The following is a 56,215-nucleotide window of genomic DNA, read 5'->3' on the forward strand; positions in this document are numbered from 1 at the left end:
CCACGGGTGAGGTGCCTTCCCCCAGATCGACCCGGACGACGCCATGGACGACGCCCACTTCGGCGCCCCGGTCGCTGTGGGTGACGTTGAAGGCGGTGCCCAGGACGGTCACACGAACGGCGCCCGCCGACACCCGGAACGGCAGGTCCGCATTGGGCCGAACGTCGAGGAATATCTCTCCTTCGAGCAACCGGATGCTGCGTTCCGTGTCCGTGTAATCGACGGCGATGGCGCTGCCGGGGGCCACGGTGACCGTGCTGTCGTCCGGTAGGCGGATCGTGCGTGTCTTGGCGACGTCGGTTGTGTAGTCGGCATTCAGGGTGCGCATGACCTCGGGCCCCGCGACCGTGGCCGCGACCGTGGCGGCGGCGGCCACCCCGGCGAGGGTCAAAACCTTCCGGCGGTTGACGCGGCGGGCGGGAGGCGGGGACCATGTCGCGTCGCCGGTCGTCGCGTGCCTCGCGGGATGGGCGGCACGCGTATGCATGTCACCCGGAGCCGCGCGGACCCGTTGAAGGAATGGCTCCCAGCTCTCCGCGTGGGTCGGTACCGCGCCGCCGACGGCTTGTGCCATCCGTTGCGTTTCCGCCCACGCGGCGGCGTTGACGGGCTCCGCGAGCCAGCTCTCGAACTCACGTCGAAGCTTGCCGTCATTCGGGGCTTCTTGAAGGGAAATCATCCAGAGGCTGGCTGCTCTCGATGCTTCCTGCTCAATCGAATGGTTCTGTCGGGACATACCCTTCTCTCAGCCCTGCATTGAGTGAGCTTTATGGTTCCTGCCTCGGGGAGCGCATCGCACGGCTTCCTCTACACAAAACGCATGACGCAGGGCAGGCTTCCAAAAATAATCGGGTGCGAGGGTCATGATCGGGCAAGGCGCTGTTTGCAATGCTCCGCCCCGTCGATGACGAGGGTCTGTGCAAGCGACACGGAAATATTCAGGTAGGCGGCGATTTCCTTAAGGGTCGCGCCGCCGAAACGATGCATCTCGAAAGCGATGCGGGTGCGTTCCGGGAGTTCCGCCATGGCTTCCATGACGCACCGAATTTCGTCGCGATAAAGCGCGATGGTTTCCGGCGACGGCATCCCGTCGGGAGAGGTCTCGGCGGCCTCTTCGAATCCATCCCTGGCGATCAGCCGGTGCTCACGCGTAAGGCGCCGCTGTCCATCGACGGCAAGGTTCCGGACGATACGGTAGAGATATCCCTTGGCATCCTCGAGGAACTTGCCTTTGTGGGCCTCGTCGAACCGCAGCCACGCTTCCTGGACAATATCCTCCGCCTGCGCCCGGTTCCCGGTGATGCTGCTGGCATAATCGACCAAGGCGCGCTGATAGGCCGCGAATAGGGCGAGTGCATTAGAATTCTTGGCCAACGCTTCCGAGCCCCTCCTCCTCAGGCAAGCGTAATCCCAGCATGGACGATCATCGCATCATGCCGCAAACAGGATATCGTTGAGAATGATTCGCAATACTATAGAAGGCCCATCCAGCCACCGCAAGAATTGTTCAATCCGGCCCAATAGGCAGAAGCCAGTCCGGCGGTCGGTCGTCAGCTCGCGCGGAACGGGTTGCCGATGACGATGCGGTAGAAGCCCTGGCTGTCGTCGATGCCGGCCAGTTTCAGGTGGACGAAGACGGGGCGGGCCCGGTCGTGGTCCGGCCAATAGCCGAAATAGGCGCCCTGGTTGATCTCCGGGCGCAGGGCGTGGAAGAAGCTGGAATCCTCCGGCGCGCGGCGGTTGGTGAAGCCGCCGTGGTCGCTGGGCAGGCGGTCCTCGATGGCGCTGGCGACCTCCTCGAAGCGCCGGCGCGCGGCCGTAGGGTCGCCGATCGGGCGGCTGTCGATCTGCAGGGCGACGAGGCGCCCACCGGCGCGCCGGTCGAACTGCCCGACCACGACCGAGGCATCGTCGAGCCATGCGTCGGTCCGGAGCTTGCAGGCGGTGAAGCCGTCGCCGATGTCCTTGCAGCGCTCGATCCGCGCGGCCAGCGTGTCCATCGTGTCGGTCCAGCTCATGCCGAACATCAGCGCGCGATAGCGCTGTTCCTGGGCGGCGAGCAGCAGGGTTTCCTGCAATTCCGGGCGGCCCGCGCGATGGGCGAAGTCCGCCGCCGTGCGCCCGTCTTCCGTCGCCTTGCCGGGGTCGGCGCCGGCGGCGAGCAGCGTCTCCGCGATGTCCGCGCGCCCGCGCAGCGCCGCGCGCATCAGCGGCGTCAGCCCGTCGATCCGCGCGTCGATATCGACGCCCTTGCCGTCCAGCAGCCAATCGACCGTGCCCGCCAGTTCCGGGCGGTCGGCGTTCGCGATGGCCGCATGCAGCGCCGCCGGCGTGGGGGCGAGCCCGCGCGCCATCAACATATCGGCGATGCGGCGCCGCCCGCGCAGGACGGCATGATCGACCAGCCCCCGCTCGCCCGCGCCATAGCGGTCGTCGGCGACGATGGTGAAATGGGAGAGCGTCGCGACCGGGACATCGGCGGTCAGCCGCTCGACCTCCTCGATCCGGCCCTGATCGATGGCGGTGGCGATGGTGGCGGCCTTGCTGTCGGCATCCTGGGGCTTGCGCGGCACGGAGGCGGTTTGAACCCGGGCGGCGGCCTCGGCCGTTTCGGTCGTATCTGCGGTCACGACCGTCGGCGGCGGTGGCGTCGGCTTGACCCGGGGGACCGGTGGCGGGTTCCCGGCGCTCGGGTCCCCGGCCGTGGGAAGCGGCGCCGCCTTGGCGGTCAGGCCGGCCACTTCGATCGCCTCTTGCGGCGCGGCGGTTCGGGGGGTGGGGGCGGGCGCCTCGACATTGGAGTCGCCGCGTGGGGCGGTGCCGGTGGATGCGGACTCGACCGGCGCCAGCGGCGCGCCCGCCGCCGTCTTGAGCGCGGCCGCGCCGTTCGCGGCCCTCCCCGGCTCCCTTCCAGGGCGGTTCGCATCGTTATTATCGGCCACGGCCTCGGGGCCTGCATCGGGTCCGTCTTCAGGATGTAGAAGGTCGTTCTCGGCGATGGCGCGGGGTCCGGTGACGGTAGGGGCGACGGTAGGGGCGACGGTGGGGGCGTCGGGAAGGGCGGAGGGCGGCGCCATCATCGGCACGGCGGAGGCGACGGCGACCGGCGCGCCGCTTCTGTCCCCCGCCGCCGGCGCGGTGGCGGCCTGTCCGTCCATGTCGGGTGTTTCCGTGCCCTGCGTTGCCGGACCTTGTGCTTGCGTATCCGTGTGGCGCGGTTCCTCCTGCGGCGGGCGGGGGCCGGTCGCCAATCTGATCCATCCCTCGCGCTCCGCCCGGATGGCCTCCAGCCGGCCGAGCAGCAGCGGATGCGCGGCGGCGATCTCCATCGGCCCGGCGGCGCAGTCCGGCTGTGGGTCGAGCGAGGCCCCACGCTCCGCCAGGATCGAGGCGGCGCGCGCCATCCCGGCCGATGCCGCCGCCGAAAGCGGCGTGACGCAGCCATAGGTCCCGCCCGCGAGATCGACCGGCGCGCCCGCGTCGAGCATCCGGGCGAGCGCCAGCGACAAGCCCTCCGCCGCCGCGCGGTGCAGGACCGACCGGCCGTCGGGGCCCGGCAGCGTCGGGTCGGCACCCGCCTGGAGCAACAGCGAGACGGCCTGGAGATTGCCCCCCCGCGCCGCGCGCAGCAGCAGCGGCGTGCCTTCCGAATCGCGCGCGTTCGGGTTGGCCCCGGCGGCGAGCCGCCCGTGCAGCGCGGCGATATCCCCGGCCGCGACCGCCTCGTCCAGCGAAAGGTCGGGCGCCAGCACGCGCAGATCGCGCAGCGCGGCGGCGTAGAGGTCGGCGGCGCGGTCCGGCGCCGCCGCCGAAATGGCGAGGCCGATCGCGATGGCGCCGGCGAAAACGCCGCTCATCAAGGCCACGCGGCCGTCCGGCCGGCGCGCGCGCTCCTCCGCGCGGCCCCGGCGGCGCCCGACGCGGGCGAGCAATCCCCGGTCGCGCCCGGCCTTGCGCGTATCGTCCGACGGCTCGTCGCGTTGGCGGCGGGCGAAGACGCGCGCGTCCTCCCGCTCCACCGCGAGGCCGGCTTTCGCCGGCTTCCCGGCTTTTTCCCCGATGCCCCGGGGGGCTTCCTCGTGATCCGCCTCGTCGATCGCGGCATGCGCGGCCTCCGAGATGCGCCAGCCGCCGACATCCCAGCTTCCGTCGTCGAGACGGCGCGCGGGCACGCGGCGATCCGGGACCGGCGGGCCCGAGGTGCGCCGGGTCCGCTCCTCCAGCACCTCCTTCAGGGGCAGGGGATGCTGGCGGTCGGCCTCGTCCTCCTCCGCTTCGGGCCAGAGCAGAAGTTGCGGCATCTGGTCGGGCGCGGGCTCGCCCTCGTCGGGTTGCGCGCGCGCGGCGGCGGGGAAGGGCGTGCCGTCCGGCGTCAGCACCTGACCGTCGCGCACCGTCACGATATGCTGATAGTCGGTCGCGCCGGTGATGGGCGAAATCTCGGCCTGGATCAGGCGCAGTTCATCATAGCGGCCCCGGCCGACCAGCACGCCGAGACGCGCGATCGCCGCCTGCCCATCCTCGATATCCTCAAGATTCTGCCAATAGACGCCGCTGCGGCCCTGAATCCAGAAGGTCCGCCCGACCGCGCCGCCCATGTTCTCCCGCTCGGTCATCGGCTCCGCTATGCGTTCCGACCCGCGCCGGCCCGGGGACCGGGCGCGCGGCTCCATCAAGATAGATCAATGGAGCATGCTATATACGGTGTTTCCATGGGGGCAACCGACAAGATTTAGAAGTATCCGCAAGTCCGGGGCGGTGAGTCCGAAAGTGAATCACGTGCCTTTGAAATCAGGAACTTCCCCTTGGCGCGGGAACGAAAACGGGGTGAATGGTGATTCATGGCGGTGGCGGAGATGGGGCGGAATGCACCGCCCGGCCGCCCGCTTTCCACCAAATGATTCGCGCGGTCGCGGATCGGGGTGTCCTGTTCCCCGGCTCTATTCCCCGGCCGGGCGGACGCAGACGACCTCCACCCCGACGGAGCCGGCGTTCTTCAACGCCTCCGGTTTCTCGATCCGGACGACCGCGCGCAGGATACGCTCGTCCTCCAGGCAGAGTTGGGCGATCCGATGGGCGAGGGTTTCGACGAGACGGACATGACCCTCCGCCGCCAGGGCGCGGATACGCTCGGCGATGCTGGCATAGCAGGGGACGGCGGCATAATCGTCGGCCTCCCAATCCTCCAGCCCCCGGGCGTCGAGTTCCAGATTGATGCGGATTGGCTGCACCGCGTCATGCTCATGATCGAATACACCGATCGACCAGGCGATATCGAGGTCGCGCACCAGGATGCGATAGGTCGGCGCGGGCGCGATCTTGTCCGGAGCCGGGGTCGGGCGCGGGCTCGACGCGGGGCTGCCCTCGCCGAGCCGGTCGGAGCGCTGGCTGCGGTTCTCCTGCTCCAAGGCGGTGGCGGCGCTCGCGATCGCGGTGCTGTTGGCAACGATGCGCATGCTAACATCCCTTCTGTCGGTCGATGGACCCTTGAGGTGGACCGTGCCCGGTTGCCGTGCCCGGTTGCCGTGGGCGCGCGGCCTGTCGGTGGCGGCCTTTCGGTGAATGATCGGCGCGTTCGCGCGAGGGCGGTCGTTTTCTTCTCCTGGCCCCATCTCTTTGCAAACCGGCGCCGATCGTGTAAGCGCCCGATCGTGAGCCCGGCCGAAACACTAGCCAAACCGGGCCATGCGGACAATCCCGCCCGCGCCGGCCCGGCCCATGGCCCGGCCGTCCCGGGCCGAAGACAGCGGAGGCCGGTCATGACCGACAGCGTCCTCGACACCCGCCCGGCGCCTTCGGATGGCGCCGCGCGCGGCCGGTTCATCTGGGGCCGGCGTCCGCACATCATGGGTATCGTGAATGTGACGCCGGACTCCTTCTCCGGCGACGGCCTTCTGCGCGAACGCGACATGCGCGCCGCCGCCCTGGATCAGGCGGAGCGATTCCTGGCGGACGGCGCCGATATCCTCGATATCGGCGGAGAGAGCACGCGTCCGGGCGCCGAGCCCGTCCAGGAGGCGGAGGAAATCGCCCGCGTCGTGCCCGTGATCGAGGCGATCCGCGCGCGCTTCCCCCAGGCCGTGATCTCGATCGACAGCTTCAAGGCCGGTACGGCGGCGGCCGCGCTCGACGCCGGGGCGGATTGGATCAACGACGTCTGGGGGCTGGCCGCCGATCCGGGGATGGCGCCGCTGGCGGTGGCGCGCGGCTGCCCCATCGTGTTGATGCACAACCGCTCCAAGCCCGGCCATGCGGAGATCGACGCCCGCCTCGGCGGCAGTTATCGCGCCCCGGACTACGGCGATTTCCTGCCGGAGGTGCTGGCGGAGATGCGGACGATGCTGGACCGGGCGCTCGGCGCCGGGATCGCCTCGGAGAACATCATCCTCGATCCCGGCGTCGGCTTCGGCAAGACGGTGGCGCAGAACATGATGCTGATCGACAAGCTCGACCGCGTGCGCGCCCTCGGCCATCCGGTTCTGCTGGGGGCCAGCCGGAAGAGCTTCATCGGCCGCGTCCTGGATGTCGAGCCGGAGGAGCGCGTGGACGGCACGGCCGCGACCACGGCCGTGGGCGTCATGCGCGGGGCGGATATCCTGCGCGTCCACGATGTGCGGCAAATGGCCCATGTCGCGCGCATGACCCATGCGATCGTGACCGCGGAAGGGTAAGGCCGGATGGGCGAGGTCCTGATCGCGCTGGGCGCCAATCTGGGCGACCGCCGCGCGCATTTGGCGCGGGCGGTCGAGGCGTTGCGCGCCGACATGGCCCTGGATGCCCTGTCCCGGCTTTACGAGACGGCGCCGATGTATGTCGCCGACCAGCCGGCCTTCCTCAACATGGCGGTGCGCGGGCGGACGGCGCTGGCGCCGCGCGCCCTGCTCGACCGGTTGAAGGAAATCGAGGACGCGTTGGGGCGCGAGACGACCTATCGCAACGGGCCGCGCGCGATCGACCTCGACATCCTCTATCACGGCGACCGGATCGTGTCGGATGACCGGTTGACGGTTCCGCATCCCCGGATCGCCGAGCGGGCCTTCGTGCTGGTCCCGCTGATGGATATCGCGCCCGACTGGATCGACCCGGCGCGGGGCGAGAGCGTGCGGGCGATGCATGACGCGGTGCCGGGTCGGGATACGGTGCGGCTGGCGGAACCGCCGGAACTCGACGCCGGCTCATAAGGTCCCCGGCGCGCCCTTGCCCGCCGGTCCCCCATGCCGTTCATGCATGAACGGGTTGCATATCCTGATCATCCAGCTTTGTGGAAGACGCATGCCTGTGCTTCCACCTTTGCAGAACAACGCATGCTGCATTGCAATAATGTGACGCACAGATATGCCCCGCACGGACGGGGCAGCGCCCGGCCGGGGCGTATTCGCGTCTGGCCGCGCGGCGCTTTCCCACGAATTGGATGACAAGGATCGAATATGATGACGATGATGCATGAGACGAAAAGCCCCTGGCACCTCGGCGGCGAATGGATCGCCGGCCTGCGTGCCGCGCAGCAGATCACCCAGGCCGAACTGGCCGAGCAGGTTGGCGCGCCCTCCACGCTGTGGATCGAGGAGTTGGAAGCCGGCCGTCATCCGGTTCCCTCGGTCTATTTCCAGGCTTTCGCGAAACAGTTCGGCTGGGCCGAGCATGATTTCGCCGCCCGCTGCCTTAGCTATTTCGACCCGACCGCCTATCGCGCGCTGTTCGGCGAAATCGCCCCCTCCGCGCCGGTCCTGGCCGCGGTGCGCCGCGCCGCCTGATCGCCCCCCGGCTGATGGTTCCCCGCCTCTGGGTGCCGGTCAGACCGGCGTCGTCCAGGCGGGGTCGCGATGCTTCTCCCAATAGAGGTCGCGTAACGCGCGCGTCACCGGACCCGGCCGGCCGTCGCCGATCGGCCTGTCGTCCGCGCGCGCGATCGGCATGATGCCGCCTGCGGTGGAGGTGATGAAGGCCTCGTCCGCCGCGCGGAAGGTGGCGGTGGGTAGCGGCGCCTCGACCGTCTCATGGCCGAGTTCGGCCGCGAGGCGGAGCGCCGTATCGCGCGAGATGCCGCGCAGCACGCCGCGATCCGGCGTCAGGACCCGGCCGTCCTTGACCGCGAAGACGTTGAAGCCCGGCCCCTCGCAGATATTCTCCGCCGGGTCGGTCAGCACCACGTTCTCCGCGCCCGCGTCATAGGCGGCATAGAGTCCCTGAACCAGATCGTGCCAGTGATAGTTCTTGGCCGTGGGGTCGACGCTTTCCGGTGGGATGCGGCGGATGCCGCTGATATGGACATGCAGCCCCTCGTCCCATCGGTCCCTCGGCAGGATGAAGCCGAGCGGCACCGCGAAGACGATGAAGGTCGGAACGGCGTCGCGCGGATCGCGGCTGAAGGTCGGGGAAAGGCCGCGCGTGATCAGGCATTCGACATAGCCGGCCTCGCCCACGCCGCCCCGGCGCACGCATTCGCGCATGATCTCCGCGCAGTCCGCCTTGGCGACCGGGATATCCAACCGCAATTTCTCGGCCGAGGCGTAGAACCGATCCAGATGCGCGTCGAGGCGGAAGAACCGCCCATCGATGCAATGCGCGACGTCGTAGGTCGCGTCGGAGCGCAGCAATCCCCAATCCAGCACCGACAGGGTCGCGTCCGCGATGGCGCAATACTGCCCGCGCGCATAGGCCGCGCCGGGCGGGAAGGTCTGGCTGTCGCTCATGAAGCTCTCCGGTTCGATGAAACAGGGCGGGCCGGAAGATTGGCATGGGCGGCCGCCCGTCGATAGGGGCCATTCCCCCCTCTATTCCGGGGCCACCTGCTCACGGGCGGCCTCTTCGCGAAACGGCTCCACCACCAATTGGACGCGGTCGCTGGAGAAACGGGTGACGCCATATTCGATGGCGCGGCCGTCGGCATCGACATCGACATTCTCGGTCTGGAGCAGGGGGCGGCCCACCGGTTGCTTGAGGAGCGCCGCTTCCTCCCGCGTCGGCATGCGTGCCGTGACGCGGGTCGATAGGCGGCGATAATCCGCCACGCCCATCCGCCGCAGCGATTCCGTCAGCGACCGGCACTCCCGATAATGCGCGTCGATGCCGGCGAACCGTTTGGCCGGCAGGTAATGCAGGCCGAGGGCGAGGGGGCGGTCGTCCGCCTCGCTCATCGCCTCGATCACGATGATGGGGGCGCCGACGCGCAGATTCAGGTGGCGCGCGATGACGCGGTCGGCCACCGCCTGCTCCGCCCGCAGCAGCCGATGGCCGGGCAGACGGTTCGCCCCCGCGATATTCTGGGAGAAGCGGGTGCGGTTGCCGATCGGATAGTCGATCGTCTCCTCCTGGACGAAGGTGCCGCGCCCCTGCTCGATCCGGACGGCGCCCCGCTCCGCCAAGGCCGCCATGGCGCGGCGCAGCGTGTGGCGGTTGACCGCGAAGCGCCGGGCCAGCGCCGCCTCCGCCGGCAGGCGTTCGCCGCGCGGATAGGTGCCGGCGCGGATATCCTCCATCAGCGTTTCGGCGATCCGGCTCCATGTCGTGCGGCCGGTCCCCATGCCGTCCCTATCGTCCGGCGGTGTCATGCGGCGGGTCTCCATGCGTTCGAATCATCCATCCGGCGTCACGGAATATTCACCCCGTGCCGAGCGGCATTTCCTTTACAACACATCCATTCTAAGCGATAAAAGATATAGACGTCTATACCAATTTACGAACTGGTCGAGAAATCGATGACGACACCCTCTTCCACGAATGCCGGTTCCCCCACCGGGGAGGATGCTCCGCGCAAGCAATGGATGGCCGTCCTGGCCAAGGCCCCCGCCAAGCGGGTCGAGGCCTTGGCCACCGCCTATCTGGAGGGGGTGGCGGATGCGGTCGCGCCGCGCTTCCGCGTGCTGCGGCGGCCGGAAACCGGCCTCGTCATGGTGCGCGGGCGGGCGGGCGGTACCGGCGATCCCTTCAATATGGGGGAGATGACGGTCACGCGCTGCACCGTGGTGCTGGAGCGGGACGGCGCGGCGGCGGTCGCGGGCCATGCCTATATCGCCGGGCGGGACCGGGCGCATGCGACGCTGGCCGCGAAGCTCGACGCCCTGCTGCAAACCGACGGCCATCATGGCCCGCTGATGGCCGCGCTGGTCGAGCCCCTGGCGCGCGAGGCGGAGGAACGCCGCGCCGCCCGGCGCCGCCGGGTGGGGGCGACCAAGGTTGATTTCTTCACCCTCGTCCGTGGGGAGGATTGAGCGATGGTAAGCGCCGCGATGATCGAGCCGCCGGCGGAAGGCTTCAGCGACCCCGTCCTGGATGCGGCCGAATGCTTTCGCGTCATCCTGGGCGCGTTGGCGACGCCGGGGACGCCGATGCGCCTGCCCCGCACCGTCGCCGCGCCCGACGCGTTGGGGCCCGAAGGGGCGGCGCTGGCGCTGACCCTGATGGATTTCGAGACGCGGGTCTGGCTGCATCCGGATATCGCGACCGAGGCGGTCGTCCGGTATCTCGCCTTCCATACCGGCGTCGTCCGCGCGTCGGAGGCGGGGGCGGCGGATTTCGCGGTGATGCCGATTGGCGCGGCAGTTTCGGTGCTGCCGACCCTCGTGGTCGGCACGGCGGATTATCCCGACCGTGCCGCCAGCGCGATCCTGCTGACAGATGGCATGGACGGCGGCGCGCCCGCGCGGTTGAGCGGGCCGGGCCTCGCCGCGCCGGTCGATTTCGCGCCGGCGGGGGCGACCTCCGCGCTCTGGTCGGTGTTGCGGGAGAATGCGGCGCGTTTCCCGCTGGGGGTCGATTGCTTCTTCGCCGGCGGCGGCGCCGTCGCCGGCCTGCCGCGCAGCACGCGGATCGAGAGCGGGGAGGGCTGAGCCCATGTATGTCGCGGTGAAGGGTGGCGAACGCGCGATCGAGAACGCGCACGGCCTGCTGGCCGAGGACCGGCGCGGCGATACCGAGGTGCCGGAACTGACGCCCGATCAGATCCGGGAGCAGATGAAGCTCGCCGTCGACCGGGTGATGACGGAAGGCTCGCTCTATGACCGGGAACTGGCGGCATTGGCGCTCAAGCAGGCGCGCGGCGATCAGATCGAGGCGATCTTCCTGCTGCGCGCCTATCGCACGACGCTGCCGCGTTTCGCCGCTTCGCGCCCCGTCGATACCGGGGCGATGGTGGTGGAGCGCCGTGTTTCCGCCACCTTCAAGGATCTGCCCGGCGGCCAGATCCTGGGGCCGACCTTCGACTATACCCATCGACTGATCGACCACGACCTTGCCGCGCCCCATCGACCCCGGCCGTGCGCGGAGGCGGCGCCGGTGGACGAGGCGATGCCGCGCGTCCTCGACCTGCTGGCGTGCGAGGGGCTGATCGAGCCGGCCGACCCCGCCGACCCCGCCGCGCCCGATCCCCCCGACGCATCCGGCGCGGCGGATCGGGAGGACGGGCAACCCGCCGACATCACGCGCGAGCCGCCGCGGTTCCCGGCCGGCCGCGACGCGCGGCTCCAGACCCTGGCGCGCGGGGACGAGGGGTTCCTGCTGGCACTGGCCTATTCCAGTCAGCGCGGCTATGGCCGCACCCATCCCTTCGCCGGGGAAATCCGGCTGGGCACGGTGCCGGTGTGCATCGCACCGGAGGAGTTGGGCTTCGAGATCGAGATCGGGGAGATCGAACTGACCGAATGCCAGATGGTGAACCAGTTCACCGGCGGCGCCGACCGCGCGCCCTGCTTCACGCGCGGCTATGGCCTCGCCTTCGGTCATGGCGAGCGCAAGGCGATGTCGATGGCGCTGGTCGATCGGTCGTTGCGCGCCGACGCGTTCGAGGAGACGCGCGACGCCCCCGTGCAGGACGAGGAATTCGTCCTCTCCCATTGCGACAATGTGCAGGCGACGGGTTTCGTGGAGCATCTGAAGTTGCCCCACTATGTCGATTTCCAGTCGGAGCTTGAATTGCTGCGCCGCCTGCGGCGCGAGCATGACGCGCGGAACGGCCCGGACGACAAGGCGGAGGCGGCGGAATGAACATCCCGGCGGCAATGGTCGAGCCCGCGGGCGGGCGCGACGATACCTATAACTTCGCCTATCTGGACGAACAGACGAAGCGCATGATCCGCCGCGCGCTGCTGAAGGCGGTGGCGGTACCCGGCTATCAGGTGCCCTTCGCCGGGCGGGAAATGCCGATGCCCTATGGTTGGGGCACGGGCGGGGTGCAGGTGACGGCCGCGATCCTGAAGGCCGACGATGTGCTGAAGGTGATCGACCAGGGGGCGGACGACACGACCAACGCGGTCTCCATCCGCAAGTTCTTCCGCCGCACGGCCGGCGTCGCGACGACGGAACGAACGGAGGCGGCGAATGTCATCCAGACGCGTCACCGTATCCCGGAGACGCCGCTGCGCGCCGGGCAGATCCTGGTCTATCAGGTGCCGATCCCGGAGCCGCTGCGCTTCCTGGAGCCGCGCGAGACCGAGACCCGCCGCATGCACGCCCATGCCGATTACGGGCTGATGCATGTGAAGCTTTACGAGGATATCGCGCGGCACGGCCATATCGCGACCACCTATGCCTATCCGGTGAAGGTGGCGGGGCGTTATGTCATGGACCCGTCGCCGACGCCTAAGTTCGACAATCCCAAAATGTCGGAATGCCCGGCGCTACAGCTTTTCGGCGCGGGGCGGGAGAAGCGGATCTATGCCATCCCGCCCTTCACGACGGTCGAGAGCCTGGATTTCGAGGATCATTCCTTCACCGTGCAGCGATGGGACCGGCCATGCGCGCTCTGCGGCGCGCGGGACAGCTTCCTGGACGAGGTGGTGACGGACGATCGCGGCGGGCGGATGTTCGTCTGTTCCGATACCGATTACTGCGCCCGGCGCCGCGACGCCGGCCACGGCCCGGAGGAGGAGGAGGCATGAGCGTGGAAGCGACGGTGACGCCGGAAGAGGCCCCGCCCGTGATGGCGGGCGACGACACGCCCCCGATCCTGGCGGTCGAGGGGCTGGCCAAGCAGTATGGTGGGCGGATCGGCTGCGCCGATGTCGGCTTCCGCCTCTGGCCGGGCGAGGTGCTGGGCATCGTGGGGGAGAGTGGCTCGGGCAAGACCACCGTGCTCAATTGCGCCGCCGGCCGCCTCGCGCCGACGGCGGGGCGCGTGCTCTATAGCGCGGCTGACGGCGCCACCCATGATGTCCACGCGATCGCGGAGACCGACCGCCGCCGCCTGATGCGTACCGATTGGGCCTTCGTCCATCAGCATGCGCGCGACGGCCTGCGCATGGGGGTGAGCGCCGGGGCGAATGTGGGGGAACCCCTGATGGCGCTCGGCGCGCGGCATTATGGCCGCATCCGTACCGCCGCCGGCGATTGGCTGACCCGCACGGAGATCGACGCGGATCGGATCGACGACCGGCCGACGACCTTCTCCGGCGGCATGCAGCAGCGCTTGCAGGTCGCCCGCGCGCTGGTGGCGGAACCGCGCCTCGTCTTCATGGACGAGCCGACCGGCGGCCTCGACGTGTCGGTTCAGGCGCGGCTGCTCGATCTCTTGCGGGGGTTGGTGACGGAACTCGGCCTCGCCGCCGTGATCGTGACGCATGATCTGGCGGTGGCGCGACTGCTTTCCCACCGGCTTCTGGTGATGCGGCGCGGCCGGGTGGTGGAAACCGGCCTGACCGATCAGGTGCTGGATGATCCGCAGCATCCCTATACCCAACTTCTCGTCGCCTCGGTGTTGCAGCCATGACGGACCGCCTTCGTATCGAGAATGTCGGCAAGCGTTTCACGCTCCATAATCAGGGGGGCGTGGCGATTCCGGTCCTGCGCGGTGTATCGCTCGCCGTCGCGGGGGGCGAGTGCGTGGCGCTGACCGGCCCCTCCGGCGCGGGGAAGAGCACGCTGATGCGCATGATCCACGCGAACTACCGCACCGACGAGGGGTCGATCCGCCTGCGCGCGGATGGGCAGGCCCCGTGGATCGAGCTTGCCGGGGCCGACCCGCGCGCCGTGCTGGCCGTGCGGCGTGGGACGCTCGGCTATGTCAGCCAGTTCCTGCGCGTCGTGCCGCGCGTGCCCGCGCGCGAGGTGGTGGCGGAGCCCCTGATCGCGCTCGGCCGGCCGGTCGAGGCGGCGCGCGCGGCGGCGGAGGCTATGCTGGCGCGTCTCAACCTGCCGGAGGCGCTGTGGCGGCTACCGCCCGCCACCTTCTCCGGCGGGGAGCAGCAGCGCGTCAATATCGCGCGCGGCTTCATCCACCCCTATCCGGTGTTGTTGCTGGACGAGCCGACGGCCTCCCTCGACGGGGCGAACCGCGCGGTCGTGCTCGACCTGATCGGGGAGGCGAAGGCGCGGGGTGCCGCGATCGTCGGTATCTTCCACGATGCGCAAGCGCGCGCGGCGGTCTGCGACCGGGAATTCGAGATCGCGCCCCTTGGCGCGGTGGCGTAGAACAACGGACGGATAGCGGAGAGGAGCGGCGATGCGCCGGCGCGACGGATTGACGGCACGGGAAGGAACGATGGGCGCGGAACGCGGCGAGACGGTACTGACCAATGCGCGGCTGGTCCTGACGGACGAGGTGGTGACGGGCACCATCGCCCTTTCCGGCGGGCGGATCGCGGCCATCGACCAGGGGGCGTCCGCCCTGCCGGGCGCCATCGATTGCGTGGGCGATCTGGTCATGCCGGGGTTGGTCGAGCTTCATACCGACAATCTGGAAAAACATATGCTGCCCCGGCCGCGCGCGCATTGGCCGGCCGTGCCGGCCGTGGTGGCGCATGATTCGCAGGTGATCGGCGCGGGCATCACGACGGTCTTCGATGCGCTCTCCGTCGGCGCGGTGGTGGATAACGAGGTTCGCATCAAGCGCATCGGCGAGATGCTGGACGCGATCGAGGCCGCGCGGGCGGACGATCTGACCAAGGCGGAGCATCTGCTGCATCTGCGCTGCGAGATCAGCTATCCGCACTTGCAGGATGCGCTCGCCGGGCTGATCGACAAACCGGGCGTGCGGCTGATTTCGGTCATGGATCACACGCCGGGCCAGCGCCAATTCACCGACGAGCGGACCTATCGCGATTACTACGCCGCGAAATTCGGCCTGTCCCCGGCGGAGATGGATGCCTTCATCGTCGATCGACGGCGCGATCAGGAACGCCACGCGGCGGCGAACCGCGCCCATGTCGTCCAGGCGGCGCGGGATCGTGGCCTATCGCTCGCCAGTCACGACGACGCGACGGCGGCGCATGTGGCCGAGGCCGTGGCCGACGGCATGACGCTGGCCGAATTCCCGACGACGGTGGAATCCGCCGCCGCCTCCCATGCGGAGGGGCTGGCCGTCATGATGGGCGCGCCGAACGTCGTGCGCGGCGGCTCGCACTCCGGCAATGTCTCGGCGCTCGAACTGGCCCGGCGCGGCACGTTGGACGCGATCTCCAGCGACTATGCCCCGGCGGCCCTGCTGCACGCCGCCTTCCTTTTGGCGGAGCAGGTGGAGGCGATCACCCTGCCCCGCGCGGTGGCGATGGTGACGGTGACGCCCGCGCGCGCCGCCGGCCTTGCCGACCGCGGCGATCTGGCGGTGGGCCAGCGCGCCGACATCATCCGTGTGCGCGCGGCGAGCCACCCGGTGCTGCGCGGTGTCTGGCGGGAGGGCGCGCGGGTTGCCTGAACGGGCGCCTTCGCCTTTTCCGGGCCGCCTTGTCCTCGTCGTCGGGCCGAGCGGCGCGGGCAAGGATTCCGTCATGCGGGCGGCCCGCGACGGCCTGCCGGACGGCGAACCAGACGCTGGACGGGACATTCGCTTCGTCACCCGCTGGATCACCCGCCCGGCGGAGGACGAGGCCGCAACCGTGGGCGAGGCGCATCGGCCCGTCGATCCCGAGACGTTCGAGCGGCTGGCCGGGGAAGGGGCCTTCGCCCTGCATTGGGCGGCGCACGGGCTGCGTTACGGCCTTCCGGTGACGATCGAGGGGTGGCTGGCCGAGGGCGCGGTGGTGGTGGCCAATGTCTCCCGCACGGTGATCGATCGCGCGCGGGCCCGTTATCCGGGGCTGGTCGTCCTGCATATCACCGCCGCCCCGGCGGTGCGCGCCCGGCGCCTCGCCGCGCGCGGCCGGGAGGGCGAGGCGGAGGTCGCCGCGCGCCTCGCCCGCGCGGATCTGGCCGTGCCGGAGGGGGGCGACGTGGTGATGGTCGCGAATGACGGCGATCTGGCGGCGGCGGCGGCGCGCGTGCGCGACCTGCTGCTCACCCTCGTCCGAGAAGCGGGTAGGAGGTAAGCCGCATGAACGGCCGCCCGCCGCCCGGGTCCCCGAACAACGTCAGCGCGTCGAGCGTGAAGGGCGCGGCCAGCACCGGCGCCAGCGCCGGTTTGAGCGCGGCGGCCACCGCCCGCCGTGCCTCCCCGTCGAGCGGGCCGGTCAGCGTCAGATGGAACCGGAACGCCTCCATCACATAGGGATAGCCCCAGCGGTCGAGCAATTCCTCCTGCCGGGCGGTCAGGCCGGCGGCGCGGCGGCGTTGCCTCTCCGCCTCGCTCGCCTCGGCGCGGAAATCGTCCAGTTCGACGACGCAAGAGTCCGCGACCGGCCGGATCGGTCCGTCATCCGGAACGGGCACGAGGGCGAGGAAACGGCCGATCTCCTTGAGCGCCAGCCCCTCGGTTCGGGCGGGGGCGAGACGGGTGGCCAGTGCCTCCACCGCCGCTTCGATCGCTTCCCGCCCACCGCATCCGTCGGCGAGCGCGAAGGGCGGCTTCAACGTGCCGTGGAAGCCATAGCGCGCGGGCGCCTCGGTCGCTGCCGCCACCACCGCCGGGTTGAGCCCGATCGCCGGGTCCGGGGCGCCGCCCAGCCAGCCGGCGCCGAAACGATCCAAGGGGCTGCCCGCCGGCGGGGCGTAATAGATGGCGAAACGCGCGAATCTCATGGCCCCAAGGACTATCCCGATTGCGTTACCGTCTTACGGCGGTTCCGTTTTCGCTTACCCGAAGAAGGGCGCATAGAATACCAGCACCGCGCCCCCCGCCAGCGCCAGCAGGGCGAGGAGCGGGCGATCCCGGAAATGAACCGTCGCCCAACTGGTGGAGGCGAGGCCGACCGCGATCTTGGCGAAGGCGAAGAGGGCGGGGAAGACCCCGTCCTCCGGCCGGATCAGCGCCGGGTTCGCGACCATCGCCAGCGGCACCAGATAGAGCCCGAGGCCGAGCCGCATGGCATATCCCGCGACCCGCAGCCAGGGGGCGTCCGCCATGCCCGCGGCGATGAAGACCGTGCCGCAGACCGGCGGCGTGATGGTGGAGAGCAGCGCGTACCAGAAGACGAAGAGATGCACGGTCAGCGCCGGCAGGCCCAGCTCCTGAAGCGCCGGGCCGGCGACGGAGACGCAGATGACATAGGCCGCCGTCGTCGGCACCTCCATCCCCAGGATCAGGCAGGCAAGCGCGGTCAGCAGCAGCGCGATCCAAAGCTCCCCGCCGGAAAGCGCCAGGATCGCGGAGGTGACCTTCACCCCCAGCCCGGTCATGTTGAGGACGCCGATCACCAGCCCCGCGCAGATGATGATCGCCGCGATGGTCGCGATCTGACGGGCGGCGTCGATCGTGGCGGCCGATAGGCGGGCCAGCGCCGGCCGGATCGCCAGGCTGCCCGTGCGGTCGGTGACCAGCAGGGCGGTCGCCGCGAAGGCGGCGATGGCGGCGGCGTATTGCGGGGTCTTGCCGCTGGCGAATAGGATCGCGAGCAGCACCGCGAAGGGAATCGCGAAGAAGGGAAGTGTCGCCAGGACGAGCCGCATGGAAGGCAGTTCCTCCGCCGCCATGCCGCGCAGATTGCCGCGCCGGGCAAAAAGCTCCACCCCGAACCAGGCGGCGACGAAGAACAGGATCGCCGGCAATACCGCCGCCATCATGATGGTGACGTAGGAGACGCCCAGCAGTTCCACCATGACGAAGGCGCCCGCGCCCATCAGCGGTGGCATGATCTGCCCGCCGGAGGAGGCGACCGCCTCCACCGCCGCGGCGAGGGCCGGCGGATAGCCGAGGCGCTTCATCGCCGGCAGCGTCACCGCCCCTGTCGAGGCGACATTGGCCGAGGCCGAACCGCTGATCGAGCCGAACAGCGCCGATGCCAGGATCGAGACCTTGGCCGCGCCCGCCCGCAGACGACCCGCCAGCTTCGCCGCCAGCGCCATGAAGCCGGTTCCGCCCTCGCCCGCGCCGATGACGGCGCCCAGGATCACGAAGACCGCCACCACGTTCATGGATATCCCGGTGAGCGGCCCCCACAGGCCGCCCTCCGCCACGACCAGCGTGCCGAGGAAGCTGTCGACCGGCATGCCCGCATGGCCGAAACGCCCGGGTAGATACTGACCCAGCAGGCCATAGGCGAGGGCGACCACCGCGATGGCGGGCAGGGCCAGCTTCACCATGCGGCGCGCCGCCTCCAGCACGACCAGGATCAACAGGATCGCGATGATCCGCTGATCGAGCCCCTGGAGACTGCCATATTGGTCGCCCAGCATGTCCTGGTTCAGCACGACCCAAAGACAGCCACCGGCCCCCGCCAGGAACAACAGCCAGTCCACCGCCCCACGCCAGCCCCGCCACGACGCCGGCCGGTCCCCCGCCATCACGAAGATCCAGGGCAGTACCAGCAGCAGGTGGATCGGCCGGCTGATCAGGTTCGGCATCAGCCCGGCGAAGGTCAGCCAGAGGTGAAAGCCGACGGATGCGGCGGCCAGCAGCAGGGCCACCGGATGCGCGCGCCATCCGTCATCCACGCGGGGACTGGTCCACAAGGACATGGGGGATCGCTTTCAAAGCAGGCCCCCACCCGCCGGGGCGGGATGGGGGCCAGGGTCGTTTCGCGATGCCGGCCCCTCCCCTTGCCCGGTTCCGCCGATATGTCGCGCGGCGGCCGGAGGAGGAGGGTCGGTCCGTGCGCGATTTACTTCAAGGCGTCGGGAATGGCGATCCCGGCTTCCTCGTAATAGCGCAGCGCGCCCGGATGCAGCGGACCCGCCATGGTCGCCAGCATGGCCGGATCGACACCGGCCCACCAGCGCGCGACCTCCGCCATGCTCTCCTTGCTCTCCCAATAGGATTTGGTGAGCTGATAGGCGGTCTCGTCGTCCATCTTGGTGGTGGTGTAGGCGCCGACCGGAAGGGAGGTGGTCAGCGTATCCGCCTCCACGCCCGGATAGGTGCCGCCCGGGATGACGAGGCGCGTGCGCCCGGTCTCCGCCACCTGCTCCTCGGTCATGGACAGCAGGGCGATATCGACGCTGGCGGCGGCCTCCATCACGTTCGGCGCGGGATAGGACCCGGCCGTGGCGAAACCGTCGACCTGGCCGTTCTGCAGGGCGGGGACGGCGGAGTTGAGCTCGACATCGACGAGATCGGGGCTGACGCCGAATTTCTCGAAATTCGCCTCCGCCTCGCGCGCGCCGAAGCTGCCCTTGCCGATGATGAAGCCCTTGCCGTCGAGGTCGGCGAAGGTGCCGATGCCCGCATCGGCGCGGACGACGTAATGCATGGTCAGCGACGGGATGACGAACAGCGCGCGGATATCGCCATAGTCCTTCCCGTCCTCGAACATCTTCGTGTTGCCCTTGGCCAGCTTGATCAGCGCCGGCGGGGTGGTGAAGACATAGGCCCCCTCGCGCAGGGCGGCTTCCTTGACGTTCTGGACGGAGCCCTGGCTCTCCTCGACCGTTACCTGGATGGCGCCGTCGGTCGCCTTCTGCACGGCCTCTGCCACCTGAACCGCCATCTGGTAATAGGACGAGGTGGATTTCGCCGATTTATAGGTGACGCGCGTCTGCGCCGCGGCCGGATCGCCGGCGAGACCGGTCGCCGCGATCGCGGCCGCCGCGCCGAGTGTCGCGAGGAATTTCGTGATGGTGCGTCGAGCCATGGCTCGGTTCCTCCCATTCTCGTGGCATTGCCCCTTCGGACCTTGGGGACGGATCGTGGCACTTACCCCGTGGTGCGGCAACGGGCAAGGGCGGCAAGACACGGGATGGCGCCCATGTTCGAACGGCGCGGCAACGTCCCGGCCGGCATGACGGGCTATTGGCTGTGGCCGGTGGCGCTATCGTCTTCCGGGGGGCTCTCGGGGGCGCCGCCGGCCGGTTCCGCGTCGTTCTGCCCGGATTCGTCTTGTTCCGTTTCGTCCTGTTCCGTCCGGGTCGCGTCGGCCTCGTCGGCCATCTCCTCCGGCCGGGTGAAGGTGACGAGCAGGTCCGTCGCGCCGCGCGGCGGGTTGCTGACGCTGGTCTTGTACGCGACCGTCTCGCCCGGCAACACGCGCGGCTCCTCGGTGCCGAAGCTCCAGACATGGACTTCCATGTCCTGGGCGTTGAGCAGCGCGCCGCGCAGCAGCGGCACGTCGATCGGCTCGGCGGAGGTGTTGGTGATGCCGCCGGTCACTTCCAATACCCGTTCGTCCTGCTTGATGAGGGCGCGGGTCGTCGGTTGCTCGATCTTCAGGCCGAAGCCGAGTGTATCCACCGGGAAGCCGATGGCGGCGAAGATCGCGTTGGCCGGCCGATAGGCCTTCACGATGTCGAAGCGCAGGAAGAATCCACCGATAGCGACGCCGAGCACGAGGACACCCAGCACGATCCAGGCGCCGAGCGGTGACTTCTTCTTCGGCTGCGGGCGGCGTTGGCGGGGAATGATTTCCTCGTCCGCGCCGAATGGTGGGGCTTCAAAGGCCGGTGCCTCGGATCGCACCGAGGAGGGGGGTGGCCCTATATCCACGTCGCTCGCATCCTCCTCCTCGTCGTCATCGAAGGACGCGCGGAAGGGGATGTCCTCCTCCGGTTCCGGTTCCGGTTCACGCCGGGGAGGGGGTTCTCGGCGTGGCGGGGGGCTCGGTGCCGCCTGGCCGGGGGCCGCGCTGTCCGGTTCCAGGTCGTCCTGTGTCGCGAACCAGACATGACTGCACTTCGCGCATCGCACCGACCGGCCCCGGTCACCCAACGCCTCGGGCTTGACCTTGAATCGGGTCGAGCAGTTCGGACAGGTAAGGGCCATTGCAGGATGCGACCTTTATCGAGAATTCCGCACGGTTATAGGATCATGCCCCGATTCGTGCAATAAATCGCAAGGCTCGGCTTTACGCCGGCGCGCGAACCATGCGCCGCGCCGCCCGGCTTTACGCCGGCGCGCGAACCATGCGCCGCGCCGCCCGGCTTTACGCCGGCGCGCGAACCATGCGATTGTCGCGCATGATGGCAAGAAGCGCCGCGCCCTCCGTTGCTCGGGATGACCGCACCGCTTGGAAAGTATATTCCGGGCCGGGCGATGTCGGGGGCGTCGGGCGTCAACCCGATCGCGTCGAGCCCGCTATCCACCGGTGAGCCCCGCATGATCCGTTTCGAGAATGTCGGCATGCGCTACGGCGCCGGTCCGGAGGTTCTGCACGATGTCAGTTTCGAACTGGCGCCGGGCGCCTTCCGATTCCTGACGGGGGCGAGCGGTGCGGGGAAGTCCTCCCTGTTGCGGCTGATGTATCTCTTCCACCGGCCGAGCCGGGGGCTGATCAATGTCTTCGACCAGGATATCTCGATGTTGCGGCGCGACGATCTGCCGGCGCTGCGCCGGCGCATCGGGGTCGTGTTCCAGGAGTTCCGACTACTCGACCATTTGAGCGCCTTCGAGAATGTGGCCCTGCCCCTGCGCGTCGGCGGGCATGGCGAGGGGCTGATTCGCAAGAATGTGGGCGAATTGCTCGAATGGGTCGGTCTCAAGGATCACATGAACGCACGGCCGGCCACGCTTTCCGGTGGGCAGAAGCAGCGCGTCGCCATCGCGCGCGCGGTGATCAGCCGCCCGGCCCTGCTGCTCGCCGACGAGCCCACGGGCAATGTCGACGACCGTATCGCCATGCGCCTGCTCTATCTGCTGGAAGCGCTGAACCGCCAGGGAACGACGGTGGTCGTCGCGACGCATAACCAGGCGTTGATCGAACGGTTCGACTATCCCTCCATGCATTTGGAGGACGGAATCCTGCACAGCCGCGACGTGCCGGGACGCGGGCCGGAGGTGTCGCGATGAGTGCCGAGCGTGCCCGCGCCCGTGCCGTGATTCCCTTCTCGGCCGATCCGGCCGGGCGTCTGATGCCCTGGTTGATCGGCTTCATGACGTTCGTCGCGGGACTGGCGCTCGCGGGGGCTTTGACGCTCGACACCTTCGCCGACAGTTGGAGCGAGGGGCTGGCCGACAGCATGACGGTACAAATCCCGCCGCCCGCCGACGAAATGGGCGATGCCCAGGCGGCCGAAGCCCGCATCGACGAGACGGTGGAAAGGGCGCTGCGGGTTCTGCGTCAGACCGACGGCGTGGCCAGCGCCGAATCACTGCCCGATGCGCGCATCCGCGCCTTGCTGGAGCCCTGGCTCGGCGCCACACTCGACCCCGGCAGCCTGCCGTTGCCTCGTTTGATCGCGGTCGAGATCGCCGGACCCGATGCGGTCGATCTGCCCACCCTGCGCAACCGGCTGGCGACGGTGGCGCCGGATGCGCGGCTGGATGATCACGGCCTGTGGCGCGCGCGTCTCGTCACCTTCCTAAACGCGCTGCAATTGGTCGGTCTCGCGGTGGTGGCGGTCGTGGTGCTGGCGGCGGCGACGGTTGTGGTTTTCGCGACGCGCGGCGGGCTTCTGGCCCATGGGGAGGCGATCGAATTGCTGCATCTGATCGGCGCGTCCGACGGCTATATCGCCCGGCAGTTCCAACGCCAGGCCCTGAAGGCGAGCCTGAAGGGCGGGATCGGCGGAATCCTGGTGGCGGGTGCCACGGTCGTGGCATTGGGGCAGGGCGCGGCGGCGACCGGGGCGGACTTGCCATCGCCGCTCGTCCTGCGCACGGAGGACTGGCCCTATTTGGCGATTTTGCCGGCGGCGATGGCCGTGCTGGCCTTCCTGGCCGCGCGGCGTACCGTGCTGCGCAGTCTGCGCCGGATGCCGTGACGGGTCGCCCGCGCCATGCCGCTCACCTTCTCCTCCCGCGATCGTAGGCCCTGGCGCCGCCGTCTGTTGTTCTGGGCGGTGGTCCTGGCGCTTCTCGCCTGGACCGTCGGGTTGATCGGTTTCGCCTACGGCCTGCCGGACGAAGTCGGGGCGCCGAGCGAGCGCACGGATGCGATCGTGGTTCTGACCGGGGGATCGCAACGGTTGGAGACGGGGCTGGATTTGCTGGCCCGGGGCATGGCGGGGAAGCTTTTCGTCTCCGGTGTCCATCGCGGGGTCGACGCGGCCGAGTTGCTGCATGTGGCGCAGCAGGAGCCGGGGCGCCTGGAATGCTGCATCGTGATCGACTACAACGCGGACGATACGATCGGCAACGCGCGCGAGACCGCGCGTTGGGTCAGCGCGCACGGCGTGGGCTCTATCCGGTTGGTGACCTCCGCCTATCACATGCCGCGCAGTCTTCTGGAATTCGAGGCGGCCTTGCCGAATGTCCGCATCCTGTCGCATCCGGTCTTCCCCCCCAATGTGAAGCAGGAAGGGTGGTACCGCTATCCGGGGACCGCGGCGCTGTTCGCGGTCGAATATACGAAATATCTGCTGGCGCGCCTTCGGTTGACGATCGAAAGGGTCGGCCGCGAGATCCTAGAGGAGGGAGAGCCGCAGACATGAACCCCAAGACCGTCCACCCACCCTCGACACCCCCGCCCGGCGGGCGCGCGCGGTTGCCCGTGCGTCCGCTCGACCGCGTGCGGTCGCTTCTGTTCGCGCTGCTGTTCTATTCGATATCGGCGGTCATGGCGCTTGGCCTGTTGCCGTTTCTGGTGCTGCCGGCCCGGTGGATCAAGCCGGTCTGCTATAGCTGGGTTTCCATCTTCATGGTGTTGAGCCGGGAGGTTCTCGGCATCCGCATGCGGGTCAAGATGGACCGCGCCGCCTCGGACGCGATCGCCGCCGGACCGGTCGTCTTCGCGGCCCAGCATCAATCCATGTGGGAGACGATCGTCTTCAACGGCCTGTTGAACGCGCCCTCCTTCGTCCTGAAGCGCGAACTGATCCGCCTCCCGGTCTTCGGACTTTTCCTGCGCAAGTTCGGCATGATCGCGATTGATCGCGCGGCCGGGGCATCGGCGCTCAAGGGCATGGTCCGACAGGCCCGGGCCCAGATCGCCTCCGGCCGTTCCGTCGTGATCTATCCTCAGGGCACCCGCGTCCCCCCGGGCGAGAAGAAGCCCTACCTGCCCGGCGTGGCCGCGCTCTATACCCAACTCGACGTTCCGGTGATTCCGATCGCGCTGGATTCCGGGCGGCTTTGGCCGCGAGGCGCCTTCGTCAAGCGCGCCGGAACGGTGACCGTCACCCTATTGTCCCCCATTCCCGAGGGTCTCGACCGAAAGAGCTTCATGCGGACGCTTGAGAACCGAATCGAAAGCGCCTGTGGATAACCATGTTGATGAGACTCGCTGCTTTTCGCACCGCTCCGATTTCTTCCCATTTGGCAGGGGGTTGGGAAGTTAGAGCGGGGTGAGCGTCCCTTCGGCGGCCAAAACAAAAGCCGAACAATGTCCCTGGACAGCGCCGTCCCGCGTTCTATAATGATTTCCGATTGAAAATCATGGACTTAACGCCATATCGCCAGAGCGGATGATGAACTCCGGCGTAAAAAGGGCGCGATTTCAAGAGGGTCGCCGGGCGTGCGGGACACATTCTCCAAGCGTATCTGGGACATGAAGTACCGGTTGAAGAAACCGGACGGCACGCCTGTGGACAATTCCATCGAGGGGAGCTGGGAGCGTGTCGCCGACGCGCTTGCCGCGGCGGAGGCGGAGCCGGCGGTCTGGCGGGAACGGTTCCTGGAGGCGCTGCGGGATTTCCGTTTCATGCCGGCCGGGCGCATATTGGCGGGGGCGGGCTCGCGGCGCGACGTCACCCTGTTCAATTGCTTCGTGATGGGGACGATCCCGGACAATATCGCCGGAATCTTCGACGGGCTGAAGGAAGCCGCGCGGACCCTGCAGCAGGGGGGCGGCATCGGGTACGATTTCTCCACCCTGCGGCCGCGCGGCGCGCCGGTCGGCGGGGTCGGTTCCGACGCGTCCGGTCCCGTTTCCTTCATGGAGGTGTGGGACGCGATGTGCCGAACCATCATGTCGGCCGGCTATCGCCGGGGCGCGATGATGGGAACAATGCGTTGCGACCATCCGGATATCGAGGAATTCGTGGACGCCAAGGCCGAGGCCGGGCGGCTGACGAACTTCAACATGTCGGTGCTGGCGAGCGATGCCTTCATGGAGGCGATCGACGCGGACGAGCCCTGGGACCTCGTCTTCGAGGGCAAGGTCTTCCGCACCGTGCGCGCGCGCGATCTGTGGGGCCGGATCATGCGCTCCACCTACGATCACGCGGAACCGGGGGTGATCTTCATCGACCGGATCAACGCGCGGAACAATCTGAATTATTGCGAGACGATCGCGGCCACCAACCCCTGTGGGGAGCAGCCGCTGCCGCCCTATGGCGCGTGCCTGCTGGGCTCGATCAATCTCGCGCGCTTCGTGACCGACCCGTTCGGCGACGCGGCCGCGCTCGACGAGGAGGCGATGGCCGCGACCGTCGCGACCGCCGTGCGCATGCTGGACGACGCGATCGATGTCTCGCGCTTCCCCTTGGAGGCGCAGCAGGAGGAGGCGCGGGCCAAACGGCGGATCGGCCTGGGTGTCACCGGGCTGGCGGATGCCTTCCTGATGCTGCGCGTGCGCTATGGCAGCGCGGAGTCGGTCGCCCTGACCGAACGCTGGCTCGGCCGGGTGCAGGAGGCCGCCTATGCCGCATCCAGCGATCTGGCGGCGGAGAAGGGGAGCTTCCCGCTCTATGACGCGGACGCCTTCGCCGCGTCGGAGACGGTGCGGCGCCTGCCGGAACCGGTGCGCGCGAGGATCGCGGCGCGGGGCATGCGCAACGGCCTCGTCACCTCGATCGCGCCGACGGGCACGATCTCGCTGGTGGCGGAGAATGTTTCCTCGGGGATCGAGCCGGTCTTCTCCTTCCGGGCCAAGCGCTCCGTCCTCGCCCCCGACGGCAGCCGGGAGGCGCATGACGTCGTCGATTACGCCTATCGCATATACCGCGACCTGTTCGGGGCGGAGGCCGAGGTGCCGGATTACTTCGTCGACGCCCAGACTCTGGCGCCCGACGACCATCTGGCGATTCAGGCGGCGGCCCAGCGCCATGTGGACAGTTCCATTTCCAAGACCATCAACCTGCCCGCCGACATTTCCTTCGAGGCCTTCAAGGACGTCTATGCCAAGGCTTTCGCCATGGGGTGCAAGGGCTGCACGACCTATCGACCGAACGCGGTCACCGGCGCCGTGCTGACGACCGCCGAGGAGGAGGCACCCGCGCCCGGCGAAGGTGATCCGGCGGGGTCGGTGGGACCGGCGGCCGGGGAAGGCACGGCGCCCCGCGACCCCACCCGACGTGACCATGCGCGGGCCCGCGCCGAGGGTGATATCGTCTATATGAGCGAACCGCTCGACCGGCCGTCCGCCCTGGAGGGGCGGACCTATAAGCTGCGCTGGCCGGAAAGCGACCACGCGATCTATATCACCTTGAACGATATCGAGGAGGCGGGCCGCTGGCGCCCGTTCGAGGTCTTCATCAATTCCAAGAACATGGAGCACTATGCCTGGACCGTGGCGCTGACCCGGATGATCAGCGCGGTCTTCCGGCGCGGCGGCGACGTCGCCTTCGTGGTGGAGGAGTTGAAGGCCGTGTTCGATCCGCGCGGCGGCTATTGGATGGAGGGGCGCTACGTGCCCTCGCTCCTCGCCGCCATCGGTGGGGTGATCGAACGGCATATGATCGAGATCGGCTTCCTGGGCGAGGGGGAGCGTCCCAATCTCGGCGACCCCGCCAAACGTCGCGCGGTCGCGGGGCGTCCCGGCACGGCGGGCGCCGCCGCGCAGTGCCCGCGCTGCGGCGAGGCGGGGCTGGTGCGCGAGGAGGGCTGCGACACCTGTCATAGCTGCGGCTGGTCGCGTTGTGGGTAGGCGGCGGTTTCGGCCCTCGGTTCCCGTCCTTGCGCCGGGGCGGGAGTCTTCGTAAGGCTTGTGGTCTATGATGTCGCGCCGCTCCATCCTGCTGTCGCTCGCCCTGCTGCTGATCGTCGTCGGTGGCTATTCGGCCTATTGGTGGGTCGCGGCCGACCAGGCGGGCAAGGCCATCGATCGCTGGATCGCCGATTGGCGGCGCGCCGGCTTCACGGTGGAGACCGGGGGGCGGGATCTCGGCGGGTTTCCCGGTGTCGTGGCGATCGATCTGGACAATCCGCGCGTCGTCGATCCCGAGGGGCTGTGGCACTGGCAGGGCACGCGGTTGCGGTTCGAGGTGCGCCCCTGGGCGCCGACCGAATACCGGGTCGAACTGTTCGGCACCAACCGCGTCACCGCCCCGGTCGGTGGCCAGCCCGTTCCCTTCGCGGTGGAGGCGGCGCGCGCCGTGGGCGCCGCGGGAATAACGCTCGACGGGGCGTTGCGGCGTGCCAGCCTGACCTTCGACGACATGTCGATCGAAAGTCCGGCGCTCGACCTCGAAAGTGCCGCGCGGCGAGTGGTCGCGACGCTGGAGTTACCCCCAACCCCGCCGGAGGACGCGCGGACGGCCAGCGCGGAACTGATCCTGACCGGGGAGGGGGTCCGTCTGCCGGAGCGCCATTCAGGGCCGCTCGGGCCTGAATTGGACTTGCTCTCCACCCGTCTTCTTTTGATGGGGCCGATGCCGAAGGCGGGCTTGCGCCGGGCGCTTCACGATTGGCGCGCGGCCGGCGGACGGCTTGAGACGCCATGGCTGCGGGTCGGGTGGGGGCCGCTCGGCCTCGATGCGGAAGGGGCGCTGTCACTTGATTCCGCGCTCCGCCCCGTCGGCGAGTATCGGGCGCGGATCAGCGGTTTCGAAGGGGCCATCGCCCGTTTCCGGGACGCCGGCATGATCGATCCCACCGCCGCGCGGTTGCTGGCCGGCGGCGCGCGGCTCTTCGCCAATACCGGCGCCAATGGCGGGCGCTATATCGAAATGCCGTTGACGGCGGAGGCGGGCGGCCTCTTCCTCGGTCCGATCCGGATCGCCCGGCTGGACCCGGTGCTGCCGCCACCCGCCGGGCAAGCGGCATCGGAACCCGGTCAACCGGTCCAACCGCCGGGCGCGTCCGCCCCCGACCCTGGCCCGGTGGAACGCCAGGACCTGCCCTCGATCGCCGAACCGCCCACCGTCGGCCCGAACTTCCCCGGTGGGGGCGGGCCCGATGGCGGCGGGGAATAGAGGACTATCGGTTCAGTCCTCGCCGTCCTTCTCCGTCGCGTAGAAGCGGCCGGCCTGGCCCTGTTCGACGACGCCGCGCCTAACCTCGCGGGTGCGGGTGAACCAGTCCTCCAGCTTGTCGCCCTCGCCCCAGCGGATGGCGCGTTGCAGGGCCACCAGATCCTCCTGGAAACGGCCCAGCATCTCCAGCACCGCGTCCCTGTTCATGGTGAAGACGTCGCGCCACATCACCGGGTCGGAACCGGCGATGCGGGTGAAGTCCCGGAAGCCGCCGGCGGAATACTTGATGACCTCCCGGGTCTCGACCAGGGCGTTCTCGCTCGCCCGTTCGCGCTTCAACTGGCTCTCCAGGTCGGAGGCCGTGCCGACGATGGTATAGGCGATCAAGTGCGGCAGGTGGCTGGTGATCGCCAGCACCCGGTCGTGGTGCTGGGCGTCCATCGGCTCGACCATCGCGCCGACGCCTTCCCACAGGGCGATCAGCCGCTTCAGCGCCGCCGGATCGGTGTCGGGCGCGGGGGTCACGATGCAATAGCGTTGCTCGAACAGGGTGGCGAAGCCGGCCTCCGGCCCGGAATTCTCCGTCCCCGCCACCGGGTGTCCGGGAATGCCGTGAACGCCGGCGGGAAGATGGCGCGCGAAGCTCTCCGCCACCGAGGCCTTGCAGGAGCCGACGTCGCTCACCGTCGCGCCGGGCGCGAGCACGGGCGCGATCCGCTCCAGCACCGCGTCATAGGCGCCGAGCGGGGTGCAGAGCACGATCAGGTCCGCGCCCTCGGCCGCCTCCTCGGGGCTGGCATGCACGCTGTCGAGGAAGCCGAGCTTCATGGATTGATCGCGGGTCTGCTGCGAGCGCGCATGGCCGGCGACATGGCCCGCCAGCGCCTTGCGCCGAATGGCACGGGCGAGCGAGGAGCCGATCAGTCCGAGTCCGATCAGGGCGACGCGGTCATATAGCGGCTTTTGCTGCATGGGAAACTCTTTCGAACTTGATGCGTGCTCTAGCGTTGCAGGAAGTCGGCGATGCCGTCGAGCAGCCGGGTCACCTCCTCCGACGTGCCGACGGTGACGCGTAGATAACGCGGCAGCCCATAGGCGGCCATGACGCGCACGATGACCCCACGCGACAGAAGATAGGCGTTCGCGGCGGTGGCCGTCTCCTCATCCGCGAACCCGGCGAGGACGAAGTTGCAGACCGACGGCGGCACGTCGAGGCCGAGCTGCTGCAGGGATTGCGTCAGGCGCAGGCGCTGCGCCGCGTTCTCCGCGATGGAGCGCTTGACGAAATCCTGGTCGCGCACGGCGGCGAGGCCGGCGGCCTGGGCGGCGGCGTTGATGTTGAAGGGGCTGCGCAGCCGGTTCAGCACGTCCACCACGTTGGCCGGCGCGTAGCACCAGCCGAGCCGCAGCGCCGCCAGCCCGTAGATCTTGGAGAAGGTGCGCGTCATCACCGTGTTGCGCCCGGCCTCGACCAGCCGCCGGCCGTCGTCATAGCCGTCCGCCTCGACATATTCGGCATAGGCGCTGTCGAGGACGAGCAGCACATGCTCCGGCAGGCCGGCGCGCAGACGCTCCAGGTCGCGTGCCGGGACCCAGCTTCCCGTCGGGTTGTTGGGATTGGCGACGAAGACGATCCGGGTGCGCTCCGTTACATGCGCCAGCATCTGGTCGACATCGGTGGCGAGGTTGCTTTCCGGCGCGGCCACGGGCACCGCGCCGACGGTGCGCGCGGTGATCGGATACATCAGGAAGCCGTGACGGCTGTAGAGCACCTCGTCCCCCGGCCCGGCATAGGCGCGGATCAGCAGCGTGATCAACTCGTCCGAGCCCGCGCCGCAGACGATATGGGCGGGATCCAGGCCGTGCACCGCCCCGATGGCCTGGCGCAGTTCGACCGAGCCGCCCTCCGGATAGCGGTTCAGATGCGGGGCGGCGGCGCGGAACGCCTCCACCGCCGCCGGGCTGCACCCCAGCGGGTTTTCGTTCGCCGACAGGATGGCCGGATCGTCGCCCGCCTTGTGCGTGCCGGGAACATAGAGCGGCGCGTCCATCACGCCGGGGCGCGGCATCGGCGCGCCGGTCGTCGGATCATTCTGGATGTCGGCCTGGGAACTGTTCATGATGCGTCGGGTCTCTCGGGATCAGGGGGGATGGCGGTATCTTGGTCCGGCGCTTTCGGTGCCTCCAGCGCGTCGGGGGCGGCCATGTCCTCCCGCCCCAATATTTCCGCATAGGCGCCGACGATGCTGACCCCGCGCACGACGTCGCGCACGTCGATCAATTCCAGGCGGCGGTCTCCGACCTCCACGAAATCGCCGAGCTCGATCAGATGATACCACCCGTCGTCGCGGTGCGCGGAGGCGGTGAAGCGCGGCAGGAGGTTCGCGCGTTGCAGGATGGCGTTGAGGCCCGTGCGGCTGACCGGCTCCTTCGTCTCGACCACGATCAGCGTGCGGTCGCTGCCCGTCGGCTCCAGCGCCAGATGCGCGACGGCCAGCGCGTCCTGCATCTGTCCGCGCACGCTGCCGACACCGGCGAAGGGGATGCGCATGACGATCTTCGGTGCCTCGGCGCCGGCCAGGGAGACCCACCAGGGGTCCTCCTCCCCCTCGCGCGGCATGGGCAGGACGGCGACGTCGTGCCGGCCCTCGAACAGTTGCGCCAACGCGTCGCGCTGGGTCGGATAGGCGGTCATCGGTACCTGGCTGCCGAACTGGTCGCGCGCCAGATCCCACAGCGCATGTTCCTGCGCGTTGGCGAGCACGGCGATCGAATAGCGCGCCTGCAACATGGTGAAGGCGGCGATCATCTCGTGCCACATCCGGGCAAGCGCCGCGAAGGGGAAGGGCCCCCGATGGCGCGCGGCCAACCGGCGCAGCATCGCCGCCTCGCGCGCCGGCCGGATCGGCAGGCGCATGGACGCGCCCTTCGCCTCGGCGACGTGGCGCACGGTTTCCCACCGTTTCAGCAAAAGGTCGTGAATCTGGTCGTCGATCGCGTCGATCTCGCGCCGCAGATCATCGAGATTCCGCTTGGTCATGCTCGCGTTCCCTGGTCCCGCCGGGCCCGTTGTTCCGCCCTTGGCTTCACCGCCCCGGCCGTCGTCGACCCATGAAGCGGCATTCTGAGTTAGCGCGCGCGGCGCGCGAAAGCAAAGCCTTCCTCACCTGTTCGTGACGCGCGGACGGGTGATCCCCGGCGAGTTGCATCTGGCGAAATGACGGGGCATGCATTAGGTACCCCTATGCCGACGCAGGGTGGCCCAGGTGCTTCGGGCCCCCGCCTCCCCGCGCGATTCAGGAAACAGGACAGAAGCCGCGATGCCGATCAAGATTCCCGACGACCTGCCAGCCCGCCGGAACCTCGAGGCCGAGGGCATGGTCGTCATGTCCGAGGCCGACGCGGTGCGCCAGGATATCCGTCCCTTGCGGATCGGGCTTCTGAATCTGATGCCCCAGAAGCAGAAGACCGAGACGCAGATCGCCCGTCTGATCGGCGCGACGCCGTTGCAGATCGAACTGACGCTGGTCACCACGGGGACCTATGTGCCGGGGAACGTCTCGCGTCATCATCTCTCGACCTTCTATCGGCCCTGGGAGGAGGTGCGCCATCAGAAGTTCGACGGCTTCATCGTGACCGGCGCGCCGGTCGAGACCCTGCCGTTCGAAGCGGTGAAATACTGGGACGAATTGCGCAGCATCTATGATTGGACGCAGACCAACGTCACCTCGACCCTGAATATCTGCTGGGGGGCGCAGGCGGCGCTCAAGCATTTCCACGGTGTCGAGAAGCATGAACTTCCGGAGAAGATGTTCGGCGTCTATCCACACCGGGCGGTGGACCCGACGGCAGGGCTGCTGCACGGGTTCTGCGACAAGGTGATGATCCCCGTCTCCCGCCATACCGAAACCCGGCGCGAGGAGGTGGAGGCGGCCGACGGAATCTCCATCCTGCTGGATTCGGAGGAAGCGGGCCTGTGCATGGCGGAGGACGTGGCGCGTGGCCAGATCTTCATGCTGAACCATCTGGAATATGACGCCGGGACGTTGGACGAGGAATACAAGCGCGACGTCCGGGAAGGGAAGGCGATCGCGCTGCCCAAATATTACTATCCGGACGACGACCCTGAACGAGAGCCGCCCAATGTCTGGCGCGCGCACGGCCATCTGCTGTTCGCGAACTGGATCAACAAGACCTATCAGGAAAGCCCCTTCAACTTGTCCCTGATCGGGCGGTGAGACGCCAGCCATGCGCTGGAAACTGACGGTCGAGTATGACGGCGGTCCGTTCGTCGGTTGGCAACGGCAGAATAACGGCCCCAGTGTCCAACAGGCGCTGGAAGAGGCGGTCGAGGGCTTCACGCAGGAACGTGCCCTGGTCCAGGGCGCCGGGCGGACGGATGCCGGCGTCCATGCCCTGGCCCAGGTCGCCCATGTCGATATCGCGAAGCCGGCGGACGGGCGCACGGTGCGCGACGCGCTGAACCATCATCTCGGCGCGCACCCCATCGCGGTGCTGACGGCGGAGGCGGTGGACGATGATTTCCACGCCCGGTTCTCCGCCACCGGGCGTGCCTATCTCTACCGCGTTCTGAACCGCCGCGCGCCGGCGGCGCTGACGCGCAGGCGGGTGTGGCATGTCGGCCGCGCGCTCGACGCGGACGCGATGGCGGCGGCGGCCGCGCGCTTGCTGGGCCGGCATGACTTCACCAGTTTCCGCGCCGCCGAATGCCAGGCGGACAGCCCGGTGAAGACGCTCGACCGCCTGGATGTCGCGCGCGTCGGCGAGGAGATCCACCTGATCGTCGAGGCGCGCAGCTTCCTGCACCATCAGGTGCGCAATTTCGCCGGTACGCTGAAGCGCGTCGGCGAAGGCGCCTGGACGCCGGATGACGTCGCCCGCATCCTGGCGGCCCGCGACCGCCGCGCCGCCGGGCCGACGGCCCCGGCCCACGGGCTCTATCTGACGCGGGTCGTCTACTGACGTTCTCGCGGGGCGTCTCCCCTCGCGGGGCGCCTCAGCGTGCTTCCAGCTTCGCCGTCAACGCCCGCAGGGCCGGGTTGGGTGCGCGATCCTCCGGGATGTCGCACAGACCCACCCGCCGCGACAGCCGGCCGAGCCAGGGCGAGGCGGTCAGCACCGCGAAGGGAATCGCCAGCACGAAGCTCGCCAGCAGCGGGCTGGCCCAGGGCAGGACGGCGGGCACCTTCACGGCCAGCACGGCGCCGAGCGCGAGACCGAAGAGCGTCTGCGGCCAGAGGCCGCGCGTCGCCTCCCCCCAGCCGAGCGCCTGGCCCTCGCGCCGTTGCGCGCCCCAGCCCATCTTGCGGCCGAGCAACAGGCCGATGATGAAGCGGGCCTGGGCGAAACTGACCGCCGGGGCCAGCAGGGCGGAGGTCACGATTTCCGTGACCGAGCCCAGCGCGACCCGCGCGGTCCCGCCATAGCGGCGGCGTTGGCGCCGGCTGACCATCACGTCCAGCATGCCCATTAGCTTGGGCATCAGGCTCATGACCAGGACGGTGACGAAGAGCGCGAGGCCGAGATCGAGCGGAAAGCCGCCGACCTCCGGAAAGAAGGCGTGCGCCGCGCCGATCGTCAGGAAGGCCATCCATCCCGGCGCGCCGGCATACATAAGGATCGCGAGCGCGAGTTGGAGCCGGCTCATCGCCGCGACGCCGGGCAGGCGCATGAGCCAGAGATACTGCATGTTGCCCTGGCACCAGCGCAGGTCCCGCTTGATGAAATCGGGCAGGCTGTGCGGGTTTTCCTCCCAGCTCTCGTCCTCCTCGGCGATCACGCGCACCTCGTAACCGGCGCGGCGCATCAGCACCGCCTCCACCTGATCGTGGCTCAGGATGTCGCCGGAGAGGACATGGCGGCCGGGAATCGTCGGCAGGTCGCAATGGTCGCGGAACGGGCGGATGCGGATCGCGGCGTTATGTCCCCAGAAGGGGCCGCAATCGCCCTGCCACCAGGCGCTGCCGGCGGTATAGGTGCGCATGCCGTGGCGCATGCCGAACTGAAAGGTGCGGGAGAAGAAGCTGGGGGACGGCATGCCGACCACCAGCCCCTGAAGGATGCCGATGCGCGGGTTCGCCTGCATCACCCGCACCATCCGGGCCAGCGCTCGGGCCGACATCAGGCTGTCCGCGTCGAACGGCAGGAACAGATCGTATCGATCGCCGCAGCGCTGGACGAATTCCCAGACATTGCCGGCCTTGAAGCCCTCGTTGCTCGTGCGGCGGCGGTAATGGATGCGGCCGCCCGATGCGTCCGGGTCGCCGATCGCCTGGCGCCAGGCATCGACGGCGGCTTCCTCCGCCGCGCCGATGGCGGCATCGGTCGTGTCGCTCAACACATGGAAATCGAATCGATCGCCAAGGCCCGCGGCGTCCAGATCCTCCTGCACCACGCGCAGCCGCGCGACGGCATAGCTCGGGTCCTCGTTGCGCACGGTCATGGCGATGGCGGAGCGATAGGTGATCGGATCGCTGTCCGAGGCGTTGGCCAGCGCGGGCGTGACATAGGCGGCCGGATCGCGCGCCAGCACATGGATCGCGAAGCCGATCAGCGCGTTCCAGAGCCCGATCGACAACCAGGGAAGCGTCATCGCGAAGCAGGCGAGCATCACGATTTCCCCGACACTCCACCCGCCGCTGCCGAGAATGGCGCTCATCAAGGCGATCAGCGCGCCGATCGTGACGAGGTTGAGGAAGAGCACCAGCAGACGCCGCCAACGATAGGGACGCCACGCCTCGGCCACGCGGTCTCCCCGCTCGAAGGCGGTCAGCGGGGCGTCCATCCCCCGGTCGACGGCCCGGGTCCCTTGATCGACGTCCATCACGATGGTCCTGCTCCTCTTCACGCGCGGTAAGTCCTGACGCATCCCGCTTTCCGTTCCGGCGGGTGGCGTCGGGTGTCAACGATCGTCGTTATGTGTGTACGCAGGCGGCGCCGTGTCAGACCTCCGCACGGTCTTGTGAGAAATATTTACGGATATCCGCAAGCCATGCCGACCCGCATCGCGTTAATACGCAGGCCAGTGCCTCCAGTGCATCCGGAGGCTCGGGGGCATCATGGGGCACGTCATCGGGCGCGTGGTCCCTATCAATGGCATTCCCCCATGATGGCCGATGCATGGGACCGGCATCTCGCCAACGCGGCCGTCATGCCGAGGGTGGCGAAGGTAAGGACGGCGGGGTCCGCGCCGAGCCCGTCCATCAGGATTCCGAAGAGGGGCGCGCCGATGGTTTGGCCGATGGCGATGGTGAGAAAGCCGACCATCAGTCCCGTGGCGGGGCGGTGGGGCAGCGCGGAAACGCCCCAGATCAGATAGATGCCCGTCAGCATCACATAGGCCGCGCCGAACAGCGCCCCGCCGATCAGGGCCGATGCCGGGGTCGCCGCGGCGGACCCGGCGGCCACCATGCCGGACGCCATGATCCCGAGAAACGTCAGGTGAAGCCGGTTGATCCCGAAGCGGGATACGAGTCCACCGGCCCAGGCGCCGGCGATTCCGGCCGTGCCGATGGCGGTCCAGAAGATACCGATGCCGCGCGCGTCCCAGCCGAACCTTAGGGAAAGCAACTGGCCGCCGAAGGACCAGAGGGCCGTGCTGGCCGCCCCCATGAGGAACGCGGCGGCGATCAGCCGCGCCAGGTCGTCAGTGAGCGTCGGCAGGCCACGCGCCGGGCGAGGATCGCGTCGCGCGCCATTTCTCCCAACGTCATTCTGGCGTTCCGGCTGGCGTTCCGGCTGGCGTTCCGGTTTCGGCCCGACATCCCGTCGGGATGGGGTGCGCGGGACGGACCGCGCCGTGGCCACCGCCAAGCCGAGCGCGAGGACGGCGAAGGCGGCGAAGGCCAACCGCCACTGACCCGTGATCATCAGGGCCACGGGACCGGACAGCGCGACGCCCGCGCTGGTCCCGGCATTGATCGCGCTATTGGTTGCATCCCGCCGGTCCCGGCGCACGACGGCGGATACCGCGGCCGCCATCGGCGGGGAGGCGAGCCCCGTGCTCGACCCCGCGATCATCACGGCGGCGGCGAGCCAGACGGCGTTCGGCGCCATGGCGATGCCCGCCATGCCCACGGCGGCCACGAGGGCGGCCCCGACGGCTACGGCACGCGCGCCCATCCGCTCCGTCAGGGAGGCGGAGGCGATGATGGCGAGGCAATAGCCGAGGAACGAGCCCCCCGCGATCGCCCCGGCGAGCGTCGACCCGAGGCCGAGATCGGCATCGATGCGGGGCAGGAAGAGACCGAAGGCGAAGCGGGCGAAGCCGTAACAGACCGCGATCAGGCCGAAGCCCACGGCGCCCAGGCGGAATGCCGGGCTCATGACCGCGTCCGCGCGATCAGGGACGCCGCCGCCGCCCGCGCCGCCATGACGGCGCGCGGGCCCCGATAGACGGATGCCGCGGTCGCCCCCTCGACCAGGACCAGCACCTGCTCCGTCAGCGCCGGATCGCCGTGCCCTCCGAGATCGGCCGTCACGATCTCGTCGATACGCTTGTGGAACGCCGCCTTGTGCGCCGCGACGGCCTGGGCCACCTCGGGCAGGTCTCCCCCTGTTTCGCCCCGGGCACGCAGGAAAAGGCATCCCCGCGCGCCTTCCGTCCGAACCCAATCCTCCAGCGCCACGAACAGCGCGTCCACGCTCCGAACGTCGAGGTGCCGCATGAAACGGCGGTCCCGCTCGCCCAGAACGTCGGCCATGAGGGCAGCCTTGCCCCCGGTGTGCTTGTAGAGCGTTCGGCTGGACATGCCGGCGGCCGCGGTCAGGCGGTCCATGCCGGTGGCCATGAAACCGTGCCGATCGAACAGGGCTTCCGCAGCGGTAATGATCTTGGCTTTGGCTGTCATCATGAGTCGGAATGTAAAACGATCGTTTTACATTTTCAAGCCCCCTGAGATTCTGCCGATAACGAAACCATCATATAAAGATATCTTGATATTGTTCTGAGGTTTTGGTATGCAGGAGTCCGAAGGGGCGCCCGGATAAGGGCTCGCCTAGGGCAAGGCCCGCAGGGGACGAGCAGGGGACGAAAGGATCAGGGGATGAGCATGCCTACCAATCTTGCGGAAAAGCGCACGGCCGCCCGTGGCGCGGGTCGGACGGCGCGCGGCGGCGCGGGTCCGCGTGTTTCCTTCGAGTTTTTTCCCCCGAAGACCGACAAGGCGGGTGCCTCGTTGGAGGAGGCGATCCGGGGGCTGGCTCCGCTTGCCCCGCAATTCATGACGGTGACCTACGGTGCCGGCGGCAGCACGCAATCCGTGACCCGGCAATGGGTCGACCGGGTGGCGGAGCTGGGCGGCACGCCGGTCGGTCATCACCTGACCTGTGTCGGGGCCACGCGCGCGGAGATCGACGCCTTGGCGCGGAGCCTTTGGAACGACGGCATCCGTCATATCGTGGCGTTGCGCGGCGACCCGCCCCAGGGCACCACGCGCTATGAACCGCACCCGGACGGCTATGCCTTCGCCGCCGATCTGGTGGAGGGGCTGCGCCGCGTCGCCGATTTCGAGATCAGCGTCGGCGCCTATCCCGAGGTTCATCCGGAGGCCGCCAGCGCCGCCGCCGACATGGACAATCTGAAGCGCAAGCTGGATGCGGGCGCGACCCGCGCCATCACGCAGTATTTCTTCGACGTGGAGACGTTCCTGCGCTTCCGCGACCGGGCGCACGCGGCCGGGATCACCAAGGAGATCGTGCCCGGCATCATCCCGGTGACGAATATCGAGAGCCTGATCCGCTTCAGCGAGGCCTGCGGGGCGACCGTCCCGCGCTGGCTGACCGACCTGTTCGACGGCCTTCAGGAGGACCCGGAGACCCGGCAGATGATCGCCGCCTCCGTCGCGATCGAGCAATGCACGCGGCTCCAGGCCGAGGGGGCGGACAGCTTCCACTTCTACACCCTCAACCGGGCGAACGTGACGCGCGCGGTGTGCCATGCGCTCGGCGTGCGCGCCTCGGCGGACAAGGTCGCGGCCTGAAATCGGCGCGTCGTCTTCACCGCGCGTTCCGACACGGCCAAGAACGAAGGATAAGAAATAGATGACAGATCGAAGCGAGCGCGAGGCGGCCCTTCGCCGGCGCGCGGACTCCGAAATCCTGATGCTCGACGGTGCCATGGGCACGATGATCCAGGAACTGGATCTGAGCGAGGAAGATTACCGTGGCGAGCGGTTCGCCGATCACGACCATGACCTGCGCGGCAACAACGATCTGCTGACGCTCACCCGGCCGGAGGCGATCCAACGCATCCACGAGGACTTCCTGGAGGCCGGCGCCGATATCCTAACCAGCAATACCTTCAACGCCAACCGAATCAGCCAAGCCGACTACGCGTTGGAGGAATTGAGCCGGGAATTGAATGTCGAGGCGACGCGGATCGCCCGCGCCGCCGCCGACAAGGTGACGGCCCGGGACCCGGACCGGCCGCGCTTCGTCGCCGGTGCCCTGGGGCCGACGAACAAGACCGCCTCGATCTCGCCCGACGTCAATGATCCCGGCTTCCGGGGCGTCACCTTCGACGAACTGGTCGCGGCCTATGCCGAGGCGACGGAGGGGCTGATCGAGGGCGGCGCCGATCTGATCCTGATCGAGACCATCTTCGACACGCTGAACGCCAAGGCCGCGATCTTCGCGGTGGAGAAGGTCTTCGCCGATCAGGGCGTGCGGTTGCCGATCATGATCTCCGGCACCATCACGGACCGGTCCGGCCGGACGCTGACCGGCCAGACGCCGGAGGCCTTCTGGATTTCGATCAGCCATGCGCGCCCCTTCTCCGTCGGGCTCAATTGCGCGCTCGGCGCGAAGGAACTGCGCCAGCATGTGAAGTCGATCGCCGGCGTCGCGGACACACTGGTCTGCGCCTATCCGAATGCCGGCCTGCCGAACGAGTTCGGCGGCTATGACGAGACGCCGGAGCAGATGGCCGAGGCGCTGGGCAAATGGGCCAAGGACGGGCTCGTCAACATCACCGGCGGCTGTTGCGGCACCACGCCGGATCACATCCGCGCCATCGGCGAGGCGGTGCGCCAGCACCGGCCGCGCAAGATTCCGGAAATCGCCCCGGCGCTTCGTCTCTCCGGGCTGGAGCCGTTCGAGGCGGGGTCCATCGAAGCGGGAGAAGCGGCATGAGCACGGCGATTTCCAGCTTCATCAATGTCGGCGAGCGCACGAACGTCACCGGATCGGCCCGCTTCAAGAAGCTGATCATGGGGGGCGATTATCCGACCGCCCTCGAGGTCGCGCGCCAGCAGATCGAGAACGGCGCCCAGATCATCGACGTCAACATGGACGAGGGGCTGCTGGATTCGAAGGAGGCCATGGTCACCTTCCTCAATCTCGTCGCCGCCGAGCCGGATATCAGCCGCGTGCCGGTGATGATCGACAGCTCCAAATGGGAGGTGATCGAGGCCGGGTTGAAATGCGTCCAGGGCAAGGCGGTGGTGAACTCCATCAGCCTGAAGGAGGGCGAGGAGAGCTTCCTGGAGCAGGCGGACCTGCTGCGCCGCTATGGCGCCGCCGTCGTCGTCATGGCCTTCGACGAGGAAGGCCAGGCGGACACGGCCGACCGGAAGTTCGAGATCTGCAAGCGCTCCTACGACCTGCTGGTCGAGAAGGCCGGCTTCCCGCCGACGGATATCATCTTCGACCCCAATATCTTCGCCGTCGCTACCGGCATCGAGGAGCACGACAACTACGCCGTCGACTTCATCGAGGCGACGCGCCGGATCAAGCAGGCCATGCCGCTGGTCCATATCTCGGGCGGCGTCTCCAACATCTCCTTCAGCTTCCGGGGCAACAATCCGGTGCGCGAGGCGATGCACTCCGCCTTCCTCTATCACGCCATCAAGGCGGGAATGGACATGGGCATCGTCAATGCGGGCCAGATCACGGTCTATGACGATATCCCGGAGGAGCTGCGCGAGCATGTCGAGGACGTGCTGCTGAACCGCCGGTCGGATTCGACGGAGCGGCTGCTGGCCATCGCCGACAAGTACAAGGGCGACGGCGAGGCGCAGAAGAAGGAAGACCCCAAATGGCGCGAGGCGGAGGTGAACGAACGCATCCGCCATGCGCTGGTCCACGGCATCACCGACTATATCGTCGACGACACCGAGGAGGCGCGCCAGAAGGCCGAGCGGCCGCTGCACGTCATCGAGGGGCCGTTGATGGACGGCATGAACGTCGTCGGCGACCTGTTCGGCGAGGGCAAGATGTTCCTGCCCCAGGTGGTGAAGAGCGCGCGCGTCATGAAGACCGCCGTCGCGCATCTGATCCCCTTCATGGAGGCGGAGCAGGAAGCCTCCGGCGTCAAGCAGGCCAAGGGCAAGATCCTGATGGCCACGGTGAAGGGCGATGTCCACGACATCGGCAAGAACATCGTCGGCGTCGTGCTGCAATGTAATAACTACGACGTGGTCGATCTCGGCGTCATGGTGCCGACGGAGAAGATCCTGGAGACCGCGCGCGAGGAGAAGGTGGATGTGATCGGCCTCTCCGGCCTGATCACGCCGAGTCTCGACCGCATGGTCGATGTCGCGGCGGAACTGACGCGCGAGGGTTTCGACATCCCGTTGCTGATCGGCGGGGCGACCACCAGCAAGAAGCACACCGCGATCAAGATCGAGCCCGAATACGCCCATGGCGTCATCCATGTGGACGATGCCTCGAAGGCGGTGGGCGTGGTCTCCAACCTGCTCTCCAAGGAGCGGCGGGGCGACTATCTGAAAGGCATCGCGGAGGATTACGCCCGCGTGCGCGAGGGCCGCGCGACCGAGAAGGAGGGCACCGGCGTCACCATCGCGCAGGCGCGGGAGAACGCCTTCGACGGCGGCTGGGCGGACTATGCCCCGCCGGAACCGGCGATGCTGGGGGAGAAGATCTTCGCCTCCTACGATGTCGGGGAACTGGTCGACTATATCGACTGGACCCCTTTCTTCCATGCGTGGGAGATGAAGGGCAGCTATCCCAAGATCCTCGACGATCCGGAGAAGGGGGCCGTCGCGCGCGAACTGAACGACGCCGCCCAAGCGATGCTGAACCGTATCGTCGACGAGAAATGGTTCCGTCCGCGCGCGGTACTCGGTCTCTGGCCGGCCAACGCGGTCGGCGATGATGTGGAAATCTATACCGACGAGAGCCGCGAGCAGGTGCGCGCGCGCTTCCACATGCTGCGCCAGCAGAGCAAGAAGACGGGCTCGCGCCCGAACTACGCGCTTTCCGACTTCATCGCGCCGAAGGATAGCGGGCGCGCGGACTGGATGGGCGGCTTCGTCGTTTCCGCCGGCGAGGAGGTGGATACCATCGCCAAGCGCTACGAGGAGGCGAACGACGACTACAGCGCCATCATGGTCAAGTCGCTCGCCGACCGGATCGCGGAGGCCTTCGCCGAACGCATGCATGAGCGCATGCGCCGGGAGTTCTGGGGCTATGCAGCCGACGAGGCGCTGGCGAACGACGCCCTCATCGCGGAGAAGTACCGGGGTATCCGCCCGGCGCCCGGCTATCCGGCCTGCCCGGACCACACGGAGAAGCGTATCCTCTTCGATCTGCTGGGCGCGCCCAAGGCCGCCGGCGTCACCCTGACCGAGAGTTGCGCCATGTGGCCGGCCGCCGCCGTCTCCGGCTTCTATTTCAGCCACCCTGAAAGCCGCTATTTCGGCGTCGGGCGCATCGGCCGGGATCAGGTCGAGGATTACGCCGCGCGCACGGGCATGAGCATGGCCGAGGTCGAGACATGGCTTTCCCCCAGCCTCGCCTACACGCCGGAACGCCCGAAGCAGGCCGAGCCGGAAAAGCAGCGCAAATCCGCTTGAGGCACGAAAAAGCCCGCCCCCTTGCCGGTGTGCCTGTTCGGCGACCGGGAAGGGGGCGGGCTTTCGATTCGGCCCGTATCGGGAAGAGGGTCGGCGGTTATTCCGCCGCCTTCAATTCCTCCTGGCGGCGATGGGCGCGGTTGACGGCACAGGTGACGGCCATGAGCGAGGCGGTCACGATATTCTTGTGCCGCCCGACGCCGAACAGCCGCTCGCCGTCGCCGGTGCGGGTCTCGACATAGGCGACGGCGGTCGCGTCCGCGCCGCCCCCGACCGCGTGTTCCGAATAGTCGGTGACGGTGATCTCGACCCCGGCCTCGTCCTTCAACGCGTTGACATAGGCGTCGATCGGCCCATTGCCCCGGCCGTGAATCTCGATTTCCTGACCGTCCCGCGTCACCATGGCGGTGAGGCTGCGCACCTCGGAGGCGTGCGTCTCGGCCGTGGTCCGGTGATTGATGAAGCTAAAGGGCGTGGTGTTGGCCAGGAACTCGCCCTCGAAGCTGTCCCAGATCATGGCGGAGGTGATTTCCTTCCCCGTCTCGTCCGCGATGCGCTGGACGACATTGGAGAATTCGATCTGCAGATTGCGCGGCATGCGGATGCCGTAGTCGGTCTCCATGATATAGGCGACGCCGCCCTTGCCGGACTGGCTGTTGACGCGGATCACCGCCTCGTAGGAGGAGCCGACATCCTTCGGATCGACCGGCAGGTAAGGGACGTCCCAGGCGCCGGAATTGCTCTCCCGCACCGCGCGCAGGCCCTTGTTGATGGCGTCCTGGTGGCTGCCGGAGAAGGCGGTGAAGACCAGATCGCCGGAATAGGGGTGGCGCGGATGGACCGGCAGTTGGTTGCAGTATTCCGCCACCTTGCGCATCGCCGGGATGTCGGAGAAGTCGAGATGAGGGTCCACGCCAGTCGCGACCATGTTCATGCCCAGCGTCACGATATCGACATTGCCCGTGCGTTCGCCATTGCCGAACAGCGTGCCCTCGACCCGGTCGGCGCCGGCCATCTGGGCGAATTCCGCCGCCGCGACGCCGGTGCCCCGGTCGTTATGCGGATGGACCGAGAGGATCAGCGAGTCCCGCCGGGTGAAGCGCCGGTGCATCCATTCGATCATGTCGGCGAAGATGTTGGGCATCGCCACCTCGACCGTCGCCGGCAGGTTGATGATGCATTTATTGTCCGGCGTCGGCTGCCAGACATCCATCACCGCCTCGCAGACCTCCAGCGCGTAGTCGATCTCGGTCTGGGTGAAGCTTTCGGGTGAATATTGGAAGACCCAGTCGGTGTCCGGGTACTTCCGTGATTCCGCTAGTACCTTCGTGGCGCCGTCGACGGCGATCCGCTTCACCCCGGCCTTGTCCATGTTGAAGACCACGCGGCGCTGGGCGACGGAGGTAGAGTTATAGACATGCACGACGGCGCGGCGCGCGCCTTGCAGCGCCTCGAAGGTGCGCTCGATCAACTCGTCGCGCGCCTGGGTCAGGACCTGAACCGTCACGTCCTCCGGGATCAGGTTCTGTTCGATCAATTCGCGGCAGAAGCGATAGTCGGTATCGGAGGCCGCGGGGAAGCCGATCTCGATCTGCTTGAACCCCATCGAGGTCAGCAGCTTGAACATGCGGTGCTTGCGTTCCGGCCCCATGGGCTCGATCAGCGCCTGGTTGCCGTCGCGCAGATCGACGGAGCACCAGATCGGCGCGCGGTCCACGACCTTGCTTGGCCATTGGCGGTCCGGGATGTCGATGCGTTCGTACATCCGGTATTTGTCGACAGGCATGCGTTTCATTGGACGTCGTTCCCTCGTTCCCGCGTCGCGCGCCCGGCCTTGGGGCCGGGTCTCGTTCCTTGACCCGGAGGCCCTTGACCCGGAGGCTATGCCAAGCGCTTCGGCGACGCGCAATCCTTCCATTCGATATGTGGGCTATGCGACCCGTCAAACAGCCGCCGGCGGCCGCGATCCATCCCGGCGGCTGCCCGTAAGTCGTAGCGTCGGCGCGCGCATGCGTGATCCGGGGGCGCGGTCGGGGAAGGAAATCTGGAAGTGGGTTGTCATTTTCGGATCTTCTCGGCGCTGGGGAAAAGCGATCTCGGCTGGATGCGAGACCGGCCTGCTCGGGCGGTGGATTTCGGCAAGGGCCGGCGGCCCCGCGCCCACCGTCAGAGTAGGCCGAGAAGAAGTCGCTCCGGAAGGAGCGCATATTCGCGTGCGGCGATCATGGCGTAAAAGCTACCGGCCTCCCGCCGGATGGTCAAGCGGCCATGCGCGGGGTCATCGGGGCGCGGGCCGTCGGGGTGTCCCGGACCATCGGGTGGGAGGCCGGTAGGAGAGGCCGGATAGGGCGCGTCTTCTCAGCGCCCCCGGATATTCATCACCTCTACCGAGGCGTCGGCATGCGCGCGGGTCAGGCGGTAGAGGTCGACCGGGTCGGTCACGAATTCCTCGTGCCCCGGATAGCGCACGCGATACATCAGCCGCGCCGCCCAATCGAGTGTCCGGGCCTTCAGCGCATTCGGCAGCCGGGCCGCGCCCTCGTGCCGGGCGAAGGTGACCTCGTCGCGATAGCCCCCGTGCGGGCCGACCAGGATCAGGCTGTTCGTCATATCGTACATCATGGGACCGCCCTCCTTTCATCGTCTGTCGCGCCGACCGGACGCGTCTCGCGACATGTTCCGGGCCGGGCGGGTGCGGTGTTTGGCGCACCCAGTGCGCCTTGCTGATGAAGATATACGCGCACATTGTGCGCATTTCAAGATTAAATGCGCACCCTGTGCGCGCTTGCTTCATAAAACTGTCATAGAAAGCATCTATATCGGCATTGACCGGCCGGTGGCGCTGGGCCAAATCCGAGGCGAACCGGTACATGGCCGTTACCGGGCGTCGCAACCGTGGACGAGAGTCAGGATATGGAACCCGAGGATTTCCGGCGTTGGCGCAAGAGCCTGGGTCTGTCGCAGAAGGACGCGGCCCATGCGCTCGGCCTCAAGCGGCGGGTCGTGCAATATTACGAGAAGGGCGAGCGCGACGGGAAGGATCTGGAGATTCCGCGTTATGTGCGCCTCGCCTGCGCCGCGCTGACCGCCGGGATTCGGGATTTCCACGGCCCGCCCGGATCGGTGGGGGAAAAGGACCTGCCGAAGAAGGTGCGCAAGGGCGCGAAGAAGGCCGCCAAGGACGGCAGGGAAGAACCCAAGACCGACACCACCGACACCACCGCCGCCGTCGTCATGGCGCCGGAGGCGGCCGAGGCCGCCATCTATGACAGCGACGACGAAGAGGATGTCGTGGACGTCGTCGTGAAGGCCGACGGCCCGGTCGAAGGCGCGGACACCGCGTGACGGCACGCGCGGCGGGGTGCGATTACTCCGCCGCCGGTGACTCCGTTCCGTCCCGGTCGGCGGCGGGCATCGGACAGGCGACGCCCGTCCCGCCCAGGCCGCAATAGCCCATGGGGTTCGCGGCCAGATATTGCTGATGCGCCGCCTCGGCGTAGTAGAAGGTCCGGTCGCGCGCGATCTCGGTCGTTATAGCGCCCTGGCGGTGCCGGCCCAGCGCCTTGGCATAGGCGTCGCGGGACTCCAACGCCATATGCTCCTGCGCCGCCGTCGTCGTATAGATGGCGGAGCGATATTGCGTGCCGACATCGTTGCCCTGCCGGCTGCCCTGGGTCGGATCGTGCCCTTCCCAGAAAATCTTCAGCAGCGTCGCGAAGCTTATGCGGGCCGGATCGTGGACCACCAGAACGGCCTCCGTGTGGCCCGTCCGGCCGGTGCAGGTCTCCTCATAGGTTGGGTTGGGCGTATGGCCGCCAGCATAGCCGACCGCCGTCACATGCACGCCCGGTTGCGTCCAGAACAGCCGTTCCGCCCCCCAGAAGCAGCCCATGGCGAACAGCACGCTTTCCGTCCCCTCGGGGAAGGGCGGTTTCAGCGCCTTGCCGGTGACGCGATGGCGCTCCAGCGTCGGGATCGCCTGGGCACGGCCTTCAAGCGCCTCTTCCGGCGTGGGCATCGTCAGTTTGGTGGAATCCTTCAGGAACCACATGGGGTGTCTCCTTGTCGCGGCGGCTTGCGCGCGTCTCGTCCCATAGATGTCGGTCGGTCGGCTTTCCGATCAAGGGGGAGGGCGGGCACCTTACCAGATGGATTTACCGCCGCCGGGCAGGCCCAGGTCGCCCCACATGGCATCGATCTTCTCGACCACCGCGCGGTCCATCTCGATCTTACGGCCCCATTCGCGCTTGGTCTCGGGCGGCCATTTGTCGGTGGCGTCGAAGCCGACCTTGGAGCCGAGGCCGCTCTCCGGACTGGCGAAATCGAGATAGTCGATCGGCGTGTTCTCGATCACCGTCATGTCGCGCGCCGGGTCCATGCGCGTCGACATGGCCCAGACCACATCCTCCCATTTGCGGGCATCGATGTCGGCATCCACGACGATCACGAACTTGGTGTACATGAACTGGCGCAGATAGGACCACGCGCCCATCATCACGCGCTTCGCATGGCCGGGATAGGCCTTCTTCATGGCGATCACGGCGACGCGATAGCTGCACCCCTCCGGCGGCAGCCAGAAATCCACGATCTCCGGGAACTGCTGTTGCAGCAGGGGGATGAAGACCTCGTTCAGCGCCTCGCCCAGGATCGAGGGTTCGTCCGGCGGCCGTCCGGTGAAGGTGGAGAGATAGATCGGCTTCCGGCGCATGGTGATGGCGCTGACCTTGAAGACCGGGAAGCTCTCCACGGAATTGTAATAGCCGGTATGGTCGCCGTAAGGCCCCTCGTCGCCATGCTCGTCCAGCATGACATGGCCTTCCAACACGATCTCCGCTTCGGCCGGGACCTTCAGCGGCACGGTCTTGCAATCGACCAGGTCGACCTTGCGACCGCGCAGCAGGCCCGCGAACTGATATTCGCTCAACGTGTCGGGAACGGGCGTCACGGCGGCCAGGATGGTGCCGGGATCGGCGCCCAGCACGACGGCGGCGGGCAGGGGCTCCGGCTTGCTTTCCTTCCAGCGGCGGTAATGCTGCGCGCCGCCGCGATGCTTCAGCCAGCGCATCAGGGTCGTGTCCCGCCCCGTCACCTGCATGCGATAGATGCCGAGATTGAAGACGTCCGACTTGTCGCCCTTCGGATCGGGACCTTGCGTCACCACCAGGGGCCAGGTGATCAGCGGCGCCGGTTCCCCCGGCCAACAGGTCTGGATCGGCAGGCGGGCGAGGTCGATGTCCCCGCCGGTCAGCACCACCTCGTGCACCGGTGCGCGGCCGCCGATCGTGCGCGGCTTCATCGCCATCACGGTCTTGAGCAGGGGCAGCATGTCCCAGGCCTCCCGGAAACCGCCCGGCGGCTCCGGCTGGCGCAGGAAGGCGAGGGTCTCGCCGACCTCGCGCAACTGGTGCGGCTCGCGCTCCATGCCCCAGGCCACGCGCTCGACCGACCCGAAGAGATTGACCAGCACCGGCATATCGGAGGCCGTGCCGTCCGCGCGCACCGGGTTCTCGAACAGCACGGCCGGCCCGCGCTCGGCCAGCAGGCGGGTCTGGATCTCGGTCATCTCCAGCACGGTGGAGACGGGCTTGCTGACGCGCACGAGCCGGTCGGCACGTTCGAGCCGGTCGATGAAATCGCGCAGGCTGGCGAAGGGCATGGGCCGCCTCCTCCTGATTCGTTCGCGTCGGCCGCCCCGTGCGAGGGGCACGGCGGGCCAAGCCGTCGGGGTGAGGTAGCGCGCGCCGTGCCCTCCGGCAAGCGAGCGTATCAGGGTCGGGCCCCGGTCGGCATGCGAATTCGCGGGCGCGCGCCGCTTCCAATTTCGACGGATTTCGCTAGGGTGCGGCGAATGGAACCCAACGCCCGCGCGGCCCCGGCCGGGACCGGGCGCTTGCCAGCGAGGAGGCAGCATGTCCGAGCAATATTGGGTCGTGGGCGGCCGCTATACCGATACCAGCTTCTCCGAATTGGAGCCGGGAGAGAAGGAAACCCGCCTCGGCCCCTTCGCCACCCACGATCAGGCCAACGCGGTCTGGCGCGCCAAGGCGATGGAGACGGTGGACGAAGCCTATGCCCGCTTCCATATCGAACGCGAGCGTCACGACGAGTTCTGGGTCGTCGGCGGCGAATATACCGATACCGATTTCCAGGCCATGAAGCCGGGGACCGAAGAGCGGCTCGGCCCCTATTCGCGCTATGAGGACGCGGAGAAGGTCTGGAAGCAGAAAAGCATGGCCGCGATCGACGATGCCTATGTCCGATACCGTATCGACCAGCAGTGAAACCGGCGGCGCCGAGACCGGGGACGCGCGCGCCCACCTGTTGCACCGCGCGCGCAACTATCCCTACGCCGCGCCGGAACACAGCTATATCTACACCGCCGAGGGCATCCGTGCCTTCGACCCCGACGCGCGGGCCGGGCGGACGCCGGTGCTCGCCATCGGGTCGAACCGCGCGCCGGAGCGGCTGAAGCAGAAATTCGGCCACGACCCCGCGCATAGCATCCCGGTCCAACGCGCGCGGCTGCATAATTTCGACGTCGTCTTCTCCGCCCATATCACCAGCTACGGCGCGGTGCCGGCGATGCTGCAGGTCTCCCCCGGGACGGCCGTGGAAATCTGGGTCACATGGCTCAGCGACGATCAACTGCCCGTCATGCATGAAACGGAGTTGGGCGCGGCCAATTACCATTACGCGGAACTGGCCGGCGTGAAGCTCCAGATGGAGGATGGGAAGGTCGAACGCTCGGCCTTCGCCTATATCTCCCAGCGCGGGCACATGGTGCATGAGGGCAGGGCGCTGGCGCTCGCCGACGTGCCGGCGGCGGGCCGGCGCTATGCCGCGGCGACGACGGGCGAGGCGCTGGAGCATGTGCGCGCCCGTGTCGGCGCGCACGATCATGTCTCCGACGATTGGATCGCGCGGCTGGTGGAGGACCCGGCCTACCGCCGGGGCGTCACCGATACGATCGCCGCCGATTGCATCGCGATGCAGCACCCCTTCCGGATCATCGAATAGGCCGTGCCCCCGTGATCCGGCAGGGATCGGGCGGGCCGCTTGGCGTCCTCAGTGCGCCTCGGCCCAGCTCGCGCCCTTGCCGCCCTCGACGACGAGGGGGACGGAGATGTTGACGACCGGGCTGCTCGCGCCTTCCATTACCTCGCGGATCGCCTCGATCGCCTCGTCCGCGCGATCCTCCGGTGCCTCGAAGATCAGTTCGTCATGCACCTGGAGCAGCATGGCGACACCCTTCATCGACTCGTGAGCCAGCACCGGCGGGATGCGGATCATCGCGCGTTTGATGATGTCGGCGGCGGAGCCCTGGACGGGCGCGTTGATCGCCTGCCGCTCGGCATAGCCGCGCTGCTGCGGGTTCTTGGCGTTGATTTCCCCCAGATGGATGCGGCGGCCGAAGATGGTCTCGACATAGCCGTGCTTGCGGCAATAGGCGATGGTTTCGTCCATATAGTCGCGGATGCCGGGGAAGCGCTCGAAATACTTGTCGATATAGGCCTTCGCCTCCGAGGTGGAGACGCCGATCTGCCGTCCCAGGCCGAAGGGCGAGATGCCGTAGACGATACCGAAATTGATCGCCTTGGCCTGGCGGCGCACCTCCGGCGTCATCTGGTCGAGGGGCACGCCGAAGACCTCCGAGGCGGTGGCGGCGTGAATATCCTGCCCGTCGAGGAAGGCGTCCCGCAGCGTTTCGATCCCCGCCATGTGCGCGACGAGGCGCAATTCGATCTGCGAATAGTCGAGGCTGATCAGCACCGATCCCTTCGGTGCGACGAAGGCGGTGCGAATCTTGCGCCCTTCCTCGGTGCGGATCGGGATGTTCTGCAGGTTCGGATCGGTGGAGGACAGGCGCCCCGTCTGCGCGCCGGTCATCATATAGCTGGTGTGGACGCGCCCGGTCGTGGCGTCGATATCCTGGACCAGCGCGTCGGTATAGGTGCTGCGCAGCTTCGAGAGCATGCGCCAGTCCAGCACCTTCTGGACGATTTCGTGCTCCGCCGCCAGCGGCTCCAGAACGTCGGAATTGGTGGAATAGGCGCCGGTCTTGGTCTTCTTGCCGCCCTTGAGGCCCATCTGGTCGAACAACACCTCGCCCAGTTGCTTCGGGCTGCCGACATTGAAGTCGGTGCCGGCCAGTTGGTGGATTTCCCCCTCCAGATCGCCGATACGCTTGCCGAAATCCTCCGACATGGCGCGCAGCACCTGGGGATCGACCAGGATGCCGGCGCGCTCCATCGCGGCGAGCACGGGCACGAGCGGCCGCTCGATCGTCTCGTAGAGCGTCATTAGACGCTTCTCCAGGACCATCGGCTTCAGCTTCCGCCACAGGCGCAGGGTGATGTCCGCATCCTCCGCCGCGTAGGTCAGCGCCTTGTCCAGCGGCACGTGGTCGAAGGTGACCTGGTTCTTCCCCTTGCCCGCGACCTCGGCATATTTGATCGGCGTCAGGCCCAGATGCAGTTCCGCCAGCGCATCCATGCCGTGGCCGTGCATCCCGCCCTCCGCCACGAAGGACAGCAGCATCGTGTCGTCGATCGGCGCGACCGTCACCCCGTGCTTGGCGAGGATGGAAAGATCGTACTTGATGTTCTGGCCGATCTTCAGGACCGCCGGGTCCTCCAGCATCGGCTTCAGGATCGCGATCGCCTCGTCGCGCGGGATCTGCGCCGGCGCGCCGCCTTCGGCGCTGTCGCCGAACAGATCGGTTTCCCCCGGGTCGCGGTGGGCAAGCGGAATGTAGCAGGCCCGCCCCGGCTCGGTGCTGAGCGAGACGCCGACCAGTTCCGCCCGCGCGGTGTTGAGATCCGTTGTCTCCGTGTCGACGGCGATGAAGCCGGCCTTCTTCGCCGCCTCGACCCAGTCTTGCAGCGCCTTCTTGTCCTGCACCAGGACATAATCGGCGTCCTTCGGGTCGGGGGCGGTTTCCTCCGCGGGCGCTTCCGCCTCGTCCGCCATCTCGCTCTCGAAGCGGGCGGTCAGGCGCTTGAACTCGTTTTCCTTGAGGAAGGCGATAAGCCGGTCGCGGTCGAGTTCCCGGCGCTTCAGATCCTGGAGCGGCACCTGCAAATCGACATCGTTCTTGAGACGGACGAGCTGCTGGCTGATCCGTGCCTGCTCGGCATAGTCGATCAGGCTCTGCCGGCGTTTCGGCTGCTTGATCTCCTCGGCCTTGGCGAGAAGCGTTTCCAGGTCCCCGAACTGTTCGATCAATTGCGCGGCGGTCTTCACCCCGATTCCGGGGACGCCGGGCACATTGTCCGTCGAGTCGCCCGCCAGCGCCTGAACGTCCACCACCTTTTCCGGGCCGACGCCGAATTTCTCCACCACTTCGTCCGGGCCGATGGTGCGGTTCTTCATCGGGTCCCACATGGTGACCCCGGGCCGGACCAGTTGCATCAGATCCTTGTCGGAGGAGACGATGGTGACCTCCGCTCCCTCCTCGACGGCGAGGCGGGCATAGGTCGCGATCAGGTCGTCCGCCTCGTACCCCTCCATCTCGATCGAGGGGCAGTTGAAGGCCTCCGTCGCCTCCCGGATCAGGGCGAATTGCGGGATCAGTTCCTCCGGCGCGTCCGGCCGGTGGCCCTTGTAGTCGGGATAGATCTCGTTGCGGAAATTCTCCCGCGCGGCGTCGAAGATGACGGCGACATGGTCGGCGTCCGTTTCCTCGATCAGCTTCAGTACCATCTGGGAGAAGCCGAAGACCGCATTGGTCGGCGTGCCGTCCGCCCGGTTCATCGGCGGCAATGCGAAGAAGGCCCGGAAGATGAAACCGGACCCGTCGATCAGGTAAAGATGCTTTGCTGCCATGATATCGGCGCTCGGTTCCGGCGCGCGCTCAGTGATGCCCGGAGGGCTTCGCCCCTTCCTTCAGGACGAATCGCCGGTCGCAATAGGGGCAATCGACCCAGCCTTCCTTGGTCAGGTTCAGATAGACGCGCGGGTGGCCGAGGGCGCCGCCCGAGCCCTCGCAAGAGACGCGCAGTTCCTCGACCTCCACCGTCTCCGGCGCATCGTGCGGCATGGTCTTCGGCGCGGCGGGTGCGGGGGTCGTCATGGCAGGTCTCTCCCGGCTTGGAAATGGAAAGGCGGTCGGCACCCGGCTTGTCCGGGCGCGGCGCACCCTCTATGTAACCCAGCGAACCCGGTTTGGTAAGCCCCGGCGCGCGCGTCGGGGCGACGACCCACCCAGAACGAAACGACGCCCGAGGACCCCCCGATGACGAGCGCGCAGGCGATCGAAGAGGCCCCCCGACAGGATAGCATCGCGGATGACGGCGATGCGCCGGATTACGCGCTGGAGGCGGTCGGCCTCACCAAGAAGTACCGCGCGTCCGGCGGTCAGCCGGGCAAGCTCGCGCTCGACCATGTGGATCTGAGGATTCCGCGTGGCAGCCTCTTCGGCCTGCTCGGCCCGAACGGGGCGGGAAAATCGACCTTCATCAACATCCTGGCCGGTCTCGTCGTGAAGACCGAGGGCACGGCCAAGGTCTGGGATCACGACATCGATACCCAAACTCGCCTCGCCCGGGCCTCGATCGGCGTGGTGCCGCAGGAACTGAACATCGATCCGTTCTTCACGCCGCAGGAACTGCTGGAGGTTCAGGCGGGTCTCTACGGCGTGCCGAAATCCGAACGGCGGACGGAGGAGGTGCTGCGCCTCGTCGGCCTCGACGACAAGCGCAAGGCCTATGCGCGCACGCTCTCCGGCGGTATGCGCCGGCGCCTGCTGATCGGCAAGGCGATGGTGCATAATCCGCCGGTCCTCGTCCTCGACGAACCCACGGCGGGCGTCGACATCGAACTGCGCCGGCAGCTTTGGGAGAATGTGGTGGAGCTCAACCGGCGCGGCACCACCGTCCTGCTGACCACCCACTATCTGGAAGAGGCGCAGGAACTCTGCGACCGGATCGCCATCATCAACCACGGCAAGGTGGTGGCGAACGACGAGAAATCGGCGTTGCTCGGCCGGCTCGACGCGAAGACGCTGCGCTTCACCGTGCGCGAGAAGGTGTCGAGCGTGCCGGACGCGCTCAAGCCCTTCGACCCGCAGATCGTCGCCGCCGACGGGGCCGAGCATCCGTTGACCGAGATGACCGTCGGCTACCGACCCTCCGTCACCAATGCGGGCGATATCGTCGGCGCGATCTATGAGGCGGGGCTGACGCTGGTCGACCTCACGACGGAAGAGACCGATCTGGAGGATATCTTCCTCCAGCTCACCCGCGACGCGGATGCCAGCCGCGCGTAGGACGCACCCTCCGGCCGGACGATCCGGGATCGGGCGCGGTCCGGACATCCGGGCGCCGCGTATCCTGGCGGCCGTGCTGGGGGGGCTTCTCCTTGCCGCCTGCGCCGCCTGCACACCGCGCGTGGAGCCCATGGGGCCGCCGATCCAGCCGCCTTCGCTCGCGGGCGGCGCCTTCACCATGGCCGACGGCTACCACCTGCCCTATCGCCGGTGGGGCACGCCCGGAACGGCGCGGGCGATCGTCCTGGGCCTACACGGCTTCAACGATTATTCCGCCTTCCTGTCGAATGCGGGGCCGGTCTGGGCCGAACGCGATATCGCGACCTTCGCCTACGACCAGCGCGGCTTCGGGGAAACGGCGGGGCGCGGCCTCTGGCACGGGCGGGCGGCGCTGATCGCGGACGCGCGCGCGGTCGCGGGCCTGATCCGGGCGCGCTATCCGGACCGGCCGCTCTTCCTGCTGGGGGAGAGCATGGGTGGTGCCGTCGCCATCGCCGCGGTGTCGGGCCGTCCGCACGCCGCGGTCGCTGGCACCGTGCTGACCGCGCCGGCGGCGGCCGATTGGCAGGGTTTCGCCTGGTATCAGCGCTGGTCCATGTGGGCGGCCGCGCACACGCTGCCCTGGCTGGAGGTGACGGGGCAGGGGCTGCGTCTCCAGCCCAGCGACAATATCGCGATGCTGCGCGCGCTGTCCCGTGACCCCCTGGTCATCAAGCGAACCCGGATCGATGCGCTCTGGGGGCTGCTGCGGCTCGGTGACCGGGCCTTCGACGTGGCGGATAGCTGCCGGCACCCGCGCTGCTGCTCTGGGGCGCGCGAGAGGAGCTTATTCCGGAGCGCGCCCGGGATGCGCTGAATGCCCGCCTGCCCGATCACGTCGACCGCCGGGTTTATCCGGAGGGGTATCATATGCTGACCCGCGACAAGGCGGCCGATATCGTGCTGGCCGATATCGCCGATTGGGTCCTGGCCAAGGCGCCGGACGGACCTCTAGACTGACCGCCAGACGAGGTGAGACGAGGGGCGATGGCCGGGAATACCCAAGGGCGGTATCCCCATCGCGAAGCAGGAGACGGACCCCCATGGCGGCGACGCGCGACAAGACGGCCCTGATCGTGATCGACGTGCAGAACGACTTTTGCCCCGGCGGCGCGCTGGCGGTGGGGGAGGGCGACGCGGTCGTGCCGGTGGCCAACCGGCTGATGGCGGCCTATCCGCTGAGCGTGCTGACCCAGGATTGGCACCCGGCGGACCATGCGTCCTTCGCCGCCAATCATGACGGCGCGGCGCCCTTCTCCACGACCGAGATGCCCTATGGCACCCAGGTCCTCTGGCCGACCCATTGCGTGCAGGAGAGCGCGGGCGCGGCCTTCCATTCCGATCTGGAGACGGGGCGGGCCAAGATGGTGGTGCGCAAGGGCTTCCGCCCGGAGATCGACAGCTATTCAGCCTTCTTCGAGAACGACCGCGAGACGCCGACGGGCCTCGACGGCTATCTGCGCGATCTCGGCATCGGGCATCTGGTGATGCTCGGCCTGGCGACCGATTTCTGCGTCCATGATTCGGTGGTCGACGGGCTCGCGCTCGGCTATCGCGTGACCTTGGTGGAGGACGGTTGCCGGGGTATCGACCTCGACGGCTCGCTCGACGCCGCGCTCGCCGACATGAGGGAGAAGGGCGCGGTCTTCGCGATCAGCGACGCGCTTTAACCCTGATCCCTCCTTCCCCGTAACGCGCACGATGTTCCGCGACGCGGCGGATTCTTGCCCCGCCGGTCGAAACGCGCTAGGCACCCTTGCCGCCGCGCCGGCCCGCTTTCGGGGCTTGGCGGCTTTAGTCGTGCGCGTAAGGACGGACGAACGGACCCATGAACGTCGATGCCGCGAAATCCCTGCTGCCGGATGGGCTGCGCGATCTGCTGCCGCCCGAGGCGGAGCATGAGGCCTGGGCGGTCGCCGCCCTGGTCGGACGCTTCCGCCAGGAGGGATATCAGCGCGTCGATCCGCCGTTGGTGGAGTTCGAGGACGGGCTGCTTGCCGGGCCCGGTGCCGGGACCGCGCCGCACACCTTTCGCCTGATGGACCCGGTCAGCCAGCGCATGATGGGGCTGCGCGCGGATATAACCGTTCAGGTCGCGCGCATCGCGGTCAGCCGCCTGACCCGGCAACCCCGGCCCTTGCGCCTCTGCTATGCCGGGCCGACCCTGCGGGTGCGCGGCACGCAGCTCCGACCCGAGCGGCAGGTGACCCAGGCCGGATGCGAGATCATCGGCAGCCGGTCCGCCGCCGCCGACGCGGAGGCGATCGCGCTCGCCGCCAATGCGCTCGACACCATCGGCGTGCCCGACCTTTCCGTCGATATCGCGTTGCCGACGCTGGCCCCCCGGCTGGTCGATGGGCTGGGCCTCGCCGCCGCCGACCGGGTGGCCGCGCGCGATGCGCTCGACCGGCGGGACGCGGCCGCGGTTCGCGCGCTGGGCGGGGAGGCCGCGCGGCTCCTCGGCGCGATTCTCGATGCCTCTGGCCGCGCGGGACCCGCGCTCGCGGCGCTGCAGGCGATCGACGGCCTGCCGGATGACGGCCGGGCGGAGATCGCGCGCCTCGCCGATGTCTTGCCGCGCCTGGCGGAGGCCGCGCCGGGCCTCGCCGTCACCGTGGACGCGGTGGAGCGGCGCGGCTTCGAATATCAGACCGGCCTCAGCTTCACCCTCTTCGCCAAGGGCGTGCGGGGCGAACTCGGCCGGGGCGGGCGCTATCTGGCGGGCGCGGAGAACGGCGGCGCGGGCGAGCCGGCGACCGGCTTCACCCTCTACATGGATTCCGTCATGCGTGGCGCCCGCGCGGCGACGGCGGAGCCGCGCTGTTTCCTGCCG

The 56,215-nt window shown here is 68.3% G+C and carries 51 protein-coding genes (2 of these 51 cut by a window edge); 29 read left to right on the forward strand and 22 right to left on the reverse strand.

Features of this window, described 5'->3' with window-relative positions; translation table 11 throughout:
- The 4 genes from KAJ83_RS05510 to KAJ83_RS05525 form a co-directional block, all read right to left on the reverse strand.
- Positions 1-736, reverse strand: the 5' portion of a protein-coding gene (locus tag KAJ83_RS05510) for a FecR family protein (protein ID WP_210681028.1). The gene continues 323 nt to the left of window position 1, outside the view; only the first 736 of its 1,059 coding nucleotides appear in the window; the start codon lies at positions 734-736; its stop codon lies off the left edge, out of view.
- 125 nt (positions 737-861) lie between these two features.
- Positions 862-1,374 (reverse strand): sigma-70 family RNA polymerase sigma factor, encoded by a 513-nt coding sequence (locus KAJ83_RS05515; RefSeq protein ID WP_210681029.1) that lies wholly within the window; start codon positions 1,372-1,374, stop codon positions 862-864.
- 176 nt (positions 1,375-1,550) lie between these two features.
- A complete protein-coding gene (locus KAJ83_RS05520) occupies positions 1,551-4,616 on the reverse strand; it encodes an ankyrin repeat domain-containing protein (RefSeq protein WP_210681030.1) in 3,066 nt (1,021 codons plus the stop codon).
- Positions 4,617-4,940: 324 nt separating this feature from the next.
- Positions 4,941-5,456 carry a dihydroneopterin aldolase gene (locus tag KAJ83_RS05525; RefSeq protein WP_210681031.1) on the reverse strand — a complete coding sequence of 172 codons (516 nt, stop codon included), beginning with the start codon at positions 5,454-5,456 and terminating at the stop codon, positions 4,941-4,943.
- Between the two features lie 303 nt (positions 5,457-5,759).
- On the opposite strand from KAJ83_RS05525, the gene folP reads away from it, so the two are divergent.
- The 3 genes from folP (at position 5,760) to KAJ83_RS05540 (ending at position 7,754) form a co-directional block, all read left to right on the forward strand.
- A complete protein-coding gene (gene folP, locus KAJ83_RS05530) occupies positions 5,760-6,671 on the forward strand; it encodes a dihydropteroate synthase (protein ID WP_210681032.1) in 912 nt (303 codons plus the stop codon).
- A 6-nt stretch (positions 6,672-6,677) separates the two neighbouring features.
- A complete protein-coding gene (gene folK, locus KAJ83_RS05535; RefSeq protein WP_210681033.1) occupies positions 6,678-7,181 on the forward strand; it encodes a 2-amino-4-hydroxy-6-hydroxymethyldihydropteridine diphosphokinase in 504 nt (167 codons plus the stop codon).
- Positions 7,182-7,427: 246 nt separating this feature from the next.
- Complete coding sequence (locus KAJ83_RS05540; protein WP_210681034.1) at positions 7,428-7,754, forward strand: helix-turn-helix domain-containing protein; 327 nt, start codon at positions 7,428-7,430, stop codon at positions 7,752-7,754.
- A gap of 39 nt (positions 7,755-7,793) precedes the next feature.
- Here the strand turns inward: KAJ83_RS05540 and KAJ83_RS05545 are convergent, their stop codons facing one another.
- Positions 7,794-8,693 carry an aminotransferase class IV gene (locus KAJ83_RS05545; protein ID WP_210681035.1) on the reverse strand — a complete coding sequence of 300 codons (900 nt, stop codon included), beginning with the start codon at positions 8,691-8,693 and terminating at the stop codon, positions 7,794-7,796.
- An 81-nt stretch (positions 8,694-8,774) separates the two neighbouring features.
- A complete protein-coding gene (phnF, locus tag KAJ83_RS05550) occupies positions 8,775-9,551 on the reverse strand; it encodes a phosphonate metabolism transcriptional regulator PhnF (RefSeq protein WP_246484262.1) in 777 nt (258 codons plus the stop codon).
- A gap of 147 nt (positions 9,552-9,698) precedes the next feature.
- Here phnF and phnG point away from each other — a divergent pair, with 147 nt between their 5' ends.
- Genes phnG through phnN form a run of 8 tightly spaced genes read left to right on the forward strand, consistent with a single transcriptional unit; the run spans position 9,699 to position 16,235 of the window.
- Positions 9,699-10,211, forward strand: coding sequence for a phosphonate C-P lyase system protein PhnG (gene phnG, locus KAJ83_RS05555; protein WP_210681036.1), 513 nt, complete (start codon positions 9,699-9,701; stop codon positions 10,209-10,211).
- 3 nt (positions 10,212-10,214) lie between these two features.
- The gene (phnH, locus tag KAJ83_RS05560; RefSeq protein WP_210681037.1) at positions 10,215-10,829 is read left to right on the forward strand and encodes a phosphonate C-P lyase system protein PhnH; all 615 of its coding nucleotides are present in this window, start codon (positions 10,215-10,217) and stop codon (positions 10,827-10,829) included.
- A 4-nt stretch (positions 10,830-10,833) separates the two neighbouring features.
- Complete coding sequence (locus tag KAJ83_RS05565) at positions 10,834-11,982, forward strand: carbon-phosphorus lyase complex subunit (RefSeq protein WP_210681038.1); 1,149 nt, start codon at positions 10,834-10,836, stop codon at positions 11,980-11,982.
- Positions 11,979-12,875: an alpha-D-ribose 1-methylphosphonate 5-phosphate C-P-lyase PhnJ gene (locus KAJ83_RS05570; RefSeq protein ID WP_281413098.1), complete on the forward strand. Its 897-nt coding sequence runs from the start codon at positions 11,979-11,981 to the stop codon at positions 12,873-12,875. The genes KAJ83_RS05565 and KAJ83_RS05570 overlap by 4 nt, the downstream gene beginning before the upstream one ends.
- The gene (phnK, locus tag KAJ83_RS05575) at positions 12,872-13,702 is read left to right on the forward strand and encodes a phosphonate C-P lyase system protein PhnK (protein ID WP_417568567.1); all 831 of its coding nucleotides are present in this window, start codon (positions 12,872-12,874) and stop codon (positions 13,700-13,702) included. The genes KAJ83_RS05570 and phnK overlap by 4 nt, the downstream gene beginning before the upstream one ends.
- Positions 13,699-14,403 carry a phosphonate C-P lyase system protein PhnL gene (gene phnL, locus KAJ83_RS05580; RefSeq protein ID WP_210681039.1) on the forward strand — a complete coding sequence of 235 codons (705 nt, stop codon included), beginning with the start codon at positions 13,699-13,701 and terminating at the stop codon, positions 14,401-14,403. The genes phnK and phnL overlap by 4 nt, the downstream gene beginning before the upstream one ends.
- 31 nt (positions 14,404-14,434) lie before the next feature.
- Positions 14,435-15,625 carry an alpha-D-ribose 1-methylphosphonate 5-triphosphate diphosphatase gene (locus KAJ83_RS05585; protein ID WP_246484263.1) on the forward strand — a complete coding sequence of 397 codons (1,191 nt, stop codon included), beginning with the start codon at positions 14,435-14,437 and terminating at the stop codon, positions 15,623-15,625.
- Positions 15,594-16,235: a phosphonate metabolism protein/1,5-bisphosphokinase (PRPP-forming) PhnN gene (gene phnN / locus KAJ83_RS05590; RefSeq protein WP_343221954.1), complete on the forward strand. Its 642-nt coding sequence runs from the start codon at positions 15,594-15,596 to the stop codon at positions 16,233-16,235. Before KAJ83_RS05585 ends, phnN begins: the two co-directional genes overlap by 32 nt.
- Here the strand turns inward: phnN and KAJ83_RS05595 are convergent.
- From KAJ83_RS05595 to KAJ83_RS05610, 4 genes are all read right to left on the reverse strand, one after another.
- Complete coding sequence (locus KAJ83_RS05595; RefSeq protein ID WP_210681041.1) at positions 16,204-16,884, reverse strand: DUF1045 domain-containing protein; 681 nt, start codon at positions 16,882-16,884, stop codon at positions 16,204-16,206. The two genes, phnN and KAJ83_RS05595, sit on opposite strands and share 32 nt — an antisense overlap.
- 54 nt (positions 16,885-16,938) lie before the next feature.
- A complete protein-coding gene (locus tag KAJ83_RS05600) occupies positions 16,939-18,735 on the reverse strand; it encodes a TRAP transporter permease (RefSeq protein WP_343221955.1) in 1,797 nt (598 codons plus the stop codon).
- Positions 18,736-18,902: 167 nt separating this feature from the next.
- Entirely contained in the window at positions 18,903-19,871 is a 969-nt protein-coding gene (locus KAJ83_RS05605; protein ID WP_210681043.1) for a TAXI family TRAP transporter solute-binding subunit, read from the reverse strand.
- 155 nt (positions 19,872-20,026) lie between these two features.
- Positions 20,027-20,995, reverse strand: coding sequence for a zinc-ribbon domain-containing protein (locus tag KAJ83_RS05610; protein WP_210681044.1), 969 nt, complete (start codon positions 20,993-20,995; stop codon positions 20,027-20,029).
- 333 nt (positions 20,996-21,328) lie between these two features.
- Here KAJ83_RS05610 and ftsE point away from each other — a divergent pair, with 333 nt between their 5' ends.
- The 6 genes from ftsE (at position 21,329) to KAJ83_RS05640 (ending at position 28,242) form a co-directional block, all read left to right on the forward strand.
- Positions 21,329-22,018, forward strand: a complete 690-nt coding sequence (gene ftsE / locus KAJ83_RS05615) for a cell division ATP-binding protein FtsE (RefSeq protein WP_210681045.1) — start codon at positions 21,329-21,331, stop codon at positions 22,016-22,018.
- Positions 22,015-22,932 (forward strand): cell division protein FtsX, encoded by a 918-nt coding sequence (locus KAJ83_RS05620; RefSeq protein WP_210681046.1) that lies wholly within the window; start codon positions 22,015-22,017, stop codon positions 22,930-22,932. Before ftsE ends, KAJ83_RS05620 begins: the two co-directional genes overlap by 4 nt.
- A 15-nt stretch (positions 22,933-22,947) precedes the next feature.
- Positions 22,948-23,601 carry a YdcF family protein gene (locus KAJ83_RS05625; RefSeq protein ID WP_210681047.1) on the forward strand — a complete coding sequence of 218 codons (654 nt, stop codon included), beginning with the start codon at positions 22,948-22,950 and terminating at the stop codon, positions 23,599-23,601.
- Positions 23,598-24,374, forward strand: a complete 777-nt coding sequence (locus KAJ83_RS05630) for a lysophospholipid acyltransferase family protein (protein ID WP_210681048.1) — start codon at positions 23,598-23,600, stop codon at positions 24,372-24,374. The genes KAJ83_RS05625 and KAJ83_RS05630 overlap by 4 nt, the downstream gene beginning before the upstream one ends.
- Before the next feature lie 249 nt (positions 24,375-24,623).
- Positions 24,624-26,975 (forward strand): adenosylcobalamin-dependent ribonucleoside-diphosphate reductase, encoded by a 2,352-nt coding sequence (locus tag KAJ83_RS05635; RefSeq protein WP_343221956.1) that lies wholly within the window; start codon positions 24,624-24,626, stop codon positions 26,973-26,975.
- 67 nt (positions 26,976-27,042) lie between these two features.
- The gene (locus KAJ83_RS05640; protein ID WP_210681049.1) at positions 27,043-28,242 is read left to right on the forward strand and encodes a DUF2125 domain-containing protein; all 1,200 of its coding nucleotides are present in this window, start codon (positions 27,043-27,045) and stop codon (positions 28,240-28,242) included.
- Positions 28,243-28,254: 12 nt separating this feature from the next.
- Here KAJ83_RS05640 and KAJ83_RS05645 read toward each other — a convergent pair whose 3' ends face one another.
- Genes KAJ83_RS05645 through KAJ83_RS05655 form a run of 3 tightly spaced genes read right to left on the reverse strand, consistent with a single transcriptional unit; the run spans position 28,255 to position 31,282 of the window.
- Positions 28,255-29,214: a prephenate/arogenate dehydrogenase family protein gene (locus KAJ83_RS05645; protein ID WP_210681050.1), complete on the reverse strand. Its 960-nt coding sequence runs from the start codon at positions 29,212-29,214 to the stop codon at positions 28,255-28,257.
- A 29-nt stretch (positions 29,215-29,243) separates the two neighbouring features.
- Positions 29,244-30,362, reverse strand: a complete 1,119-nt coding sequence (gene hisC, locus KAJ83_RS05650) for a histidinol-phosphate transaminase (protein ID WP_210681051.1) — start codon at positions 30,360-30,362, stop codon at positions 29,244-29,246.
- Positions 30,359-31,282, reverse strand: coding sequence for a chorismate mutase (locus tag KAJ83_RS05655; RefSeq protein ID WP_210681052.1), 924 nt, complete (start codon positions 31,280-31,282; stop codon positions 30,359-30,361). The genes hisC and KAJ83_RS05655 overlap by 4 nt, the downstream gene beginning before the upstream one ends.
- A gap of 280 nt (positions 31,283-31,562) precedes the next feature.
- Here KAJ83_RS05655 and KAJ83_RS05660 point away from each other — a divergent pair, with 280 nt between their 5' ends.
- Positions 31,563-32,480 carry a homoserine O-succinyltransferase gene (locus KAJ83_RS05660; RefSeq protein ID WP_210681053.1) on the forward strand — a complete coding sequence of 306 codons (918 nt, stop codon included), beginning with the start codon at positions 31,563-31,565 and terminating at the stop codon, positions 32,478-32,480.
- Between the two features lie 10 nt (positions 32,481-32,490).
- A complete protein-coding gene (gene truA / locus KAJ83_RS05665) occupies positions 32,491-33,225 on the forward strand; it encodes a tRNA pseudouridine(38-40) synthase TruA (protein WP_210681054.1) in 735 nt (244 codons plus the stop codon).
- 34 nt (positions 33,226-33,259) lie between these two features.
- On the opposite strand, the gene mdoH is transcribed toward truA, so the two are convergent.
- From mdoH to KAJ83_RS05680, 3 genes are all read right to left on the reverse strand, one after another.
- Positions 33,260-35,086: a glucans biosynthesis glucosyltransferase MdoH gene (gene mdoH / locus KAJ83_RS05670; RefSeq protein ID WP_246484285.1), complete on the reverse strand. Its 1,827-nt coding sequence runs from the start codon at positions 35,084-35,086 to the stop codon at positions 33,260-33,262.
- A gap of 266 nt (positions 35,087-35,352) precedes the next feature.
- Positions 35,353-36,588 carry an MFS transporter gene (locus KAJ83_RS05675; RefSeq protein ID WP_210681056.1) on the reverse strand — a complete coding sequence of 412 codons (1,236 nt, stop codon included), beginning with the start codon at positions 36,586-36,588 and terminating at the stop codon, positions 35,353-35,355.
- Positions 36,585-37,115 (reverse strand): TetR/AcrR family transcriptional regulator, encoded by a 531-nt coding sequence (locus tag KAJ83_RS05680; protein WP_246484265.1) that lies wholly within the window; start codon positions 37,113-37,115, stop codon positions 36,585-36,587. The genes KAJ83_RS05675 and KAJ83_RS05680 overlap by 4 nt, the downstream gene beginning before the upstream one ends.
- Before the next feature lie 198 nt (positions 37,116-37,313).
- Between KAJ83_RS05680 and metF the strand changes: the two genes are divergently transcribed.
- From metF to metH, 3 genes are all read left to right on the forward strand, one after another.
- On the forward strand, positions 37,314-38,243 hold the full coding sequence (gene metF / locus KAJ83_RS05685) for a methylenetetrahydrofolate reductase [NAD(P)H] (protein WP_210681057.1): 930 nt from the start codon (positions 37,314-37,316) through the stop codon (positions 38,241-38,243).
- A gap of 61 nt (positions 38,244-38,304) precedes the next feature.
- Positions 38,305-39,393: a homocysteine S-methyltransferase family protein gene (locus tag KAJ83_RS19735; RefSeq protein ID WP_210681058.1), complete on the forward strand. Its 1,089-nt coding sequence runs from the start codon at positions 38,305-38,307 to the stop codon at positions 39,391-39,393.
- Positions 39,390-42,077 carry a methionine synthase gene (metH, locus tag KAJ83_RS05695; protein WP_210681059.1) on the forward strand — a complete coding sequence of 896 codons (2,688 nt, stop codon included), beginning with the start codon at positions 39,390-39,392 and terminating at the stop codon, positions 42,075-42,077. The genes KAJ83_RS19735 and metH overlap by 4 nt, the downstream gene beginning before the upstream one ends.
- Before the next feature lie 97 nt (positions 42,078-42,174).
- Here the strand turns inward: metH and leuA are convergent, their stop codons facing one another.
- The gene (gene leuA / locus KAJ83_RS05700) at positions 42,175-43,872 is read right to left on the reverse strand and encodes a 2-isopropylmalate synthase (RefSeq protein WP_210681060.1); all 1,698 of its coding nucleotides are present in this window, start codon (positions 43,870-43,872) and stop codon (positions 42,175-42,177) included.
- Positions 43,873-44,435: 563 nt separating this feature from the next.
- Entirely contained in the window at positions 44,436-44,699 is a 264-nt protein-coding gene (locus KAJ83_RS05705) for a hypothetical protein (protein ID WP_210681061.1), read from the reverse strand.
- A gap of 291 nt (positions 44,700-44,990) precedes the next feature.
- Between KAJ83_RS05705 and KAJ83_RS05710 the strand changes: the two genes are divergently transcribed.
- On the forward strand, positions 44,991-45,422 hold the full coding sequence (locus KAJ83_RS05710; RefSeq protein ID WP_210681062.1) for a helix-turn-helix domain-containing protein: 432 nt from the start codon (positions 44,991-44,993) through the stop codon (positions 45,420-45,422).
- Positions 45,423-45,444: 22 nt separating this feature from the next.
- On the opposite strand, the gene msrA is transcribed toward KAJ83_RS05710, so the two are convergent.
- Both msrA and KAJ83_RS05720 read right to left on the reverse strand, forming a co-directional pair.
- On the reverse strand, positions 45,445-46,128 hold the full coding sequence (gene msrA, locus KAJ83_RS05715) for a peptide-methionine (S)-S-oxide reductase MsrA (RefSeq protein WP_210681063.1): 684 nt from the start codon (positions 46,126-46,128) through the stop codon (positions 45,445-45,447).
- Positions 46,129-46,218: 90 nt separating this feature from the next.
- Entirely contained in the window at positions 46,219-47,733 is a 1,515-nt protein-coding gene (locus KAJ83_RS05720; protein WP_210681064.1) for a UbiD family decarboxylase, read from the reverse strand.
- A gap of 253 nt (positions 47,734-47,986) precedes the next feature.
- On the opposite strand from KAJ83_RS05720, the gene KAJ83_RS05725 reads away from it, so the two are divergent.
- Together KAJ83_RS05725 and KAJ83_RS05730 are read left to right on the forward strand one after the other, a co-directional pair.
- A complete protein-coding gene (locus KAJ83_RS05725) occupies positions 47,987-48,358 on the forward strand; it encodes a DUF4170 domain-containing protein (RefSeq protein WP_210681065.1) in 372 nt (123 codons plus the stop codon).
- Entirely contained in the window at positions 48,330-49,094 is a 765-nt protein-coding gene (locus KAJ83_RS05730) for a hypothetical protein (RefSeq protein WP_210681066.1), read from the forward strand. Before KAJ83_RS05725 ends, KAJ83_RS05730 begins: the two co-directional genes overlap by 29 nt.
- Before the next feature lie 48 nt (positions 49,095-49,142).
- Here KAJ83_RS05730 and polA read toward each other — a convergent pair whose 3' ends face one another.
- Both polA and KAJ83_RS05740 read right to left on the reverse strand, forming a co-directional pair.
- A complete protein-coding gene (gene polA / locus KAJ83_RS05735) occupies positions 49,143-51,902 on the reverse strand; it encodes a DNA polymerase I (RefSeq protein WP_210681067.1) in 2,760 nt (919 codons plus the stop codon).
- Positions 51,903-51,930: 28 nt separating this feature from the next.
- The gene (locus KAJ83_RS05740; protein WP_246484266.1) at positions 51,931-52,149 is read right to left on the reverse strand and encodes a zinc-finger domain-containing protein; all 219 of its coding nucleotides are present in this window, start codon (positions 52,147-52,149) and stop codon (positions 51,931-51,933) included.
- A gap of 162 nt (positions 52,150-52,311) precedes the next feature.
- On the opposite strand from KAJ83_RS05740, the gene KAJ83_RS05745 reads away from it, so the two are divergent.
- The 4 genes from KAJ83_RS05745 to KAJ83_RS05760 form a co-directional block, all read left to right on the forward strand.
- A complete protein-coding gene (locus KAJ83_RS05745; protein WP_210681068.1) occupies positions 52,312-53,343 on the forward strand; it encodes an ABC transporter ATP-binding protein in 1,032 nt (343 codons plus the stop codon).
- Between the two features lie 130 nt (positions 53,344-53,473).
- On the forward strand, positions 53,474-54,199 hold the full coding sequence (locus KAJ83_RS05750) for an alpha/beta fold hydrolase (protein WP_210681069.1): 726 nt from the start codon (positions 53,474-53,476) through the stop codon (positions 54,197-54,199).
- A gap of 226 nt (positions 54,200-54,425) precedes the next feature.
- Positions 54,426-55,052, forward strand: a complete 627-nt coding sequence (pncA, locus tag KAJ83_RS05755) for a bifunctional nicotinamidase/pyrazinamidase (protein WP_210681070.1) — start codon at positions 54,426-54,428, stop codon at positions 55,050-55,052.
- 158 nt (positions 55,053-55,210) lie between these two features.
- On the forward strand, positions 55,211-56,215 hold the 5' portion of the coding sequence (locus KAJ83_RS05760) for an ATP phosphoribosyltransferase regulatory subunit (RefSeq protein ID WP_210681071.1). It continues 168 nt past the right edge of the window; the window shows 1,005 of its 1,173 coding nt (coding positions 1-1,005); it begins with the start codon at positions 55,211-55,213; its stop codon lies off the right edge, out of view.

It is taken from the genome of Marivibrio halodurans (genome assembly GCF_017963645.1).
Taxonomy (GTDB): domain Bacteria; phylum Pseudomonadota; class Alphaproteobacteria; order UBA8366; family Aestuariispiraceae; genus Marivibrio; species Marivibrio halodurans.

Coding starts and splice junctions, on each gene's coding strand:
- KAJ83_RS05720 (WP_210681064.1), bottom strand. CDS start 47,733: ATGCCCTTCGCCAGCCTGCGCGATTTCATCGACCGGCTCGAACGTGCC.
- folK (WP_210681033.1), top strand. CDS start 6,678: ATGGGCGAGGTCCTGATCGCGCTGGGCGCCAATCTGGGCGACCGCCGC.
- phnL (WP_210681039.1), top strand. CDS start 13,699: ATGACGGACCGCCTTCGTATCGAGAATGTCGGCAAGCGTTTCACGCTC.
- phnF (WP_246484262.1), bottom strand. CDS start 9,551: ATGACACCGCCGGACGATAGGGACGGCATGGGGACCGGCCGCACGACA.
- polA (WP_210681067.1), bottom strand. CDS start 51,902: ATGGCAGCAAAGCATCTTTACCTGATCGACGGGTCCGGTTTCATCTTC.
- KAJ83_RS05750 (WP_210681069.1), top strand. CDS start 53,474: ATGGGGCCGCCGATCCAGCCGCCTTCGCTCGCGGGCGGCGCCTTCACC.
- KAJ83_RS05640 (WP_210681049.1), top strand. CDS start 27,043: ATGATGTCGCGCCGCTCCATCCTGCTGTCGCTCGCCCTGCTGCTGATC.
- metF (WP_210681057.1), top strand. CDS start 37,314: ATGCCTACCAATCTTGCGGAAAAGCGCACGGCCGCCCGTGGCGCGGGT.
- ftsE (WP_210681045.1), top strand. CDS start 21,329: ATGATCCGTTTCGAGAATGTCGGCATGCGCTACGGCGCCGGTCCGGAG.
- leuA (WP_210681060.1), bottom strand. CDS start 43,872: ATGAAACGCATGCCTGTCGACAAATACCGGATGTACGAACGCATCGAC.
- KAJ83_RS05630 (WP_210681048.1), top strand. CDS start 23,598: ATGAACCCCAAGACCGTCCACCCACCCTCGACACCCCCGCCCGGCGGG.
- KAJ83_RS05540 (WP_210681034.1), top strand. CDS start 7,428: ATGATGACGATGATGCATGAGACGAAAAGCCCCTGGCACCTCGGCGGC.
- KAJ83_RS05660 (WP_210681053.1), top strand. CDS start 31,563: ATGCCGATCAAGATTCCCGACGACCTGCCAGCCCGCCGGAACCTCGAG.
- KAJ83_RS05585 (WP_246484263.1), top strand. CDS start 14,435: ATGCGCCGGCGCGACGGATTGACGGCACGGGAAGGAACGATGGGCGCG.
- KAJ83_RS05675 (WP_210681056.1), bottom strand. CDS start 36,588: ATGAGCCCGGCATTCCGCCTGGGCGCCGTGGGCTTCGGCCTGATCGCG.
- KAJ83_RS05565 (WP_210681038.1), top strand. CDS start 10,834: ATGTATGTCGCGGTGAAGGGTGGCGAACGCGCGATCGAGAACGCGCAC.
- folP (WP_210681032.1), top strand. CDS start 5,760: ATGACCGACAGCGTCCTCGACACCCGCCCGGCGCCTTCGGATGGCGCC.
- KAJ83_RS19735 (WP_210681058.1), top strand. CDS start 38,305: ATGACAGATCGAAGCGAGCGCGAGGCGGCCCTTCGCCGGCGCGCGGAC.
- mdoH (WP_246484285.1), bottom strand. CDS start 35,086: ATGGACGTCGATCAAGGGACCCGGGCCGTCGACCGGGGGATGGACGCC.
- KAJ83_RS05710 (WP_210681062.1), top strand. CDS start 44,991: ATGGAACCCGAGGATTTCCGGCGTTGGCGCAAGAGCCTGGGTCTGTCG.
- truA (WP_210681054.1), top strand. CDS start 32,491: ATGCGCTGGAAACTGACGGTCGAGTATGACGGCGGTCCGTTCGTCGGT.
- KAJ83_RS05610 (WP_210681044.1), bottom strand. CDS start 20,995: ATGGCCCTTACCTGTCCGAACTGCTCGACCCGATTCAAGGTCAAGCCC.
- phnK (WP_417568567.1), top strand. CDS start 12,872: ATGAGCGTGGAAGCGACGGTGACGCCGGAAGAGGCCCCGCCCGTGATG.
- KAJ83_RS05520 (WP_210681030.1), bottom strand. CDS start 4,616: ATGACCGAGCGGGAGAACATGGGCGGCGCGGTCGGGCGGACCTTCTGG.
- KAJ83_RS05545 (WP_210681035.1), bottom strand. CDS start 8,693: ATGAGCGACAGCCAGACCTTCCCGCCCGGCGCGGCCTATGCGCGCGGG.
- KAJ83_RS05620 (WP_210681046.1), top strand. CDS start 22,015: ATGAGTGCCGAGCGTGCCCGCGCCCGTGCCGTGATTCCCTTCTCGGCC.
- KAJ83_RS05725 (WP_210681065.1), top strand. CDS start 47,987: ATGTCCGAGCAATATTGGGTCGTGGGCGGCCGCTATACCGATACCAGC.
- msrA (WP_210681063.1), bottom strand. CDS start 46,128: ATGTGGTTCCTGAAGGATTCCACCAAACTGACGATGCCCACGCCGGAA.
- metH (WP_210681059.1), top strand. CDS start 39,390: ATGAGCACGGCGATTTCCAGCTTCATCAATGTCGGCGAGCGCACGAAC.
- KAJ83_RS05605 (WP_210681043.1), bottom strand. CDS start 19,871: ATGGCTCGACGCACCATCACGAAATTCCTCGCGACACTCGGCGCGGCG.
- KAJ83_RS05745 (WP_210681068.1), top strand. CDS start 52,312: ATGACGAGCGCGCAGGCGATCGAAGAGGCCCCCCGACAGGATAGCATC.
- KAJ83_RS05645 (WP_210681050.1), bottom strand. CDS start 29,214: ATGCAGCAAAAGCCGCTATATGACCGCGTCGCCCTGATCGGACTCGGA.
- KAJ83_RS05680 (WP_246484265.1), bottom strand. CDS start 37,115: ATGATGACAGCCAAAGCCAAGATCATTACCGCTGCGGAAGCCCTGTTC.
- KAJ83_RS05740 (WP_246484266.1), bottom strand. CDS start 52,149: ATGACGACCCCCGCACCCGCCGCGCCGAAGACCATGCCGCACGATGCG.
- KAJ83_RS05730 (WP_210681066.1), top strand. CDS start 48,330: ATGTCCGATACCGTATCGACCAGCAGTGAAACCGGCGGCGCCGAGACC.
- KAJ83_RS05705 (WP_210681061.1), bottom strand. CDS start 44,699: ATGATGTACGATATGACGAACAGCCTGATCCTGGTCGGCCCGCACGGG.
- hisC (WP_210681051.1), bottom strand. CDS start 30,362: ATGAACAGTTCCCAGGCCGACATCCAGAATGATCCGACGACCGGCGCG.
- KAJ83_RS05525 (WP_210681031.1), bottom strand. CDS start 5,456: ATGCGCATCGTTGCCAACAGCACCGCGATCGCGAGCGCCGCCACCGCC.
- phnH (WP_210681037.1), top strand. CDS start 10,215: ATGGTAAGCGCCGCGATGATCGAGCCGCCGGCGGAAGGCTTCAGCGAC.
- KAJ83_RS05625 (WP_210681047.1), top strand. CDS start 22,948: ATGCCGCTCACCTTCTCCTCCCGCGATCGTAGGCCCTGGCGCCGCCGT.
- phnG (WP_210681036.1), top strand. CDS start 9,699: ATGACGACACCCTCTTCCACGAATGCCGGTTCCCCCACCGGGGAGGAT.
- pncA (WP_210681070.1), top strand. CDS start 54,426: ATGGCGGCGACGCGCGACAAGACGGCCCTGATCGTGATCGACGTGCAG.
- KAJ83_RS05595 (WP_210681041.1), bottom strand. CDS start 16,884: ATGAGATTCGCGCGTTTCGCCATCTATTACGCCCCGCCGGCGGGCAGC.
- KAJ83_RS05570 (WP_281413098.1), top strand. CDS start 11,979: ATGAACATCCCGGCGGCAATGGTCGAGCCCGCGGGCGGGCGCGACGAT.
- KAJ83_RS05655 (WP_210681052.1), bottom strand. CDS start 31,282: ATGACCAAGCGGAATCTCGATGATCTGCGGCGCGAGATCGACGCGATC.